This window comes from Arenibacter lacus, from assembly GCF_008711145.1.
Classification (GTDB): Bacteria; Bacteroidota; Bacteroidia; order Flavobacteriales; family Flavobacteriaceae; genus Arenibacter; species Arenibacter amylolyticus.
The window spans coordinates 1-57,671 of record NZ_VVIN01000012.1 but is presented as its reverse complement, the minus strand read 5'-3'; the positions used below and the strand labels follow the sequence as shown (position 1 = coordinate 57,671).

At 41.8% G+C, this 57,671-nt stretch carries 49 protein-coding genes, 1 tRNA gene and 1 riboswitch (1 of these 51 running past the window's edge); of the genes, 16 read left to right on the top strand and 34 right to left on the bottom strand.

Annotated features, from left to right (window positions below; translation table 11 throughout):
* The 4 genes from ccoG to F1E73_RS06005 form a co-directional block, all read left to right on the top strand.
* Nucleotides 1–1,326, top strand: partial view of a cytochrome c oxidase accessory protein CcoG gene (ccoG, locus tag F1E73_RS06020; RefSeq protein WP_150451406.1) — the 3' portion only. Its footprint begins 93 nt before the window's first position; the window shows 1,326 of its 1,419 coding nt (coding positions 94–1,419); its start codon lies off the left edge, out of view; its stop codon occupies nucleotides 1,324–1,326.
* 78 nt (nucleotides 1,327–1,404) lie between these two features.
* On the top strand, nucleotides 1,405–1,851 hold the full coding sequence (locus tag F1E73_RS06015) for a FixH family protein (protein ID WP_150451405.1): 447 nt from the start codon (nucleotides 1,405–1,407) through the stop codon (nucleotides 1,849–1,851).
* A 36-nt stretch (nucleotides 1,852–1,887) separates the two neighbouring features.
* On the top strand, nucleotides 1,888–2,592 hold the full coding sequence (locus tag F1E73_RS06010) for a sulfite exporter TauE/SafE family protein (RefSeq protein ID WP_150451404.1): 705 nt from the start codon (nucleotides 1,888–1,890) through the stop codon (nucleotides 2,590–2,592).
* 286 nt (nucleotides 2,593–2,878) lie between these two features.
* Nucleotides 2,879–3,706, top strand: coding sequence for a metallophosphoesterase (locus F1E73_RS06005; protein ID WP_086476568.1), 828 nt, complete (start codon nucleotides 2,879–2,881; stop codon nucleotides 3,704–3,706).
* Nucleotides 3,707–3,839: 133 nt separating this feature from the next.
* On the opposite strand, the gene F1E73_RS06000 is transcribed toward F1E73_RS06005, so the two are convergent.
* Nucleotides 3,840–5,396 carry a serine hydrolase gene (locus F1E73_RS06000; protein WP_086476567.1) on the bottom strand — a complete coding sequence of 519 codons (1,557 nt, stop codon included), beginning with the start codon at nucleotides 5,394–5,396 and terminating at the stop codon, nucleotides 3,840–3,842.
* 303 nt (nucleotides 5,397–5,699) lie between these two features.
* Here F1E73_RS06000 and F1E73_RS05995 point away from each other — a divergent pair, with 303 nt between their 5' ends.
* Nucleotides 5,700–7,877 carry an amino acid permease gene (locus tag F1E73_RS05995; protein WP_150451403.1) on the top strand — a complete coding sequence of 726 codons (2,178 nt, stop codon included), beginning with the start codon at nucleotides 5,700–5,702 and terminating at the stop codon, nucleotides 7,875–7,877.
* A 357-nt stretch (nucleotides 7,878–8,234) separates the two neighbouring features.
* On the opposite strand, the gene F1E73_RS05990 is transcribed toward F1E73_RS05995, so the two are convergent.
* The 11 genes from F1E73_RS05990 to F1E73_RS05945 form a co-directional block, all read right to left on the bottom strand.
* On the bottom strand, nucleotides 8,235–8,528 hold the full coding sequence (locus tag F1E73_RS05990; protein WP_150451402.1) for a Trm112 family protein: 294 nt from the start codon (nucleotides 8,526–8,528) through the stop codon (nucleotides 8,235–8,237).
* A gap of 5 nt (nucleotides 8,529–8,533) precedes the next feature.
* Nucleotides 8,534–9,160 carry a thiamine phosphate synthase gene (locus tag F1E73_RS05985; protein WP_223883374.1) on the bottom strand — a complete coding sequence of 209 codons (627 nt, stop codon included), beginning with the start codon at nucleotides 9,158–9,160 and terminating at the stop codon, nucleotides 8,534–8,536.
* Between the two features lie 2 nt (nucleotides 9,161–9,162).
* Nucleotides 9,163–10,209: an AIR synthase family protein gene (locus tag F1E73_RS05980; RefSeq protein ID WP_150451400.1), complete on the bottom strand. Its 1,047-nt coding sequence runs from the start codon at nucleotides 10,207–10,209 to the stop codon at nucleotides 9,163–9,165.
* Nucleotides 10,206–10,928, bottom strand: coding sequence for a class I SAM-dependent methyltransferase (locus F1E73_RS05975; protein WP_150451399.1), 723 nt, complete (start codon nucleotides 10,926–10,928; stop codon nucleotides 10,206–10,208). The genes F1E73_RS05980 and F1E73_RS05975 overlap by 4 nt, the downstream gene beginning before the upstream one ends.
* Nucleotides 10,929–10,994: 66 nt before the next feature.
* Nucleotides 10,995–11,092, bottom strand: a riboswitch (TPP riboswitch).
* Nucleotides 11,093–11,747: 655 nt separating this feature from the next.
* Complete coding sequence (locus tag F1E73_RS17840; protein ID WP_223883373.1) at nucleotides 11,748–11,996, bottom strand: hypothetical protein; 249 nt, start codon at nucleotides 11,994–11,996, stop codon at nucleotides 11,748–11,750.
* Between the two features lie 60 nt (nucleotides 11,997–12,056).
* Entirely contained in the window at nucleotides 12,057–12,179 is a 123-nt protein-coding gene (locus F1E73_RS17835) for an NAD(P)H-binding protein (RefSeq protein ID WP_223883372.1), read from the bottom strand.
* Nucleotides 12,180–12,205: 26 nt separating this feature from the next.
* Nucleotides 12,206–13,246 carry a serine hydrolase domain-containing protein gene (locus F1E73_RS05965; RefSeq protein ID WP_150451398.1) on the bottom strand — a complete coding sequence of 347 codons (1,041 nt, stop codon included), beginning with the start codon at nucleotides 13,244–13,246 and terminating at the stop codon, nucleotides 12,206–12,208.
* An 88-nt stretch (nucleotides 13,247–13,334) separates the two neighbouring features.
* Nucleotides 13,335–14,768: an amidohydrolase family protein gene (locus F1E73_RS05960; RefSeq protein ID WP_150451397.1), complete on the bottom strand. Its 1,434-nt coding sequence runs from the start codon at nucleotides 14,766–14,768 to the stop codon at nucleotides 13,335–13,337.
* An 18-nt stretch (nucleotides 14,769–14,786) separates the two neighbouring features.
* Complete coding sequence (locus tag F1E73_RS05955) at nucleotides 14,787–15,557, bottom strand: DUF6090 family protein (protein ID WP_086477713.1); 771 nt, start codon at nucleotides 15,555–15,557, stop codon at nucleotides 14,787–14,789.
* A 74-nt stretch (nucleotides 15,558–15,631) separates the two neighbouring features.
* The gene (locus F1E73_RS05950) at nucleotides 15,632–16,735 is read right to left on the bottom strand and encodes an acyltransferase family protein (RefSeq protein ID WP_150451396.1); all 1,104 of its coding nucleotides are present in this window, start codon (nucleotides 16,733–16,735) and stop codon (nucleotides 15,632–15,634) included.
* Between the two features lie 22 nt (nucleotides 16,736–16,757).
* Nucleotides 16,758–17,408, bottom strand: a complete 651-nt coding sequence (locus tag F1E73_RS05945; RefSeq protein WP_223883371.1) for an ankyrin repeat domain-containing protein — start codon at nucleotides 17,406–17,408, stop codon at nucleotides 16,758–16,760.
* A gap of 694 nt (nucleotides 17,409–18,102) precedes the next feature.
* Here F1E73_RS05945 and F1E73_RS05940 point away from each other — a divergent pair.
* Complete coding sequence (locus tag F1E73_RS05940) at nucleotides 18,103–20,154, top strand: helix-turn-helix domain-containing protein (protein WP_150451395.1); 2,052 nt, start codon at nucleotides 18,103–18,105, stop codon at nucleotides 20,152–20,154.
* 352 nt (nucleotides 20,155–20,506) lie between these two features.
* On the opposite strand, the gene F1E73_RS05935 is transcribed toward F1E73_RS05940, so the two are convergent.
* The 9 genes from F1E73_RS05935 to dnaE all read right to left on the bottom strand — a co-directional run bounded on the left by F1E73_RS05935 (nucleotide 20,507) and on the right by dnaE (nucleotide 30,353).
* Complete coding sequence (locus F1E73_RS05935) at nucleotides 20,507–21,052, bottom strand: peptidoglycan-binding protein LysM (RefSeq protein ID WP_150451394.1); 546 nt, start codon at nucleotides 21,050–21,052, stop codon at nucleotides 20,507–20,509.
* A gap of 374 nt (nucleotides 21,053–21,426) precedes the next feature.
* The gene (gene arsB / locus F1E73_RS05930) at nucleotides 21,427–22,473 is read right to left on the bottom strand and encodes an ACR3 family arsenite efflux transporter (protein WP_150451393.1); all 1,047 of its coding nucleotides are present in this window, start codon (nucleotides 22,471–22,473) and stop codon (nucleotides 21,427–21,429) included.
* A 1-nt stretch (nucleotide 22,474) separates the two neighbouring features.
* Complete coding sequence (locus F1E73_RS05925; protein WP_150451392.1) at nucleotides 22,475–23,107, bottom strand: low molecular weight phosphatase family protein; 633 nt, start codon at nucleotides 23,105–23,107, stop codon at nucleotides 22,475–22,477.
* A 17-nt stretch (nucleotides 23,108–23,124) separates the two neighbouring features.
* Nucleotides 23,125–23,592, bottom strand: a complete 468-nt coding sequence (locus F1E73_RS05920; protein ID WP_150451391.1) for a DUF6428 family protein — start codon at nucleotides 23,590–23,592, stop codon at nucleotides 23,125–23,127.
* A 47-nt stretch (nucleotides 23,593–23,639) separates the two neighbouring features.
* Entirely contained in the window at nucleotides 23,640–23,972 is a 333-nt protein-coding gene (locus tag F1E73_RS05915; protein ID WP_150451390.1) for an ArsR/SmtB family transcription factor, read from the bottom strand.
* 262 nt (nucleotides 23,973–24,234) lie between these two features.
* Nucleotides 24,235–24,308 (bottom strand) — tRNA-Asp (locus tag F1E73_RS05910).
* Nucleotides 24,309–24,380: 72 nt separating this feature from the next.
* Nucleotides 24,381–25,310, bottom strand: a complete 930-nt coding sequence (locus F1E73_RS05905) for a DUF58 domain-containing protein (RefSeq protein WP_086477716.1) — start codon at nucleotides 25,308–25,310, stop codon at nucleotides 24,381–24,383.
* A 186-nt stretch (nucleotides 25,311–25,496) separates the two neighbouring features.
* A complete protein-coding gene (gene trxA / locus F1E73_RS05900; RefSeq protein ID WP_150451389.1) occupies nucleotides 25,497–25,814 on the bottom strand; it encodes a thioredoxin in 318 nt (105 codons plus the stop codon).
* Between the two features lie 153 nt (nucleotides 25,815–25,967).
* A complete protein-coding gene (dnaE, locus tag F1E73_RS05895; RefSeq protein WP_150451388.1) occupies nucleotides 25,968–30,353 on the bottom strand; it encodes a DNA polymerase III subunit alpha in 4,386 nt (1,461 codons plus the stop codon).
* Between the two features lie 489 nt (nucleotides 30,354–30,842).
* On the opposite strand from dnaE, the gene F1E73_RS05890 reads away from it, so the two are divergent.
* The 5 genes from F1E73_RS05890 to F1E73_RS05870 all read left to right on the top strand — a co-directional run bounded on the left by F1E73_RS05890 (nucleotide 30,843) and on the right by F1E73_RS05870 (nucleotide 35,572).
* Nucleotides 30,843–31,370 carry a 30S ribosomal protein S16 gene (locus tag F1E73_RS05890; RefSeq protein WP_150451387.1) on the top strand — a complete coding sequence of 176 codons (528 nt, stop codon included), beginning with the start codon at nucleotides 30,843–30,845 and terminating at the stop codon, nucleotides 31,368–31,370.
* Nucleotides 31,371–31,383: 13 nt separating this feature from the next.
* Nucleotides 31,384–31,911, top strand: a complete 528-nt coding sequence (gene rimM / locus F1E73_RS05885; RefSeq protein WP_150451386.1) for a ribosome maturation factor RimM — start codon at nucleotides 31,384–31,386, stop codon at nucleotides 31,909–31,911.
* A gap of 202 nt (nucleotides 31,912–32,113) precedes the next feature.
* Nucleotides 32,114–33,538: a sulfatase family protein gene (locus tag F1E73_RS05880; protein ID WP_086477721.1), complete on the top strand. Its 1,425-nt coding sequence runs from the start codon at nucleotides 32,114–32,116 to the stop codon at nucleotides 33,536–33,538.
* Between the two features lie 71 nt (nucleotides 33,539–33,609).
* Nucleotides 33,610–34,323, top strand: coding sequence for a tRNA1(Val) (adenine(37)-N6)-methyltransferase (locus tag F1E73_RS05875; RefSeq protein ID WP_086477722.1), 714 nt, complete (start codon nucleotides 33,610–33,612; stop codon nucleotides 34,321–34,323).
* 70 nt (nucleotides 34,324–34,393) lie between these two features.
* Nucleotides 34,394–35,572, top strand: coding sequence for an acyl-CoA dehydrogenase family protein (locus F1E73_RS05870; protein WP_150451385.1), 1,179 nt, complete (start codon nucleotides 34,394–34,396; stop codon nucleotides 35,570–35,572).
* A 280-nt stretch (nucleotides 35,573–35,852) separates the two neighbouring features.
* On the opposite strand, the gene F1E73_RS05865 is transcribed toward F1E73_RS05870, so the two are convergent.
* Nucleotides 35,853–37,895 (bottom strand): response regulator, encoded by a 2,043-nt coding sequence (locus tag F1E73_RS05865; protein ID WP_150451384.1) that lies wholly within the window; start codon nucleotides 37,893–37,895, stop codon nucleotides 35,853–35,855.
* Between the two features lie 317 nt (nucleotides 37,896–38,212).
* Here F1E73_RS05865 and F1E73_RS05860 point away from each other — a divergent pair, with 317 nt between their 5' ends.
* Nucleotides 38,213–38,635 (top strand): tellurite resistance TerB family protein, encoded by a 423-nt coding sequence (locus tag F1E73_RS05860; RefSeq protein WP_086477725.1) that lies wholly within the window; start codon nucleotides 38,213–38,215, stop codon nucleotides 38,633–38,635.
* A 46-nt stretch (nucleotides 38,636–38,681) separates the two neighbouring features.
* Here F1E73_RS05860 and fbp read toward each other — a convergent pair whose 3' ends face one another.
* On the bottom strand, nucleotides 38,682–39,686 hold the full coding sequence (fbp, locus tag F1E73_RS05855; RefSeq protein ID WP_150451383.1) for a class 1 fructose-bisphosphatase: 1,005 nt from the start codon (nucleotides 39,684–39,686) through the stop codon (nucleotides 38,682–38,684).
* 111 nt (nucleotides 39,687–39,797) lie between these two features.
* Here fbp and F1E73_RS05850 point away from each other — a divergent pair, with 111 nt between their 5' ends.
* The 3 genes from F1E73_RS05850 (at nucleotide 39,798) to F1E73_RS05840 (ending at nucleotide 43,442) form a co-directional block, all read left to right on the top strand.
* Nucleotides 39,798–40,277: a GNAT family N-acetyltransferase gene (locus F1E73_RS05850; RefSeq protein WP_150451382.1), complete on the top strand. Its 480-nt coding sequence runs from the start codon at nucleotides 39,798–39,800 to the stop codon at nucleotides 40,275–40,277.
* Nucleotides 40,274–41,530: an aspartate kinase gene (locus tag F1E73_RS05845; protein ID WP_086477728.1), complete on the top strand. Its 1,257-nt coding sequence runs from the start codon at nucleotides 40,274–40,276 to the stop codon at nucleotides 41,528–41,530. Before F1E73_RS05850 ends, F1E73_RS05845 begins: the two co-directional genes overlap by 4 nt.
* 82 nt (nucleotides 41,531–41,612) lie before the next feature.
* The gene (locus F1E73_RS05840) at nucleotides 41,613–43,442 is read left to right on the top strand and encodes a GNAT family N-acyltransferase (RefSeq protein ID WP_150451381.1); all 1,830 of its coding nucleotides are present in this window, start codon (nucleotides 41,613–41,615) and stop codon (nucleotides 43,440–43,442) included.
* Between the two features lie 112 nt (nucleotides 43,443–43,554).
* Here F1E73_RS05840 and F1E73_RS05835 read toward each other — a convergent pair whose 3' ends face one another.
* The 11 genes from F1E73_RS05835 to F1E73_RS05785 form a co-directional block, all read right to left on the bottom strand.
* Nucleotides 43,555–43,989 (bottom strand): TM2 domain-containing protein, encoded by a 435-nt coding sequence (locus F1E73_RS05835; protein ID WP_086477730.1) that lies wholly within the window; start codon nucleotides 43,987–43,989, stop codon nucleotides 43,555–43,557.
* An 83-nt stretch (nucleotides 43,990–44,072) separates the two neighbouring features.
* Nucleotides 44,073–44,459 (bottom strand): VOC family protein, encoded by a 387-nt coding sequence (locus tag F1E73_RS05830; RefSeq protein ID WP_150451380.1) that lies wholly within the window; start codon nucleotides 44,457–44,459, stop codon nucleotides 44,073–44,075.
* 41 nt (nucleotides 44,460–44,500) lie between these two features.
* A complete protein-coding gene (locus F1E73_RS05825) occupies nucleotides 44,501–44,962 on the bottom strand; it encodes a DUF1801 domain-containing protein (RefSeq protein ID WP_150451379.1) in 462 nt (153 codons plus the stop codon).
* Nucleotides 44,963–44,977: 15 nt separating this feature from the next.
* Entirely contained in the window at nucleotides 44,978–45,928 is a 951-nt protein-coding gene (locus F1E73_RS05820) for a 2-hydroxyacid dehydrogenase (RefSeq protein WP_086477733.1), read from the bottom strand.
* A 205-nt stretch (nucleotides 45,929–46,133) separates the two neighbouring features.
* Nucleotides 46,134–47,492, bottom strand: a complete 1,359-nt coding sequence (mgtE, locus tag F1E73_RS05815; RefSeq protein WP_086477734.1) for a magnesium transporter — start codon at nucleotides 47,490–47,492, stop codon at nucleotides 46,134–46,136.
* Nucleotides 47,479–48,348, bottom strand: a complete 870-nt coding sequence (rsmA, locus tag F1E73_RS05810) for a 16S rRNA (adenine(1518)-N(6)/adenine(1519)-N(6))-dimethyltransferase RsmA (protein ID WP_150451378.1) — start codon at nucleotides 48,346–48,348, stop codon at nucleotides 47,479–47,481. Before rsmA ends, mgtE begins: the two co-directional genes overlap by 14 nt.
* Before the next feature lie 20 nt (nucleotides 48,349–48,368).
* Nucleotides 48,369–48,680, bottom strand: coding sequence for a DUF4286 family protein (locus F1E73_RS05805; RefSeq protein WP_150451377.1), 312 nt, complete (start codon nucleotides 48,678–48,680; stop codon nucleotides 48,369–48,371).
* A 106-nt stretch (nucleotides 48,681–48,786) separates the two neighbouring features.
* Nucleotides 48,787–50,571 (bottom strand): tetratricopeptide repeat protein, encoded by a 1,785-nt coding sequence (locus F1E73_RS05800; protein ID WP_223883370.1) that lies wholly within the window; start codon nucleotides 50,569–50,571, stop codon nucleotides 48,787–48,789.
* Between the two features lie 347 nt (nucleotides 50,572–50,918).
* Nucleotides 50,919–52,190, bottom strand: a complete 1,272-nt coding sequence (gene serS / locus F1E73_RS05795; protein WP_150451376.1) for a serine--tRNA ligase — start codon at nucleotides 52,188–52,190, stop codon at nucleotides 50,919–50,921.
* 141 nt (nucleotides 52,191–52,331) lie between these two features.
* Complete coding sequence (locus F1E73_RS05790; RefSeq protein ID WP_150451375.1) at nucleotides 52,332–53,645, bottom strand: HTTM domain-containing protein; 1,314 nt, start codon at nucleotides 53,643–53,645, stop codon at nucleotides 52,332–52,334.
* Nucleotides 53,645–54,571 carry a bifunctional riboflavin kinase/FAD synthetase gene (locus F1E73_RS05785; RefSeq protein ID WP_086477739.1) on the bottom strand — a complete coding sequence of 309 codons (927 nt, stop codon included), beginning with the start codon at nucleotides 54,569–54,571 and terminating at the stop codon, nucleotides 53,645–53,647. The genes F1E73_RS05790 and F1E73_RS05785 overlap by 1 nt, the downstream gene beginning before the upstream one ends.
* Nucleotides 54,572–54,623: 52 nt before the next feature.
* Here F1E73_RS05785 and F1E73_RS05780 point away from each other — a divergent pair.
* Nucleotides 54,624–57,671: reprolysin-like metallopeptidase (locus tag F1E73_RS05780; protein WP_150451374.1), on the top strand; the 3,048-nt coding region annotated here is incomplete at its 3' end.

Here is a 57,671-nt window from a genome sequence, read left to right as displayed (position 1 = left end):
CAATTCTATGAATACCGTAAATATGTAAGTTATGTACTCCTAGCATTCTTATTATTAGCGCCATTTGTAAAAATAAATGGGAACCAATTTTTGATGTTCAACATTCTGGAACGCAGGTTCAATATTTTTGGTTTCCCTTTCTGGCCGCAAGACTTCTACCTTTTTGTAATCTCCATGATCATAGGGGTGGTATTCATCGCCCTATTTACCGTTGCCTTTGGCCGTATTTTTTGCGGTTGGCTTTGTCCGCAGACCATTTTTATGGAAATGGTGTTTAGAAGGATAGAATACTGGATAGATGGGGACCGTGGCGCCCAGATTCGGCTAGACAAGCAAGCCTGGAATGCAGAGAAAATCAGAAAACGAGGGCTTAAATGGACGATATTTTTTGTGATTTCCTTTATAATTGCCAACGTTTTCCTCGCTTATTTAATAGGTAGCGATCGCCTTATCCAATATATAGCGGATGGCCCCATGCAACATATAAGCACCATGGTCTCCCTACTGATCTTTACAGCGGTATTTTATTTTGTTTTCGCCTGGTTTAGAGAACAAGTCTGCATTATTGCATGCCCCTATGGCCGTATGCAAGGGGTATTGCTGGATAACAAATCCATAGTAGTAGCATATGACCATAAGCGTGGTGAGGACGAAAAAGGAAGAAAAAAGTTTAGAAAAGGGGAAGACCGCCAAGCCATGGGGCACGGGGACTGCATAGACTGTTTCCAATGCGTTAATGTATGCCCTACCGGTATCGATATTAGAAACGGCACCCAACTAGAGTGTATTAATTGTACGGCCTGTATAGATGCCTGTGATGCTATTATGGAGAAGGTAGACCTCCCTAAAGGCCTTATACGATACGCCAGCGAGGATAATATTGAGAAAAAAGCCAAGTTTAAATTTACACCCCGACTCAAAGGATACAGTGCCGTCCTTGTTATTCTAACAGGGATTTTGATAGGCATGCTCTTTCTAAGAAATGATCTGGAAGCAAATATTTTACGACTTCCAGGGCAATTGTACGAACACAAGGAAGGTAATATTATTAGCAATGTATACACCTTTAAACTGGTAAATAAAACCACAAGAGACATTCCTGATGTTAGCTTTAAGCTACTATCGCACAAGGGATCTATATCCCTTGTGGGGAATACAGAATTTACAGTTCCAGCCCAAGAATTGACGGAAGGGACACTGTTTATAGAAATTGACAATGCTGCCTTGGAAGGCGACAAGAATACGGTGAAAATTGGTGTCTATAGCGGAGATAAAAAAATTGAAACGACCTCTGCAAGGTTTATGGCCCCACGTAGTTATAAATAAACCATTGGTAGCTCCCTGACTTTTAAAAATTGAAATAAAAACGACCCTAGTAAAATGGGTGCAAAAAATATAAACAACATGAAAATTAATTGGGGAACAGGCATTGTACTGGCATTTATAGGGTTCATTAGTTTTATCTTATTCTTTGTAGTAAGTATGCTGATGGATGACAGGACCAATCACGACCTAGTTCGTGAGGATTACTACCAGGCAGAGATGGGATTTCAGGAGGAATTGGATGCGGAGAGTAACGCGCAAGACAAAAATGCAGCCCTAAAACTAGTACACGGTCCGGAAGGATTAAAGTTAGAATTTCCACAGGAAATGGATCCCAACAGCATTACAGGAACCGTCTCCTTTTATAGGCCCTCTAACAAGCAATTGGACTTTGATTTGCCCATTCGGTTGAGGAACCATTATTTTATTATACCCGAGAAGCGATTAGTAGAAGGCAGATGGAATGTAAAAGTCTCCTGGCAAAACAAAGACGAATCCTATTTGTTCAGAGACCAGATAACTTATTAAAGAACAATACAGAATCCACAACAAAATTTACCAGACATGTTGGTCACTGCCATTTTATTGGGATTAATGGGGAGCTTTCACTGCATTGGCATGTGCGGACCCATCGCCTTTATGTTGCCCGTAGATCATCATAGACCGGGTAAAAAACTACTACAGGTAGCCCTTTACCATTTTGGCAGACTAACTGCATATGGCATCATAGGATTGGTATTTGGATTTTTGGGGAAGGGACTCTATGTATTTGGATTACAGCAAAGGCTCTCTATAATCATAGGGGTCGTAATGATTGTGATTGTCCTAATCCCCTATCAAACCTTTAGCAAATACAATTTTTCCAAACCCATTTACGGCCTTTTGTCCAAGGTAAAAAATCAAATGGGCAAGGAACTGAAAAAGAAAAGTCCGGACACCTTTCTCACCATAGGCTTCCTAAACGGTTTTCTTCCCTGTGGCTTGGTATATATGGCCGTATTTGCCAGTATTGCCACTGCCAACCCTTGGTGGGGTGCCCTTTTTATGGTGTTCTTCGGATTGGGAACCATCCCATTAATGACCACTGCAGTATATTTTGGAAGCATGCTAAAAGGCAAGGCAAAGCAAACGGTTCAGCGCTTAATCCCAGTTTTTGTGGTATTAATTGGCCTCCTTTTTATCCTAAGAGGCTTGGGACTGGGAATCCCCTATCTTTCTCCTGCACCTATTACGGAAACTGTGAGCAGTGCCATAGAGTGCCACAACTAATAGGTGGATTGGCATTGAACCAGAAGTAAGCAATTGGCAACAGAAATTGGATACTTTCAAATGTTTACCCCCACTACACCCTGGATACTAATGACCTCCCCAATCCCTTTATAAAAAAGAATGATTATATTTCTGCCACCCTCCTATTAAGGGGATCATGAAAATAGGTTTCAAGAACTTTTAAAGGAACTTGATTCCTATATATTTGCAAGCACCTTCTTAGGAGCATCCATTATATGCTTACCTAGAGGTCCATGTCCAATAAAAACAACTAGAACAAACTTACATGTCAGCAACCAAAAAGACCCCGTTTTCCATTGGGGTAATGGCAGATTGCCAATATGCGGACCTAGAAGATGCAGGAGCCAGAAAATATATTCAATCCAAGGAGAAATTACAGAAATGTGTGGAACATTTCAATAGCATGAATTTAGCTTTCACCATTCACCTAGGGGATCTTATAGATCGGGACTGGAAAAATTTTGATGTGGTACAGCCCATCTTCAATTCCTTAAAAATGCCGACGTACCAGGTATTGGGAAACCATGATTTCTGGGTAGAGGATGATGAGAAAGCTGCGGTATTCAGAAAGCTGGAAATGCCTTTTCCCTACTATGACTTTAAGGTTGCCAACTGGCGGTTTATAGTATTGGATGGAAACGACCTCAGCTTCCATGCGTTTCCCGAAATTAGTGAAGGTTACCAAATTACCGCGGATTACTATATTAGAAACCAAATTGATGCCCCCTACTGGAACGGTGCCATTGGCCCCACCCAGTTACAATGGTTAAGGACCGTGCTAGACCAAGCGGAAAAGGATCAAGAAAATGTGATGGTATTCTGCCATTTCCCCGTATACCCAGAGGATATCCATAATCTCTGGAATGCCGAAGAAGTGATAACGATACTAGAAAACTATCCAAATGTAAAAGCCTACCTAAACGGACATAATCACAAAGGCAACTATGGAGTTAAAAACGGGATTCACTATCTAAACATGCATGGCATGGTAGATACCGAAACAAATGCGTACGCCGTTTTGGAATTCTACCACGAGCACATAAAAGTTATTGGTTATGGTCGCGAGGAAAATCGCTTTTTAAACCTGCAGTAAAAGCGATAATAAAAAGTTTATCCCCCGCGACACGTATACCTCCAATCGTTGACCGGAGCGTCTTATAACCATTGGAAAAACAACCACTAACGGGTATAAATACGACTCCCCTGAGTACAAACACTAACTATTATCATTGTTTTACAAACCGCTCTGTATGGGTATAGTTGGAAGGATAAGCTCCAACCTGCAATAATTGAGGCCTAAGGGCAAATTCAAAATCCAAAGCCTCCACCTTCCCTGATTTGTTTAGGTGGAATTGCATAAACTCCTCCCGTTGGGCAGGATTCTTCCAAATTGCCCTAAAGGTATCATAATGCCAATGTTCTAGCCTTGCCTCTAAATCGTCTGTATCCCAAAAGCGTATTACCAGATCCTTCCCATCTTTTTTAACCTCCACCTTTCCGTATCCCTTGGATTTGTATACGCCCGTAAACGCATCTAGCCCTAGGCTAGGCTTCGTTTTCTTTATTCTGGCTTGGTCAATTTCTTTTCGCGCTTCCAAAGCCCGCTCAAAGGTTTTCTGATACCCTTGCAGATAATACTGGTTCCAGTCTAACGCATTGGTTCCCAAGTAGGCATCCATCACCTGATAGGCAACCGCATTCCCTAGGCGGTTAAAAGTATTTCCTACAACTATAATCCCCAGATTCAACTCGGGCATCAGGTACATGGCACTGTTAAACCCATCCGTTGCTCCACCATGGGTAATAACCCGTTTTCCTTTATAGTCTGTGATGGTCCATCCAAAGCCATAAGAACCTTGTGCCGCCAAGGCATTTGCCTGCGGACGGAGCATTTGCGGTTTGTGAATTTCATTCATTTGTTTTGGGCTAATTATCTCCTTCCCCTCATAGGTCCCGGCCACTCCCAATTGCATCAACATCCACTTATTTAAGTCGTTTACGGAAGCATTCACCCCACCGGCAGGACCTGCATTGTCCCAATTTCGTCTATTAATGGGGACTACCTTACCTTCTATTTCCTGATGCGGGTAGGCCTGATTATCGCTGGGTCTCAATTGAGTAATACTTGTAGTACTGGAAGTCATACCAAGGGGTTCAAAAAGGCGGTCCTTTAAAAACTCGTCCCAGGTTCGCCCATCCACATATTCAATAATCTGTCCAGCCAAGGAATAGAGGACGTTATTGTATACAAACTGGGATCGGAACGGTTTTTCCATGTCCATATACCGCATTCTATACAACACGCTATCCCGGGGGCTGTTCGTCATAAATTGAAGCCTATTCCCCAACTTTCTTCCCAATCCTACCCTATGGGTGAGCGCATCGCGAATGGTGAGCTCTTGGGTCACCCATGGGTCTTGGAGCTGAAACCACGGAATGTGTTTGGTGATTTTATCATCCCAATCAATTTTTCCTTCATCTACCAAAATTCCCAATGCCGCAGCGGTCATATTTTTACTTACCGAGGCAATGCTAAAAATAGTATTGGCATCTACCGCTTCCCCGCTGCCTAGTTGTTTTTCACCAAAGCCCTTTGCAAAGACCACTTCGCCATCCTTTACAATCCCCACGGCCATTCCTGGAATGTTCCATTCTTTTTGTGCAGCGGCTACCCACGCCTCAAAATTGGGAGGCAGGGATTCTTGTGCGGAAAGGGAATAATGATAAACACTAACAAATAAAAAAAGTACTAAAAAGTACCAATTAAAAATAATTCTTGTCATGGATATAGGGTTTTGGCCAAATATACCCACAACTTTAGACTATTCCATTGATATACCTGAAACTTGCCCATGGCAAGGAAACCATACAATATTTACCCAGATGATTAGCGACTCGCTATTTTTAGACGTATATTAATGGTATAAACACAGGAAACAAACCAATACATTGATTGTGACAGCACTCATCTAACCCCATTTATTGCAGGAATAGCATATATCCCTTTTTAAATAAACAAATAGGACCGGTATGCATTTGTTTAAACAGCCAACGAAAATTCCATAATTGTAAAAAATGTTAGAAACATGAGTAAGAAAACATTTGGAACGCTAGCCGGAGTTTTTACACCCACAACCTTAACCATACTTGGGGTAATAATGTACATCCGCCAACCATGGGTGGTGGGTAATGCTGGTATTGTTGGTGCGTTAGCAATTCTTTTAATTTCTGTGGCCATAACATTAACTACAGCATTAAGTTTATCTTCAATTACTACCAATGTACGTATTGGTGCTGGTGGTGCTTTTAGCATCATCTCAAAATCATTGGGATTAGAAATTGGGGGCGCTATAGGCATTCCATTTTACATAGCCCAAGCTTTGGCTGTGGCCATGTATATTTTTGGGTTTAGAGAAGGGTTGGTTTCCATTTTGCCTAATTTAAATCCATTGGTACTAGATGTGGTTATTTTTTCACTGGTAATGACAATAGCATTTATAAGTACCAGTTTTGCTTTTAAAATTCAGTATGTAATCCTTGGGATTATTGTCCTGTCTTTAATTTCCATCTATGGGGCCCTTTTTGTGAGCGATTTAAACTACGATTTTGAGTTGTTTGGCAACTATCCAGGATCTATAGAGAATAATTTTGAAGGAACCTCCTTTTGGGTTGTTTTTGCGGTGTTTTTCCCTGCTGTGACAGGGGTAATGGCTGGCGCTAATATGTCTGGGGATCTCACCAGTCCACGGAAAAGCATTCCTAAGGGCACTATTTCGGCGGTAATCTTAACCACATTTGTTTATATAAGTTTAATATTCGTGGCAGCACTCCTAGCAACTCCCGAAGAATTAACCTCCAACTATAATTTGTTTATAGACAAAGCCCTTTTTAGCCCCATAGTACTAGCAGGTTTATTGGGCGCTACACTTTCATCAGCTTTAGGGTCATTTATAGGTGCTCCGCGAATTTTACTTGCATTGGCAGAAAAGGGTATATTACCTAAAAGCAGGGAACTGGCAAAAACGTCCAAAAAAGGGGAGCCAATCAATTCTATGCTAATAACTGCCGTTATCGTATTTATAGGAATTTCATTGCGCGATTTAAATACGATTGCTCCTATTCTCACTATGTTTTTTATGATTACCTATGCCATGGTAAATATTGTTGTACTTGTAGAACAATCCTTGAATTTACCCAGTTATAGGCCCACCTTAAAAGTACCGCTATTTGTACCTGCAATAGGTGCCTTTGGATCTATCGCGATTATGTTTGTAATTAATGTTATTGTCGCCTTAACATCCCTCATATTAATTTTCATCTTTTATTTCTATCTGGTAAATTTAAAATTGAAATCCGAAGCAGGTGATTCCAGAAGTGGTCTTTTTACAGCGCTTGCAGAGTGGGCCACAAAAAAGTCGAGTAACCTGAGCCCTCAAAAGGAAGTTAGATCTTGGCGTCCCGATCTTTTAATTCCAATGACCATGCCGAAGGAAATAAGAAGCTCGTACAAGCTAATTCACTCCATTGTTCATCCCAATGGTTCCATAAAAATACTGGCGTTGTTTAATGAGAATCCAGAAGAACAGCGAAATATTGAGTTGTTTTTGAAAAATGCTTCACAGAAATACAAAGAAAATGGGATTTCTGTTTCTTATGCATTTGTTGAAAATAGAGAACTTAACACCACTATTAATATCAGCATGCAATCTTTGAATGCCGCTTTTTTTAAACCCAATATTATTTTTGTTAGTGTTGATACCGGACATGCTGACCTAGATTTTTACGACAAGCTAATATCGGATGTTAAAAAGAATAATTTTGGAATGATTATATACATTCCGTATTCCACAGCTAGCTTAGCCATTGAGAAAAACATCAACCTCTGGTTAACCAAGGTTCCCTCTAATTGGAAAGAGACTTTCAACATCGGAAACAATGATTTATCAACTCTTCTTGCGCTTCTAATTTGCAAGAATTGGAAGGGTGAAATTGATGCCTTTGTGGTGGATAATAATCCAAATTTAAAATTCTCGGAAACAGATATAGAAGACCTTAAATCCATGATTAGGTTCCCTAAGAAGACCACTATTAATTTTGCGGAGGGGGATCTTCTGGAGAACGTTAAAAAATACCGCAATGCCGATGTAAACCTATTTAGCGTTGATGTCGGCATGTCCACTGCCGATATGATTACCATAGTGTACGAGTCTAGAGTATCCGGTATTTTCTGCGTAGATTCTACTTTGGAAAATGTTTTGGTGTAGCAAATTCACTTCTATTTAATTCCGCTTTTTATTGTCAAAATGGGAAGTCAATATTAATAATTAGGGAAGAACAAGCTAGATGAAACATAGTTGGCAAGCGTTAAAAAACAAAGGCTCCTTTATTTCTGGAGCCTCTGATTAGTTTAACTCAATTATTAGGACAAATTTGCAAACACCCTAGAAACTAGCCTAGGGCCTAAATTTTCGTCTCAGCCCTTATTTGCAGCAGCGCCATAAAGGAGCAACAAGGTATTTTATTTCTTGCTCCTTGCACACGTTTTTGTCAATTACACCCATAACGATGGTACTTCATTGGTAGGGGAAAATATCTCTGGGTTTTAATAATAATAATAATAGCTACGCCTTTTCAATTGTTTTTAGATTCCCATGGCCAGATTCCAATGCCTCTCCTTGATTCTCATCCAATAGTTTCTCCCATTTTTCCAGCATGGGTTGTTCGCGTTCAAAATCCCTATACTCATCCGGGCTCATAATCGGTATGCCTGTAATTATGGGGTACACCCGATTACAGCTGGCACAAGACAGTATTCCTTCCAAAATATTATCTTCTTCATCTTTCGTAACCACCCTAAGGTTTAGATCCGATTTATCAAAAGGGCAGCATAATTTCTCTATAGTCTCTAATCTCATTTTATTTACTTTAAGTATTTATGGTATCCCGCGATGGCCTTTTCAGGGTTTTCTGCATTCATAATCCCCGAAATCACTGCAATACCGTCGTATTTTAATTTTTCCAGTTTATCAATAGTTTCCAGATCGATACCTCCAGCCAAGAAGAGCAGTTTATTAAAAATTTCTCTTGCTTTTTCTACGGTCTCGTGCGATACTATTTCACAATCCCCAGCACTAGAAGAAGGGAACATGGAGCAAAAGGAAATATAATCTACCCGGTTATTGGCGGCCCATCGGACCTCGTCCAAATTATTTCCGCAGGTAAGCCCCACAAGAAAGCTCCTAGGGATTTCACTTACTATGCTATCCAAGTTGTGTGGTCTCTGATCAAAATGAACCCCATCCAAGTTCAGCGATTTAAGGTATTCCCATCGATTATTGATAAGCACAGGGGTTTTATGTACTGTACATAAGGCACTTATTTTTTGAATTAGCCCCTCCACATTGGAAACATTTTTAAAATTATCCCATATCTGAACAGCAGCCAATCCCTTGGTGAGCCCTAACTGAAGTTTATTTAATAAGGCCTGCTCTTCCATAGTAGGATCTATCACTAAATAGAGTCCCGATTTAATAGTGCGTGTATTCATAGTTATTTCCATTCCAATTGCAATGCCTTATAAAAAGCCTCCCAGTAGGGATCTTTTTGATTATAAAGAACCTCCGTTGTCCTTCCTTCTTCCTGTAGCCGTATTCCCTTTTCTTTTTCGGTTAGCTCTCCCACTTGGGCACAGGGAATATTATGGCTCTCCAGCTGTCCTATCACCTTTGGCACCGCTTCTTTCTTACAGCTTATTATCATGGCGCCTGCCCCGATACTATACCGGGGATCAATATTGAAAACCTCACATACTTTGGACTGGGTCTCCCTGACTGGCAATTTCTCATTGTCAATGAGTGCTCCGTTACCCGAGGCTACGGCCATTTCATAGATAGCCCCCAACACGCCGCCTTCGGTTACATCGTGCATGGCAGAAATAACCCCATCCCCTTTCGCCGCCATTAACCCATCTTTCATCACGGAAATATCATAAAAGGACTCACAGGCCTTATGGTAATTCTCTTTACCAACCCTGTTTTTCACGGTTTCCGGAAAGCTTTTTGCCAAAATAGCGGCAGAAGAAATAGCACAACTCTTGGTTACTAGAATGGCATCGCCAACATTGGCAGATTGAGAGGTAAGCAACAGATCTTCCTTAGCCACGGTAATAAAGGTGGCACTCCCGGCAATGGTAGAATTTTGTCCTTCAATAAAACCAGTATGTCCACCTGTAATGGCTATCCCCAGCGCTGAGCAATATTGGTGGATATAATCCCAATAGACCTGGAAATCCTTATTTGAAAAGTTGGCGGACAGGTTTAATACAAATTGTCCGTACATAGGCGAGCATCCCGTAGTGGCTATATCATTCGCTGCCAGTTGAACGGACAGCCAAGCAGACTCTTGTAACCCAAGGGATGGAATTAGGGACAGGGGATCACTGGCCATCGCCATGGCAAGTCCATTTGGCATGCCCACTACGGATACATCTACCCCAAATTGAGGTCCTACGGTCACCTCCTGTCTTTCCTTCCCGCATCTATTGGCAATAAATTTCTTGAAATCCGAGTGAACTATTTTTCCCAATTGCGTGCTCATACGGTATCGTTAAATTTTACATACAGTGCAAAGAAATCACCAATGGGCACATTCCATTTTTGCACGGGAAACCATTTAGGGAGTCCGGTCGCCGTCCATTCAATGGAATAGTCCCTACCTTCCAATGCTTCCGCTATAGTAGCTATTAGTCGTTGAGGGGTGTAGAAGGTGGCGGTTACGTAGAATTCGTTCTTCCCAAAAAGCTGTTGTGTTCTACGCCTGATCAATTTGGGGGTATTGCGGTTCATCATTCCCATAATAATACCGTGCCTACCCACCCTGGCTGCTTCACGCAGAACTTTTACAGGATCTTTATAATATTCAAAAGTGGTAATAAAGGCTAGGGCATCAAAGGTGTTATCCTTAAACGGCAAATAATGGGAATCTGCCATTACCAGGTCACCCTCGAAGCGGTGTAAGGCCTGTGCAAGCATAAATGGCGAAATATCCCCTCCGGTAGCATGGATTCCTATATCTTTCCACCACCTTGTAAAACGGGTGGTACCGCAGCCAAATTCCAGAAGGGTCTTTACACGTTTGTCCTTGGAGATAAGTTGTTCCAGGATATTCTTCTGCCAAACTTCGGCCCGCTTATAGGGCCCCTCGTAGTATTCTTCGTAAGTATCTGTGTATTTCCGATTAAAAAACCATTCGGTCCTACCTTGCCAAGTTTTAGTTTTTTCGGGAACGAGTTCTTGATTTACTTTCTTTATTTCCATTGTAATAATTTTTTAAAAAATTAAAACCATCCAAATGGAGCCAATAGCATGGAGCAATGGAAATAAAGCATCCTAAGTCTGCATCCCTACGTTGGCATTATCCAAATCAGGTTCTTGGGTATGATCTCAGTCCTGAATGCTTCAGAACACCCCACGCATTTAAGTGCCCAAGTTACTCAAATATTTTGAACTAAGAATTGAACTGCTAATTATAGGAGTTCCGATAGATACCGTTATGGAAAAGGATATAGGGAAAGTCAGGGAAATTGGAAATAGACCAAAATTGAGTAGGAAGGTAGCCATTATTTGGCTACCTGTCCTCTTTCACCAAAGTACATACGGGGGCTCATATAACTCAATTCCTTAACGATTATCCAGCTTAAAATTTCCCATAACCTATCGGTAACCCTCCTACTTCATCTCATTTTCGGATAATAAGTACTACTTCCTATTAAAACACTTCCTAAATAGTAAACAAAGTCTTACATTGGTAGATTCTATAAGATTTATATAAACTTAATGGAGAAGACTTCACTTGGGAACCTGGCAAAGAAAATAAAGGGAATTTATTAGGTACCACTAGAATTCTAGATGGTTATATTGACGATAAATCTTGGGATGGTTCGCCAATTTCATTAGAAGATGGTATTTTATCAAAAGATGGTTGGTATCTTTTAGATGATACTGATTGGAACTGGGTTTTAGAAACCTAAAATAAAACGAAACTAGACTGATATTTTTTGCTTATGGTAACGATAATGAAAAGGCTCCAAAAGATTACACTTCAATTGCAGGAAAGTGTCAAAAAACAATCTTTATTCAATCTTTAATTTTGGGTGTCCCAGAGCGGAAGTCAAGAGGTTTGTTCAAATCGCGATTCCGATTTCCGGTAGTATTCATTAGAACATACTTTATTTTTTGCTCTGGCCTGTTCGCTGTGATGGCATCGCACAATCTATGGGTGGCATCCGCCACCAGTTTTCTAGGCTGGCCATAGATACCCTTCCAGGTCATGTTATGTCCGAGGCAGCTTACAATTGAATGGCATTCATCAACAAGTTCGGTCATTTCAGTATCGCTTAACTCTAATAGGCTTGCTAAAATGATATGTAAGCGCTGATTGCCCTTTCAAGATTCGGGCAGTTTTTCAGGAGACCTGACCACCACCTTCACATTATTTCCTTTTGCGAGCAATTGTGCTACCAACTGTCTTCCTGTGGCACCACTTGCACCTACTACTAAAATTCTCATGGAATAGATTTAAAAATAATCCTATGTTATGAAGCATTATTTTGCTTACGCAAAATTTTTACAATACGATTGATTACGATTTCCGATAAATTCCATTCATATCCCGCAAAATCCGTGGTGTTTATGAATTGAACGACCACGGTATCCATGTCTTCATAATATTCTGCGAGACTTTGATACCCAGGGACCAGGCCTCCATGCTCGTACTCATAAATAGTGGAATAGATTTCCTGTTCGCCTTCTTCAAATACAGAACCATCGTTCAATGCCCTGAGAAATATGCCCACGTCTTCGGCTGTGGCCAACATTCCGTTTTCGTTTGTCTTAAAATCTTTGTCAATGCCCACGTAATAACCGCTCATCACATCGTCTATATTTACTTCCTCAAGGGAAAAGTAGGTGTTATTTAGCCCAAGGGGTATCAGAATTTCTTCCTTGATATACTGTTCATGACCATACCCTAAAATTTTATCGATTATCTGGCGGAGCAATAAATAGTTGGTGTTTGAGTACTCATAGCCTTGATCAGGCTCAAAACTTGCGGGCAGATCTAAAGCAAATTCCAGTGCCCTTTTTCCATTTTCCTGTTCGTTCTCCCAATAGGCGGGATTATCGGTAAAATTGGGAATACCACTTCGGTGTTGAACCATGGATCGGAGGGTGATCTTATTGGCATTTTCAATCCTACCAACCAATTCAGGAAAATAATCCGCGAGTGTCCCATCTAAAGACAAGCGTTTGCTCATGACCAGTTTGGAAATGGCAACGGCAGTATAGAGTTTGCTAATGCTTGCTATTTTGAACAATGCATTGGGGTCTGCCGGTATTTTGTTATCACGGTCTTTCCAACCGCCTACATAGAACGCTGGTGGTTTACCCCCTTCATCCACATAAACGATCATCCCATCAAAGCCATGACCAATCGCTTCATCTACTTGTTCTTGAACCGTATCCGGAAGGGGCAAGATCCATGCCTTTACCAAAATCCATGGCACAAAGAATAAGGAAATTGCCGTGCCTAATAATAATACAATCCTAAATAGTTGTTTGGTTGGTTTATTTCTCATTTTTGTTAGTGTTGATTGCTTTTGCCTTAATTGCCCGTCATTTATTTTTTTTGTGGAAACGTTCAACTACCACATTGTTAGAGGTGTTTTATTTTACAGATGCCAAGTTTTCCAAATACCTTAATGCAGAAGCCATAAGATTCTTTCTGTTCCTTGCCTTTTCATTAAAAGAAACCAAAGTCTCCCTTTCCAACTTTCGTCCCTTAATAAAAACGCTGGTTGGATTTTCAAGAGTTGACAATGTCAGTAGTGGGTTATTCTCCAATAGTAATAAATTAGCGATTTTACCTTCTTCAATGGTTCCTAATGAATTCAAGATGTCGTGGGTTGTAGAAGCATTAACCGTGGCTGTTTTCAATACTTCGTAATTGGAAAGACCTGCTTCTTTGTAAAATTTCAGTTCCTTATGAATTGAGAATCCCGGAAGGGTAACCCCAATACCTGCGTCGGTGCCGCAAATAATTTTTACGCCTGCCTCGTGTAGCTTTTTTACAATGGTCAAATGAAAATCATGCTGACTTTTGATTCGATCAATGGTTTTGGCATTCTCCTGTTTGGCAATAAACCAGCGCTCAAATTGGTTCTTGCTATCTACCATTCTAATCAAGGGATTCATATATGTTAAGTTTTTAGTTTCCAGAATGGAATCGTTCATCATCATCTGATAAATGTTATTAAATACGGTAATGGTTGGGCAATATATAGCGTCTTTGTAATCCGCAATAGTGTCAATGATTGGTCTTAATTTTAGCGTATCCAAATCAAAATTTAAAGGTTGCTGTACGATGTCCTCAGCATGTTCTATAGATTTGATCTGCGGATTTAAATGGTAAGAAAACGGAACCTTTTGAGAAGGATGTGCAACAATGTCCATATCTGAAATCCTAGCCTGAATTAAAACGGCATCAAATAAATGTTTTGGAAGACCGTTATAGGTTTTGATAAAGTCGTAACCACTTTCCTTATAAGCTTTAATTTTTTCTTGGGCTTCATCGGGTAAATACAGGTTAAGGTTATCATCTCCAATAAATTCCGGTCCAGTTAGTTTAGGACCTGTAGTGAAAAAAGATGGTGATACTATTTCATTGGACTCGATCTCTTTCTTTAACCTTAGATGCATGGGCATACCCCATAAGTTTCTTACAGCGGTAACCCCATTGGACAAGTATATCCCCAATTCGTACTTATCCCAAACATGAACATGCATATCGATAAGACCTGGCGTTAGATAGCGGTTTTTTGCATCCAGAATTTGAATGTCATCGACCTGAATTGTATCCGCAATTTTATTAATGATGCCATCTTTTATGTATACCATTTTGTTGATCAAAACCGTATCTATATTCATAGGTAGGACATTGACGTTGGTAATTAGATAAGTGTCATTGAATGTTGGTTCGTCCTTATCGATTTTAAGATAGCTGGTTTTTCGTGAATCAATCCAAAGTATCATCAGTGCAGTTATTGCCATTGCACCAATGAGTGCTATGAAAATTTTCAATAAACGCTTAAATATTTTCATTTGTATAAGATGTAAATTTTAAAGATTTCTCTCTGTGAAGAGATCTATTTCTTCGATGATGCTTTCCCCTAACTCCCTTAATTTATTATACAAAATAATCATAGTATCAAACTGCCAAGCTGCTAGGCTAATGACGTTCCTATAGGGGGCTGAGGCCGTGTAGGCCGCGAAATCCTCCAAGTATTCAGCTTGCGTTGTTGCCCTATTATTTAGGGAATCTGGGGGTACAAAAGCGAAAGCGAGCATCAAAGACCTATCGAACTGGGTGGAAAGATACGCCTGCTGACTTTTTGCATAATCATTATAACTTTTTTCGCTTGCTGCAATTTCGTCTATTAAACTATGGTATCTGATTAAAAGGGAATCCAGGGGCGTATTGTTGATCTTGCCAAAATAGTTTGAATTTATTAACGCTTCATACCCTCCTGCATTCGGTTTGAAATATAAATCTGCAAAGGCGAACCCACTAGACATAAGAAGGATAAGATTCTGGTCTTCTGTCTTATCCAAGATACTTGCACGGGCCTTTTTACAAAGCTCGGCTATTTGTGTTCTACCTCTTGTTATGGAGTCTAGTTTATAAAGGTCTTCTATGGTGTGGGACTTAATTTTAACTAAATACTCTTTTAGCGCCTTGTTATCCTTTTTGGCCTGATTCCAATTGTTGATCTGTAATGCAATCAGAATCCCAATTACAACAAGTGCAATTTCGCCAAAAGCGTATTTTAAATACTTCCCTGTCTTATTATTCCCGATTAAGTTGTAGCGTATTTTTCGAAAGACTTTCATTTTTGTTTGCGGATTTCAAGGGTTGCCTTCACACAATCAAAGCATTGGTTTTGAAGCATATAATGAACTTAAAGTTACGATATTCTTTTTTCAGGTATAGCCTTGAAGTTCGGATCTTTAGATTTTTTTTGAGACCAATTTAGCCCAAACAATGGCCTTAAGAAAGCAATTCTCCGAAGGATGAACTCATAAAAAAGATAGCATAAGAGCATCGTAAACACTGTAATTGCAATGAATTTTAGGAGAACGGGCATATCCATTGGTAAAAAAACCATGGCCCCAGCGTACAATACCACCATGTGAATAATGTATATAGGATAGGCCGCCTTGCTTAAGTAGCTCAGTATTTTGCTTGGCCTATTCAAATACCTATAACCCATCCCAAATACCCCATAAATCCAAGAATTAGATTCAATGGCCATAAGATATCCGGGAGCTTCTGTTGCAAACACAAAGTATCTGAATCCATACAGAACAGTAGCTAACCCAATATATAGCCATCGCCATTTTAAAACGGTTTGCCAGAATGATTGGCCGCAATACACAAATATAAAACCAAAGAAGAAGGCCAGCAGGCCTAGGGAAAATCCATGCCAGGTCTCTGCATACAAGGCGAAGAGTGGAGGTTTAACTACCAGCGCTTCTACAACAAAAAACAGGGTAATACCTAAGGGCCCACTAGGGGTACTCATTATGGTAGACAGCCATCTTCTAAACCTTCCGTTCTCTTTCCTTTTCAGATACAAAAACAACGGTAGTAATAAGAGTACATAGGCGAAAATATTCCCTAAGAACCATAAATGGCCTGCATGCGGAAAGTAGCCCAAGGGTATATCGTAATACTTCTGAAAGATAAACATATGTAAAGTGGTTATGGCCACAAAGCCGAAAGCGAAGGGTAAAAGAATTCGCTTGGTCCGTTCCATAAGCAATTGCTTCCAGGTTCTCTTTCGCATGGCAAAATAAAGTCCCATTCCCGAGACGAAGAACAATAGGGGGATTCTCCACACATTGAGCATGGTCATCGGTTTCCATAACCCCTCTAAGAATTCATCACTTCTAACAAATCCTATAAGCATGGCCCAAGGTTGAAAAATGATGGCTATGTGATAGATGAGTAGTAGACCAATAGCAATGACCCTGAGCCAATCTATATCGTGTCTTCTTTCTGTTTTCATTCTTGTATTGGTTTAGGGTTTATTACTGCAACATCATGGCAATGACCGGACGGGTTTTTTCAATTTCGGTCAAATCTATTTGCATGCCAAGCGGGGCCAGTTGTTGCCGTAGCATTTCATAGATGGGTTTTACCTCGGCATAGGGACCCATTATCGATTCTCTTGGGGTCATTCCAAAGTTGTTTTTTGCAGTCTTGTCTGCCTTGGCATCCATTAGCATTTGAACAACCTCTATCCTACAAAAGAACGCGGCAGTATGCAGAGCCGTGGCACCATCCTTATTTTTAACAGTTAAATCGGCCCCGGCATCGATAAGTTCTTGGGCAATCTTAATTTTACCAAAGCTCGAGGCAGTAATTAGGGGTGTAGAACCACTCATAGCATCTTTTATATTTAAATCCGTTCCTGCTTTGATATGTTGTTTAACCGCCTCCAAATTATCAGAAAGTACTGCAGTGTGAAGATCGATTTTCGGTTTAGCGACCACAGATTTAGTTTCACCATTAATGGTAGTCTCCGCTTTTGTTTTGTTGTTGGATTGACCGCATGCTGAGGTAAGCACAAGAAGAACTATTGACATGTATTTCAAGGTTCTTATTGAAGCAATTCTAACTGTTTTTCTCATGGCTATTTTATTTAATTCTAATAGGTATTCGTAAATCTTGGATTTCATGCTGTTAAATTTTTAAATTGTTTGTTATAATTTTATTGTTATAAAAGCGCCATAGAAATTGAAACAACTCCTATGAGCTATTGGTAGAACTAATCAAATTGCTTCACAAATAGAAGGATAGACTTTGATGAGGGCCTATCCTTTATCCAACCCTTTGAGGTAGGATTCTTAAGGAAGGTAATGTCTCCATGCTGCGCAACGGATTCTCTTGCTGCTCTTTAAGTGGTAAAAGAAATTGAACCTTCTAGATTCCGTTGGCGATTGACCTGCCTTTCCAGCAGACAGGTTGATAATAGTTTTCATGACTGTGATCTTATTTGACTAATTGTTATTATGAACCGTGATTATCGGTTAAAATTCCTGTATTGTGCCCAATGCGCTCTTTTGGTAGAACGGAATAATGAAAAATACTGTCCTGTTTTGACTTCTGTCGTTGTTCTTGTGAATGATGCTTTCATGATTTTAATTTTAAATTGTTCGTTATAATTTTTGTTGATACAAAGGTTCTAAAGATCTTGAAGCAACAGGTATAAGCTATGCGGAGAACTATGTAAAGTTTCAATGGAGTGTAAAAACTATGGCGCAGTGATATAAATTATGACGCAATTGATGACTTTAAAATACATATGCTGTACTGAAAAACCGCTTATTTGTTTGGATTTTCCCTAAATTTAGAACTGCAAATAAAACCAACATGTCAAACGAATCGGCCAATACATCCACCTTTATTAAACAAGCGGAAGCCCTGATTCTACAACATTTGGCCAATGAGCATTTTGGGGTGTCCGAATTGGCAGATGCTATGAATATGAGCAGGTCCAACCTGTTGCGAAAAATCAAGAAACAAACCCAACTTTCCGCAAGCCAGTTCATTCGTCAAGTCCGTCTTAAAGAAGCAATGGAGCTGCTAAAGGAAGATTCCTTAACCGTTTCCCAAATTTCGCATCAAGTAGGCTTTGGAAGCACCTCCTACTTCATAAAATGTTTTCGGGAATTTTATGGATATTCGCCTGGGGAGATTGGAAAAGGCACTGTAGCGATAGAAACAGAAAAGGTCCGGATCAATTTATTGAAGCGATTCAAATGGATCTTTATTGCTGCAATGACCGTAGTCCTGCTCGTTGTTTCCTTCTTGCTCTTTAATAGAAAGGATGCGCTAGAGAAGATAGAAATTGAAAAATCCATAGCCGTTCTGCCCTTTAAAAATGAAAGTAGCGATTCCACGAACCTTTATTTTGTCAACGGACTTATGGAATCTGCTTTGAATAACCTACAAAAAATAGAAGACCTGCGGGTCATCAGCAGAACCTCGGTAGAGAAATACAGAAATACGGATATGGGCATCCCCGAAATTGCCGAAGAACTGCAGGTAAACTATTTGGTAGAAGGTAGTGGACAACGCGTTGGAAATCAAGTTTTGCTGAATATCCAGTTGATCAAAGCTTCCACGGACACCCCAATCTGGGCAGGACAGTACAATCAGGAAGTTAAAGACATTTTTGAGTTACAGAATGATGTTGCCAGGAAAATTGCGGATGCCATTGCGGCAGTGGTTACACCGGCCGAATTAGAGCAAATGGAGAAAAAACCAACTGAAAATCTTGTGGCTTATGATTACTACCTACAAGCATTGGATCCTTACTATTCGCGTACTAAGGAGGGGTTGGAAAAGGCCATTCCCTTATTTGAAAAGGCCATTGCACAAGATTCAGAATTCGCCCTAGCATATGCCAACATCGCTATTTCATACTATCTTCTAGAAATGTCTCAAAGTGAGAAACAGCACACTGATAAGATAAATAGCTTTGCGGATAAGGCCTTACTTTATGATTCAAAATTAGCTGAAAGCTTGGTCGCCAAGGCTTTTTACTACATTCAAACCAAGGAGTACCAATTAGCTTTACCACATCTTGAAAAGGCGTTGGAGTATAATCCTAATTCTTCTCTGGCGGTACAAATACTTGCGGATTTCTATTATCGTTTGTCTCCTAACACCAACAAATACCTAGAGTACGCCTTAAAAGGGGTTCGTCTTGCTATTGACCGTGATTCCGTCACTCAGAGCTATACGTATCTACAGCTAAGTAATGCCCTGGTGTCATCAGGATTTAAAGAGGAAGCTTTAGAATACATCAATAGGTCGTTGGATTACCATGCCGAAAATTATTTTGCACCACATTTAAAGGCATTTATTCTGTTCGCTAAGGATGGTACTATTGAGAGAACCAGGAATTTGCTTATAAGAGAATGGAATAAGGATACTACTAGGCTGGACATTTTACAGGACATTGGGAAGCTGTACTATATCGAAGAAGATTATAGCAGCGCCTATTTCTATTTTAAAAAATTTGTCAATGTCAGGGAGGCTAATGGTCTCGACATTTATGTGCAGGAAAACGCTAAAATTGCGTTAGTCTATAAAAGCATGGGATTATTTAAAGAAGCTGAGCAACTTTTCAGGGATTATTCAAGGTATTGCGAAGAAGACAAATCTAAATACAAAAGCATTAATCTGGTTTGGAAATACGCCTATGAGGGGAAGATTGATGAAGCTATAGACCAACTCAGAATTTTTTCCGAAGAAGAAAACTACCTGTACTGGTTTTTGTTGATTGAAGATGAACCACTGATTAAATCACTTAAAATACATCCTGATTTTGGGCCCATTATGCAGAAAATAAAAGACAACTTCTGGGAAAATCAAGCTAAGCTGAGAACTTCTTTAGAGAAAAAAGGGCTTATTTAATGGACTTTATTTATAGGAATACCAACGCACCCGCAAAATCGCAAACTGGAAGCTTTTGAGGCAAATTACATCTCTGACAAAAAGAACAGATAAGATTCTGAAACATGGAATTAGCACAGCTCAGAGGGATGAAAAAGATAGGATTTTTCCTGTCGGACTCTCAAATATTTTTGCCTAATTCCAGCATCCCACAACTTTTTGACTTGATCCGAGATTACACTCTACTGACTATTACAGCTTTATGATAGAAATATTATGTTTGCCACAAGAGAAACCAGAAAAAAAGGGATTCCCAAGGTTGCAATGACTGCGTCCAAGGGAATCCCTAAATTCACCTTTAATACTGTAAGTCTTATAGAGCAGTTGCTGTATAAGTAACGGTTTGTTTGTACGCACCCGCTGGCTTTCCTAAGATAGCTGAGGAAGAAGATTTAGCCGCTGGAATCTCATAATTCAAATCAAGTGTCAACGAACTTCCTAAAGGGGCATTTGTAACGATCGTTTGATCACTTGATGACAAGGTTACAGGGGCTGCGGTACCACCCATAGTTCCTCCAGCTGAAACACTAATTGTTAAGACATCTACTGGAATCGTCGCAATAGTACCGTATAGAAAGTCATCTCCTCCTGCCTTTACCTTTACATCAAAATTCTTGGTAGAAGTAACAATCAAAGCGTTTTCTTGGGTTATGGCATCTAGGCCTTCGTTATAGTCCTTCGCAGTAACATAATTAAAATTAATTTCACCTCCACTTGCAACACTTCCAGCATCAATGGAAATTACGTCGGCCAAAGTGATGTTTACTGTAGTAGTTGCCTCTTCTTGCGCCTGAGCCTGGTTAGTTCCGAATACAAAGGCTCCAAGAGCGAAGGCTGCGATTATAATTGAATTTTTCATTTTGTTTGATTTAGGGATTACTATTTACTTTGTTGTCCATTACTTTAGCAGGACACTGCAAAGATAGCGGGGACCTAGAGTAATCTCTGTAGTAGATAATGGAAAGGCGTGTCATAAATAAATGACAAAGGCAATGAAGGGACACCCAATAGTTTGCCCAAATTATTAGTTACTTAAACCATACTAGGTTCCTATTGGGGAGCCAAGGCAGCTCACCATACAATGGCTTTTTTAGGAATAAAGCTGCCTCGCAACCTAAAATTCACAGGTAGAAATTAGGTTGCGAGGCAGTAAGTTTAATTTCTTTGCCGATACGGGCCGGTACTTCCGTTAGGCGGATCTTTGTCCTATCCTCACGGCTGTTGCTCATAGTCCTATGCGAGGGCTTTCCTGTAGTATTTTCTCTTTAGCCAAAAAGAAACCCGTACTAAAAAGATGAGGACCGGCACTTCAACCAAGGGGCCAATTACCCCGGCAAAGGCCTGACCGGAATTTAGCCCAAAAACAGCGATCGCTACCGCTATAGCCAATTCAAAATTGTTACCTGCCGCTGTAAATGAAACCGCTGCATTTTCTTCATAAGAAGCCCCCAAGGCTTTGGTTGCGAAAAAACTTATGATGAACATTAGACTAAAATAGATAATAAGGGGAACGGCAACGATGAATACATCCATTGGAATCTCAACAATTAACTCTCCTTTTAGGGAGAACATAATCACGATCGTAAATAAAAGCGCAATTAAGGTCATTGGCGAAATAGCGGGAATAAATTTTTGGGTGTACCATTCCTCTCCTTTTAACCTTACCAAGATTAACCTGCTTAAGATCCCCATTAAAAAGGGCAACCCTAGATAGATCGCTACGCTTTCTGCGACCGTTCCAATAGAGATGTCCACAATAGCCCCCTCAAATCCAAAATAAGGCGGTAGCACGGTAATAAAGATCCAAGCATAGAAACTATAGGCGAAAACTTGAAAAACACTGTTTAAGGCTACCAGACCTGCACCATATTCGCTATTCCCTTCCGCTAGGTCGTTCCAGACCAGGACCATTGCGATACATCGGGCCAAACCGATTAAAATAACCCCGACCATATATTCTGGATAATCACGTAAAAATGTAATTGCCAACGCAAACATTAAAACGGGACCAATAATCCAATTTAGGATAAGTGAGATGGAAAGGATCCTTGTGTTCCTAAAAACCTTAGGTAACAGGGAATAATCCACTTTGGCCAAGGGTGGATACATCATTAATATCAATCCTATCGCTATGGGAATGTTGGTAGTTCCACTACTGAACGAGTCGATAACACTGGGAAAAGATGGGGAGAAATAGCCAATACCTACGCCCAAGAGCATGGCAATAAATATCCAGAGTGTTAAATAACTATTGAGAAAACTTAATTTTTTTGTCGCCATTTTATGAGTTTAATTGGGAGAAAACATAGAATAATTCGGTTGCAATTTGGAGGCTTCGCTCCTTATATTTTTCTGCTTGTTGCGGTGTGTTGTCAAATGCTTTTGGGTCTTCAAAAGTTATAGGAATGCGTTTTTCTGCACCTGGAACAAATGGACATGCTTCATTTGCTGAATCGCACGTCATAATGGCTACAAATCCAGATCTAGGATTGAATTCGTCATCCAATACCTTTGAAAACCCTATGACTGGATGTTCATTGTCTGCATACTTAATGCTGTAGATTGGATTCTCATTTTTTGAAATTGTCTTTACCTGAAAACCTGAATTTTGCAAAGTTTCCGCAACCATTGGAAAAAGCGCGGTACTTTCTGTACCACCTGAATAACAGAATACATTTTTGATATTGAAATGATACGCTAAAGTTTGTGCCCAAACCTGTGATAAATGACTTCTTCGTGAATTGTGCGTACAGATAAAGTTCATTCTAATTTCTTGTCGGTTTGAAACTTTTGACCGGATAAAATCGATCAGGGGTTGTAAAACCGCTTTGCGTTCCTCTGAAATGGTCTGAGGATGTAGTTTCATAATAACTTGTTCTATTTCGAAAAATAGAGTTGGTTCTGTTGTTTTCATTTTCTTGATTTATAATATTAGCAGCAGCCACCTCCTGGTGTGCAAGTAGAACCATTCTTAATTTCAGATAGTTTTATTTTTGGTTTCTCTACGGGAATGCCGCAATTGTCTTTTGCTAAACAATCGGTCTGTTTATTGGTCAACAAGAATTGATTACCGTCAAAATCAAGTCCGAATTTCCCAATAGTATCACCTTGATATTCCACTTCGATTTCCAGATCATCAATTCCTAAAACGCGTTCGGAAAGCTCTATGATGTCCAATAATTTTTCTGGATGTAACCGGTGATCGTAGTCGTTTGCGTTCCAAAGTTGGAAATTTACCACTTCCTCCTTGCGTACAGTTCCCCCGCAATCTATAAAGTGTTTTGTGATTTTTCCAACCTCGGTAACATGAAAGTTGGCAGGTACCAATGTTCCGTTGGGCAATTGAAAACCTATGGTGCTCATTTCCCTTAATACTGTTTTTACTTCTGAAATTATCATCTATATCGGTTTATTACGATTATACGATTGAAGGCTTGAAAAAAAACCTAACAGCAATCTTGTGCTATAGCTAGGTCTTGGTCTAAAAATTCGGACATAATACGTTTCATTTCCGTCCAATTTTCTTTATCGATGCAGTAGCACACGCTGGTACCCTCTACATTCCCCTTAATTAATCCCAAGTGTCTCAATTCCTTTAAATGCTGTGAAATGGTCGATTGCGCCAGCCCTATTTCGTCGACCAAGTCTCCGCAGACACAGGTATCTATTTTAAATAAGTGCTGTAGAATAGCTACTCTTGCAGGATGGCCAAAGGCTTTGGCAAATAACGCAATTTGCTTTTGGCTGTCCGAATAATTATTCTTTTTATTGATTAACATGTGGGTGTTTTTTTAATCGCAAAAATACGATTAAGCGATCGACCCTCCAAATAAAATTATAAAAATTCATTTATTCCCCGCTAGAACATAGACCGAAAAATGTAGAATTCTTCCTTTACAGATTAACCACAATTTTTGCATAAACACAATAATTGGTCATGATCCACAACCATTGATCATGATCCAAAAAAATGTTTATAAATAGTTTATAAATGGAAATGAAAAAAGGCCTTCAATTTCTTGAAGGCCTTTGTTTACTTAGCGGTCCGGACGGGACTCGAACCCGCGACCCCCTGCGTGACAGGCAGGTATTCTAACCAACTGAACTACCGAACCGTGGCGTTTAGCGAGTGCAAATATACACCCCTTATTCGATTGCACAAACATTTTTCGAAAAAATTTTAATTTTTATGCGAAATTTTTTCTTTCCACCATAAAAGTGTTCATCACCATGGCAAAATCTGCCCGTACATCGACCTCCACATACTTAATTTTGTATTGGGCGCATTTCAGCTTTATCGCGTTAAAATAATGCTGCACCTCCTTTTGATACCCCTCTCTAATAGTATCTGCATACAAATCTACATGGGCACCTGTTTCCATATCCAAAAATCGCTTGGGTGTATTGTCAAAATTAAAGGAAAGCTCCGTTTCCCGATCCATCACATGGAATAATACCACTTGGTGTTTGTTGTACTTTAGATGTTGCAAGGCATCAAAAAGCTTTTCATCATCCACAGTGGTCTGAAACATGTCCGTAAAAAGGATTACGAGGCTGCGTCGCTTTAGTTTTTCCGCAATTAGGTGCAAATAATCATAGGTCTCCGTTTTCTTTGCAGGTGCGTTTTCCTTACTAATCTCACTTAATTTGGCCAACAGCATCCGATGGTGTCTTTCACTACTCTTTTCGGCCGCGTAATAGCTATAACGATCAGAATATACACTTAACCCAACGGCATCGCGCTGTTTTTTTAGTATTTGCATTAAGACGGCCGTGGCAAGCACGCTAAAACCTATTTTATTTAAATTATCCAGTCCCAGTTTTTTTACCTCCGGATAATACATGGAAGCAGAATTGTCCAAAATAATATGGCAACGTAAATTAGTCTCTTCCTCATAGCGCTTGGTGTACAGTTTATCTGTCCTAGCAAAGAGCTTCCAATCTATATGCTTGGTACTTTCCCCCTTGTTATAAATCTTATGCTCTGCAAATTCGGCCGAGAACCCGTGAAAGGGACTTTTGTGAATTCCACTGATAAAGCCTTCCATAATCTGGTTGGCCAATAACTCCAAATTTGGAAATAGCTGGGCTTTCTGTATCTCGGACGATGGGTTCATACTGCTAATATAATGAAGAAACCCGCTTATCGGAAATGTGTACCGTAAAAACCGACACTGTATAAATTAGCCTCCCAGTCCATTCTTGAATCCATCCCACTTGGAAGAATTAATACCAAAAAAAATCCCGCCAAAGGGCAGGATTTTTTTTCAAAGTTTTATGCTTTTGGTTCAACCTCAGCAAGACTACAACAATGCGTCAATAGCATCGGTATATACCTTCTTAGGAGAAACGCCAACTTGTCTGTTTACAATTTCACCATCTTTAAATACCAATACGGTAGGAATATTTCTTACTCCGTATTTAGCGGCAAATTCTTGGTTGGCATCCACGTCCACTTTACCTACAACGGCTTTGCCTTCGTATTCAGCACTTACCTCTTCAATGATAGGTCCTACCATTCTACAAGGTCCGCACCATGCTGCCCAAAAATCTACTACTACTGGTTTGTCACTTTTTAATACTACCTCTTCAAAGGATGCATCTGTTATTTCTAATGCCATGTTTCGTTATTTTAAATATTATACAAACTTAGACAATTATTTTGCCTTTTCCTTACATACTCTTTATTGGTTTTGGTTATGCTGATATCAACAAATCCTATTCCTATATTGCAACCAGCCTACTGCCAACCAAGCGCTTGCAAATCTTGCGAATTAATTCAATTTGTAATTTACATCTTTTTCCCTTAATTGCGTAAGCAGCTCCGTTGAAATATTAATCTTCTGCTTTCTACTGGTCATATCTACCCTTATCTTTTCTTTCATTTCATATACCACAAAGTGCAGCGGATGGTTACCCATATGAGCATCCAGCGTATCCTTTAAGTCACGTATATTATCTTCCTTGAGTTGATCTACATCTATTCTTATGGTCAGTTTTCTGGCAAATGTCTCCATTACATCCTGCAACATCATAATCATATTATACTGCATCCTAGGATCTCCTTTCTTACCAGTATCTCGGTTAACCCATCCTTCCCTGATAAACACTTTAAAATAGGCAAAGGAGTTGATCATTAGGAAATGCCTATACTTCAAATACTCTTCCCCAAAAATTCTAAATTCCAATGAATCGGCATAATCCTCTACAATAAAAGTGGCCCATCCCTTTCCATTTTTGGAAACCCTATGCTGCACATCGGAGATTACCCCTGCAAAGGTTAGCTCTTTGTTTACATGATCGGCCATATTGGCTACTGCGGTGATATTGGCATTGGTAAAAGCCTTGATTTCTACTGCAAAATCATCCAAAGGATGCCCAGATATATATATTCCGACCACTTCTTTTTCCCTTCGGAGTTTCTCCATGGTGCCCCATTCTTCACAAGGTGGCACAACCGGTTCTGGGATCTGCACCTCACTGGCATCCCCAAATAAACTTACTTGGGCCGAGTTTTCGTTCTCTTGAAATTTGTTCCCATAGCGGATCACCTTCTCCAAAAAGGTAATTCCGTCCCCTTCGTCATGGAAATATTGCGCCCTATGGGTATCCCCAAACGAATCGAACCCTCCGGCCAGGGCTAGGTTTTCAAAAGCTCTTTTATTGGCTGCCCGTAGATCGATACGTTTTGCCAGATCAAAAACAGACTTATAAGGTCCATCTTTCCTTCTATGTTCCACTATAGTTTCTACTGCACCGCGGCCCACCCCTTTAATGGCCCCCATTCCAAAACGAACTGCCCCTTCGGCGTTTACGGCAAACTTATAGAACGATTCATTAACGTCTGGTCCTAGTACTTCTAATCCCATACGCTTACACTCCTCCATAAAGAAGGTAACCTGCTTAATATCGTTCATGTTATTGGAAAGCACCGCCGCCATATATTCTGCCGGATAATGCGCTTTTAAATAAGCGGTCTGATAGGCGATATAGGCATAGCAGGTAGAGTGACTCTTGTTAAAGGCATAGGAAGCAAAGGCCTCCCAGTCTTTCCAAATTTTTTCGAGCACCTCCCTAGGGTGACCTCTTTCCTCACCCCCATCCAGAAACTGAGGCTTTAATTTTTCTAGGAGGGCAAAGATCTTTTTCCCCATAGCTTTCCTCAAAACGTCGGCATCACCCTTAGAAAAGCCCGCCAATTTCTGGGACAGCAACATCACCTGCTCCTGATACACGGTAATACCATAGGTCTCCTGTAGGTATTCCTCCATATCGGGCAGGTCATAGGAAATCTCCTCATCCCCATGCTTACGGGCAATAAAGCTAGGAATGTATTCCATTGGCCCTGGTCTGTAAAGGGCGTTCATAGCAATAAGGTCATCAAACACCGTAGGCTTTAGGTCCTTCATGTGTTTCTGCATCCCTGGCGATTCGTACTGGAATACCCCTACGGTCTCCCCCCTCTGGAACAGCTCATAGGTCTTCTGGTCGTCCAAAGGAAAATCGTCTGGCACCAAATCTATCCCGTGTTTGGCCTTTACAATTTTCACCGTATCCTTAATCAGGGTCAAGGTTTTTAATCCCAAGAAATCCATCTTCAGGAGTCCGGCATTCTCAACCACCGAGTTATCGAACTGCGTAACATATAGGTCCGAATCCTTTGCCGTTGCCACGGGAACAAAGTTGGTGATATCGCTAGGGGTAATGATTACCCCACAAGCATGGATTCCGGTATTTCTCACGGACCCCTCTAATATCCTCGCCATTTTTACGGTCTGCCCTTCCAGGTCTTCCCCTTCTGAAATATTGAGCAGCTCATTGATTTTTTCCAGGTCTTCGGACCGGAACTTCTTTTTTAAATCGGCCTCACTAACCCCAAATATCTTACTCAATTTGGACATATTGGGAATCAACTTGGAAATCCTATCGGCATCTCCCAACGGCAGGTCTAATACCCTTGCCGTATCCCGTATAGAAGATTTTGCTGCCATGGTACCGTAGGTAATAATCTGCGCTACCTGGTTGGCACCATATTTTTTAATCACATAATCCATTACACGTCCCCTTCCCTCGTCATCAAAATCGATATCGATATCGGGCATGGACACCCTGTCTGGATTCAAGAACCGCTCAAAAAGCAGGTCGTATTTTAGCGGGTCTATATTGGTAATAGTAAGACAATAGGCTACAACCGAACCCGCTGCAGAACCCCTTCCGGGCCCTACGGAAACATCCATTTTCCTAGCCTCCCGAATAAAGTCTTCCACAATGAGAAAGTACCCTGGATACCCCGAGTTCTCAATAATGGAGAGCTCAAAATCCAGTCGCTCCCTAATCTCATCGGTAATTTCCCCATAGCGCACCTTGGCGCCCTCATAGGTAATATGCCTTAAGTAGGCGTTCTCCCCTCTTTTACCACCATCCTCTTCATCTTGGGCCACCTTAAATTCCTCTGGAATATCGAACTTAGGCAGTAGTACGTCGCGTGCAAGCTCAAAAGGCTCCACCTTATCCACTACCTCTTGGATATTGATGATAGAGTCTGGCAGGTCTTTGAAAGCCTCCTTCATCTGGTCTGCCGACTTAAAATAGTATTCTTGGTTGGGGAGCCCAAATCTATAACCACGTCCCCGCCCGATAGGGGTGGCCTGTTTTTCTCCGTCCTTTACACACAAAAGCACATCATGGGCATCTGCATCTTCTTTAGATCCATAGTAGGTATTATTGGTCGCCACCAATTTCACCTGATGCTTTTTGGCAAAGGCTATTAACACCTGGTTTACCCGGTCTTCGTCTTCCTGCCCATGGCGCATGATTTCGATATATAGGTCATCGCCAAACTGTTCTTTCCACCACAGCAGGGCTTCTTCCGCCTGATTCTCCCCAACGTTCAATATTTTCCCGGGTACTTCCCCATAAAGGTTCCCCGTAAGGACAATCAAGTCTTCCTTGTATTGCTCTATGATCTTACGATCTATTCTAGGCACATAATAAAATCCGTCTGTATAGGCGATAGACGACATTTTGGCCATATTGTGGTATCCTCTTTTATTTTTGGCCAAAATAACGATCTGATACCCGTTGTCCTTCACACTTTTATTGGTATGGTCCTCACAGACATTGAATTCGCAACCCAAAATTGCCTTGATCTCCTGCTCGGTAGGTTCCTCTCCATTCTCCACCGCTTCGGCATTCTTAGCCTTTACTTTGGCATTGTGGGAGTTTACCGCACTCACAAAATGGAAAGCCCCCATCATGTTTCCATGATCGGTAAGCGCTACGGCAGGCATCTTTTCCTGGGCCGCTTTTTGCACCAACTCTGCAACGGACATGGTAGACTGTAATACGGAGAACTGAGAGTGGTTGTGGAGATGTACAAATTGTGCCTCTTCTAGCGCCTTTAAATTCTCCTGAATTTCCTCCTTTGAAACAACCTCAGTATCCTTTGCCCATAGTTTATCGGCAATTTTCTTGGAAGCTTTTTTAAGGTTGATATGCTTTAAACCTATCAGTTGGATCTCCTGCGGATTGGCTTCCGAGAAATTCTTAAAGTAATCTGGCCCCACATCCAATTGCTCCGTGGTGTATTCCTTACGCCTTACCAGCTCTAGAAAACAACGGGTAGTAGCTTCCACATCGGCGGTAGCGTTGTGGGCCTCAGCAAAGGGTTCTCCAAATAGGTATTCATGAAGTTCGGTAAGCGTAGGCAACTTAAAGCGCCCTCCCCTTCCTCCAGGAATCTGACATAACTGGGCGGTATGTTCGGTACAAGTATCAAGCACTGGCAGCTCTTGCAAGCTATTTTCCACTTCGTATCGGTGGAACTCGGCCCCCATAATATTTAGGTCGAACCCCACATTTTGTCCTACCACAAACTTGGCCTTCCCCAGGGCGATATTAAACTTTTCTAAGACCTCGTGTATGGGCACCCCTTGCTCCTGGGCCAATTCGGTAGAAATCCCATGAATCTGCTCTGCGTCATAGGGAATATTAAATCCGTCTGGCTGCACCAAAAAATCCTGACTTTCCACAAGCCTCCCCATTTCATCGTGCAACTGCCAGGCTATCTGGATACATCTCGGCCAGTTATCCACGTCTGTATGCGGCGCATTCCAACGCTTGGGTAATCCTGTGGTCTCGGTATCAAAAATTAGGTACATAGGTTACAGTGAGATTTAAGGTTTATTGTTTAAAGTTAATACTAAAGGATCATCGTCCAATCTTCTGAAAGAAATTCCTTGTATGCTACCAGCTCTGTGCTACTGCATAGGAAGGTCCTCCTTGGCAATTCCTCCTTTGGATACGCCCCGCTGGGCAATATCCTAGACCTTTAGCGTATATCCTAAAAAAACAGCGGGTAAAATTAAGCAAATCCCATGCGCAATAAAAACCGAATTATTCGGAGATGTCTACACGTGCAAAAAGGAGAGCTGTTATCCTCCCTCGTTTTGCCCTTAAAAATGGGGAAATAAAGCAAAATTCAGCATCTAAACAGCATTAAAAGTCTTTGCAGCCCTATTAAGCAGTAGTTTAATGAAAAAATACATTGCAACATCAAATAGAAATATTATATTTGCACCCGCTTTGGAAGAACCAAGCGAAAAAAGAATTAATAATCAGGGGTCGGGCACCCTACAAATTAATGTGATATGCCAGTTAGAATTAGATTACAAAGACACGGAAAAAAAGGAGCTCCATTTTATTGGATCGTAGCTGCGGATTCTCGCGCTAAAAGAGACGGTAAATACTTGGAGAAATTGGGAACCTACAACCCAAACACCAATCCTGCAACCATCGATTTAGATGTAGACGGGGCGGTAAAATGGCTTCACAACGGGGCTCAGCCTTCAGATACAGCCAAAAGAATCCTATCCTACAAGGGAGCACTTCTAAAGCATCATTTAGCAGGTGGAGTACGTAAAGGTGCTTTAACTGAAGAGCAAGCTGAAGAAAAATTCAACGCTTGGGTAGAAGAAAAAGGGAAAAAAGTAGGCTCTAAGGTAGAAGATTTGGCTAAGGCCGAAGCAGAAGCTAAGGAAAAAGCCCTTGCTGCCGAAAAAGAAATTAACGAGAAGAGAGCAGCTGAATTAGCAGCAGCTGAAGCTCCTGCTGAAGAAGAAGCTAGCGAAGAGGCAGCAGCTGAGGATACTGCAGAAGCAACTACAGAAAAGGAATAGTTATCTAGAAGCGATGACAAAGGAAGAGTGTTTTTACCTCGGAAAAATCGTTTCTAAATATAGCTACAAGGGAGAGGTACTCATTAAATTGGATACCGACGAACCCGAATTATACGAAGAATTGGAATCAGTATTTGTTTCTCTTGGAAACAATCTGGTTCCTTTTTTTGTTGAAAAAAGCAGACTCCACCGATCTAGCTTGCTCCGCGTAAGATTTGAAGAAGTGGCCGATGAATCGGATGCCGATAAGGTAATGGGCTCCGAAATTTACTTACCGCTATCCTTCCTTCCCAAACTAAAAGGGAATAAATTCTATTATCACGAAGTAATCGGGTTTGCCATGGAAGACAAAGTCCACGGCAATATTGGAATCATAGAAAGTGTAAATGATAGTACCCCCCAAGCACTATTTGAGGTAAAAAAAGGGGAAAAACAATTACTTATCCCCGTCCGCGATGAGATTATCGTTCAAGTAAATCGCGATGAGAAAACCATATTTGTGGATACCCCAGAAGGTCTTGTAGACCTTTATCTTTCCTAGTAAATTTTATTAGTAGCAGTTTAATAGCCGGTATTTTCCCCAACACCTATCCATAGCCTATAGCTAATTGCGACTGGGACCTCACTCGCCTGCCTATTAGCCACCTCACATTCTCACCCCACCCCTTGATGTCCCATTTAATGGCAATTCCGTATTTTAGCCTAGCACCAAACCAAATAACCCATCATTAAAAACCAACCCTATGTCCCGAACCCTAATTTTAATTCCGCTATTTTTTCTATTACTGTCCTGCGGGGATAAAAAGGAAACTAAAACCAATCCGCCCAACGTAATATTAATTTTCACGGATGACCAGGGGTATCAAGATGTGGGAACCTTTGGATCCCCCGATATAAAAACTCCTCACTTGGACCAGATGGCAAAGGACGGAGTTAAGCTAAGCAGCTTTTATGCAGCACAGGCCGTTTGCTCGGCCTCCAGGGCCGGAATACTCACCGGCTGCTATCCTAACCGGGTTGGCATCCACAACGCCTATATGCCCAATGCCAAAACAGGATTGAACACCAAGGAAACCACCATCGCCAAGATGTTGAAATCCATAGGTTACAGCACCGCCATCTATGGCAAATGGCATTTAGGTGACCATCAGAAATTTATGCCCAATAATCACGGCTTTGATGATTATTTTGGCATTCCCTATTCCAATGATATGTGGCCCCAACACCCCCAACAGGGCCCCGTTTTTAATTTTGGCCCGCTACCCCTTTACGAGAATGAAAAAATACTGGACACCCTAACAGACCAATCGGATCTCACCACCCAAATAACGGAGAGAAGCGTCGCTTTTATCGAGAAAAACAAGGACAAACCCTTTTTCTTATACGTAGCACATCCGCAGCCCCACGTTCCTCTATTTGTATCGGATAAGTTTAAGGGGAAATCTGAAGGCGGACTCTATGGAGATGTCATTATGGAGATCGATTGGTCTGTGGGAGAGATTATCAAGTCCTTAAAAAGAAATGGCCTAGAAGAAAACACGGTAGTCATTTTCACTTCGGACAATGGACCCTGGTTAGCATACGGAAATCACGCAGGAAGCGCACTGCCCTTTAGCCAGGGCAAGGGAACTGCTTGGGAAGGTGGCCAGCGCGAACCTTTTATAATAAAATATCCGGAAAAATTATCCCCCGGCAGAACTATAGATATCCCGGTAATGGCCATTGATATTTTACCCACCATTGCTGAAATTACTGGCGCCCCATTGCCAGAACTACCCATTGACGGAAAAAGCATTTGGCCTGTACTTACAGGGGATAGCACGGAGAGTCCCCAGGAAGCTTACTTCTTTTACTATCGAGTAAACGAGCTTCATGGAGTACGCTATGGTAAGTGGAAAATGTATTTTCCACACACCTACAGAACTATGGATGGGCAAGTACCTGGAGCAGATGGACTCCCAGGAGAATACAAAATGGTTGCCTTGGAAGACATTGCCCTTTACGATGTGGTAGCAGACAAGGCTGAGACCAAGAATGTAACTGCAGACCACCCAGAAGTGGTGAAAAAAATTAGATTACTAGCCAATGATATGCGACAAAAACTAGGCGATTCACTACTAGACTTGGAGGGCTCGGAAAATAGAGAAGTAGGGAGGCTCAATAATTGAAAGCAACCTAAAGCAAATTCATATATATTTGACTTATAGAAAAACACTACTAGCGAAAAAGCTACCTCCACATGAGCAAACCTTTTGTATTTAAACAATTTGAAATAAAACAAGATCGCTGCGCGATGAAAATTGGCACGGATGGCGTACTCTTGGGCGCTTGGACCTCCGTAGACAACTACCCCTCCTCCATTCTAGACATAGGAGCCGGAACAGGGATTATAGCCCTTATGCTGGCGCAGAGAAGCGATGCCGAGATAATTGATGCCCTAGAAATTGATGAAGCGGCCTACGAACAATGCGTGGAGAATTTTGAAGCATCCTCTTGGGGAGATCGTTTATTCTGTTACCACGCAGGCCTAGATGAGTTTGCCAATGAGATAGACGACCAATACGAGCTAATTGTTTCTAACCCACCCTTCTATTCCGAAACGGTTTCCAGTGGCAACCAGTCTAGGGACATGGCACGGCAGAGCGTCTCACTTCCTATTTCCGAACTAATGGAGGGCGTATCTAAACTACTATCTGAAACAGGCCGATTTTCTACCATCATCCCCCATAAAGAAGAACAAGAACTTTTAGCTATAGCCGAGAAATTCCACCTATTCCCAAGCAAAATCACCCATGTACGCGGTACCCCAGCAGCACAGGTGAAACGCAGCCTTTTGGAAATGCAATTTCAAAAAAACAAAATAAGTAGGAAGGAGCTCATTATTGAGAAGGAACGACATTGTTATACGGAAGATTATATTGCATTGACCCAAGACTTTTACCTTAAAATGTAACTGTTAAATGCATTATTGTTATATTTTTACCAGAGTGATTATTTCCTTATGTTTGATTTAAACTTTTGATATGCGACCAGATTTATTTGAATCCCCCGATTACTACCAAATGGACGATCTTTTGTCCGAAGAACATATTTTGGTTCGTGATGCCGCAAGGGCATGGGTAAAACGCGATATCTCCCCTATTATAGAGGAGTATGCCCAAAAGGCAGAATTCCCCAAGCAGATACTTGGTGGACTGGCAGAAATTGGCGCTTTTGGCCCTTACATTCCAGAGGAATATGGTGGCGCGGGACTAGATCAAATAAGTTACGGATTAATTATGCAAGAAATTGAACGTGGAGACAGCGGGGTACGCTCTACTGCCTCCGTACAATCTTCACTGGTAATGTATCCAATTTTCGCTTATGGATCTGAGGAACAACGAAAAAAATACCTCCCAAAATTAGCAAGCGGGGAATTAATGGGCTGTTTTGGACTAACCGAACCCAACCACGGTTCCAATCCCAGTGGTATGGAAACCAAGTTTAAGGACATGGGAGACCATTACCTTTTAAACGGTGCCAAACTCTGGATATCTAACTCTCCTTTCGCGGATATCGCCATTGTATGGGCAAAAAATGAAGAAGGCAGAATCCATGGTCTCATCGTAGAGCGAGGCATGGAAGGCTTTACCACTCCTGAAACCCACAATAAGTGGTCTTTACGTGCCTCGGCAACTGGGGAACTCATCTTTGACAATGTAAAAGTCCCCAAGGAGAACCTCCTACCAAAGAAAAATGGACTTGGCGCCCCCTTGGGTTGCCTAGATTCTGCACGTTACGGAATTGCTTGGGGAGCCATTGGTGCTGCAATGGATTGTTACGATACCGCCTTGCGTTATTCCAAGGAGCGCATCCAATTTGGAAAACCCATAGGGGCCACCCAATTACAACAGAAAAAATTGGCCGAAATGATTACCGAAATCACCAAGGCCCAATTATTAGCATTTAGGTTGGGGCAGTTGAAAAATGAGGGAAAGGCAACCACCGCCCAAATTTCAATGGCCAAACGAAATAATGTAGACATGGCACTTACCATAGCCCGCGAAGCCAGACAAGTACTAGGCGGAATGGGGATTACGGGAGAATACAGCATTATGCGCCATATGATGAATTTGGAGAGTGTAATTACCTATGAGGGCACACATGACATTCACCTACTGATTACGGGAGCAGATATAACCGGGATGCCAGCATTTAAATAGGCCTTATACATTCCTAGATTAAAAACATTGAAGAATTAATGATCTCTTTGTAGGTTTTAAATTCATTCTAATAGCCATAGTTGCCGTCTTTCATGTATTATTTGATACCGGAAGACGGCACTAATTCTTGGAGCCATAGCTAGTATTGGGCTTCAATGGGTACTCTTGGGAGTTCCAAACAAAAGAACCAAATAAAGCAAGCTCCTAAGCCGTAGAACATCTGAGAACTTAGAAAATACCGTATACGGCAGGGGAACGTCAGGGGTAGTAGAAAAGTGCGCTAAACTTTAATGAGGTAATTGGCCAGGTTCTGCTTTAGTTTATCAAAAGACATGGGTTTGGTAAAATAATCGTTCATTCCAACATCCTTGGCCCCTTGTATGGTTTCCTTGGTTACATCGGCAGAGAAGCCAATAATTACAATATCCTTGTTGGTCTTTCTTATTTCCTTAGTAGCCTCAAAACCGTCCATTTCGGGCATATGGACATCCATAAAAACTAGATCGTACTCCCCATTTACCACTGCCTTCACCGCCTCCTTTCCATTGGAAACACAGCTAGAGTGAACCCCAAAATTATCCATGGTTTTTTTCAACACCATCATATTGATCTTATTATCATCTACGATCAAGATCTTAAAACCACTTAAATCTATAGATTCTGGGGAGCGTTCCGCACGTATTTGAGTCACTTCGGAAAGCGGAAAATTAAATTTCAAAATAAATTCCGTCCCTTCATTTTCAACACTGTCCACCTCAATATGTCCTTCCAAAAGCTCTATTAAGATATAGGTGATATACAAGCCCAGCCCACTCCCCTCGTGCTTTTTGGAAATTCCGGAGTCTACCTGTATAAAGCGATCAAAAATGGTTTTCAATTTCTCTTTAGGAATCCCAATACCCGTATCCTTAATACTGATCCTAACTTGCAATTTACGGGCTACCACCTTTTCCGAATAGGACACCTCTATGCTTCCTGCTTCGGTAAACTTTAACGCATTCCTTAATAGGTTGGTGAGTATTTGCCCATACTTCCCCATATCCCCAATTACCTTGCAGTTGTCTTGAGAGCGCACATTTAGCAGCACCTGTAATCCCTTTACCTCCATACTGGGCCTATAGATACTTAGAATACTCCGCAATTCTGCGGAGGGAGAGAACTCTTCCTTGTTAAATTCTATCTTCCCCGATTCTATTTTATCAATTTCCAAGATGTTGTTCACCAGCATCAATAATTTATTGGACGATATATCCATTAGCGAAACACATTCCAAGGACGACTTGTCCAATTCGGATGCTTTAAGGATTTCAATAAAGCCTAAAATGGCATTCAATGGCGTACGTATTTCGTGGCTCATATTGGAAACGAACTCCGTTTTAGCTTTGGAAGCCTTTTCGGCCTTCAATTGTTCTTTCCTAATAGTTGCGTTTAGATCATTGAGCTTTGCATTTAATTCCCTAAACCTACCATTCTCCCTACGGGAAACCAGGTAGAAATAGATCATGGAACTAGTAAGCACGGACAGTAATATCCCAAATATTAAATCGCTATAGGCTTCTCTTCTTTGCGCCTGAAGTATATTGATATCGCTTGGCATCAAGGAAAAGGTCCAATGCTGTCCGTCTAGTTCGTCTACTAAGTACGACTTCTCATATACCAGCTCGTCCTCAAAATATTCCGGATTTGGGTTGTTATAACGGTAGAATTCGGTCCCCTCATCGTCTTTCATTACGATGGAAAAATCGTTCATTCCCGTAGTAAGCTGATTAAATGGAACGGTAAAATCCATACCAGCGGTGATGGTTCCCTGAAAAGCGCCATTGAAGAATACGGGTACATCCACCAAAAAGACTCTTCCCCCTTGGGTCAAGGGAATCCAGGAGGTGATATTGGTAGAGGAATCTTTTACGTGGCGAGACCACCCGTCTTTTCTAGGATGCCTTGAAATATCCAAACCGATAGCCGCCTCGTTGCCCGCTAGCGGGGTAATTTTTCTTATGATCATGGTGCTATCAATCCATTGCACAAACTTAAAGGAGGGGTTTTGTGCTAAGATAAGGGCCGCATCCTCCTCCCAATAGTCGAAGTACCCTCCATTGGTCATCTCAATGCGCTCCTTTAAGTTTTCTAAGGCCGCGATGTCATCTTCACAAGAAGACAGGAACTCCTTAAATCTAAAATATCCATTGGTGTCTACCCTATGCTGCAATAATTCCTTATGCCCATCCAAGGAACTATTCCACAACAGGATAACCACAGTAAGCAGCCCCAGAAAAACAATGGTAGGTAAGAGTAATGGCTTTGAAGTGAATCTAATGGTCATATTTTTATTTGGGGTCGACACAATGTTATCGCTAAAATGCAATAATACAGGCACAAAGATACTACTGATCCAAGAAATGTTCCTTATCGTCAATAAGAAAATTTCCCTTGGATTGATTGTAGGCCCAGTTTAATAAAGGAAAAACACGCCATTTTATTAACCGCGGTTTTAGAGGATTAGTCCGGGAAAACTTACACAAACCACCTATTTGGATGCTGGTCTAATTCTTAATATCCACTAAAATAATTCTCGGGTTTGTGGATAAACTTTTTTGAAAACACATATCTTTGTTAAAAACCATAAATTTTATATACAATATGTCTTTCGTAGATCTTTACAGTAGTGGTGCCCACAGAAGAAATTTAGCCCATTTTGCGGCTATTGCGACCTTGGCTGCTGTTGACGGAGAAGTTAATGAGGAGGAAAAACAATTACTAGACCGTTTTGCCCAAAAATTGGATATTACCGAGGAGGAATACAAGGAGGTTATGAAGGCCGAAAACAAATATCCCATTAATCCTCCTACAAGTGCAGAAGAACGCTTGGAAAGACTTTTCGATCTTTTTAGAATTATTTTTGCAGACCATGTTATAGAGGAGGAAGAACGCAATTTAATCACCAAATATGCGATAGGCCTGGGTTATAAATCTGAAGCTGCCGAAATTATTATACAAAAATCCATTGATATTTTTAGCGGAAAGATAAGTCTGGAGGACTATATCTACCTCTTAAAGCATTAGAACAAGCACAAGGAATTAAAAAAAAGGAGCCCCAGGGCTCCTTTTTTTATGCCTGCTGCATAAATTCCTCTGCTTTCTCTACCATTTTCCGACTGCCACAAAAGAAGGGCACGCGTTGATGTAATTCGGTGGGTTTTATATCCATAATAGCCCTATAGCCATCACTGGCTTTTCCCTTGGCCTGTTCAGCAAGAAATGCCATGGGGTTACATTCGTACAACAGTCGCAGCTTCCCCTCTGCCGCAACACTGCTTTTGGGATAGATGTAGATCCCTCCCTTAATCATATTCCTGTGAAAATCGGAAACCAAGGATCCGATATATCGGGAAGTGTAGGGCCTATCCCCCTCTTCCTTTTGGCAGTATTTAATATAATCCTTCACACCTTGTGGAAAATGCACATAATTGCCCTCATTTATAGAATATATCCTTCCTGTCTCCGGAAATTCCATTTTGGGGTGCGAAAGGTAAAAAGTCCCCAAAGCCGGATTTAGGGTAAATCCATTTACCCCGTCCCCAGTAGTATAGACTAACATGGTAGAAGTTCCGTAAACAATATAACCCGCAGCAATCTGATTTCTACCAGGCTGTAAGAAGTCTTCCAAGGTAACCGGGGTACCCAAAGGGGTAATACGCCTATAGATAGAAAAGATGGTCCCCACGGACACATTAACATCAATATTGGAAGAACCATCCAAGGGATCGATAAGCACAATATATTTGTTTTGATTTTTATTATCGTTGCTGTTGATACAGATAAAACTATCCTCCTCCTCGGAAGCGATTCCACATACTATCTCCCTATTCGTAAGGGTCTGAATGAATTTATCATTAGCCAGAACATCTAGCTTTTGCTGTTCCTCCCCCTGAATATTAGTATCCCCTACATTCCCGATTATATCTATTAAACCGGCTTTATTTACCTCGTGGTTTACTACTTTTGCAGCTAGTCTTAGGGCATTTATCAATTTGGACAGCTCTCCCGAAGAGTAGGGAAAAGAAGACTGGTTTTCAATGATGAACTCTCCAAGCGTGGTGTTTTTCTGAACCATGGTTTGTGTTGTTTATTTAAGCACAAATATCGGTTAATTTGTGAAACTACAACGTTTTCGTGAATTATTGTTTTTTAATTTTTATAACTTTGTGTTTTATTTGTAACAATTATGAAGTATAGTATTCGTGACGCACAGGCCGATGATATGGCCCAGGTACATCAGCTGATCAAGGAATTGGCGGTATTTGAGAAGGAGGAGGATGCCGTAGAGGTTACCGTAGAAGACCTTAAGCGCGATGGATTTGGCTCAGAAAAGCTATTTCATTGTTACGTGGCCGAATCTGAAGGGGATATTGTAGGTATGGCGCTATTATTTAAGCGGTATTCTACATGGAAAGGCCCCATCATTCATTTGGAAGATCTGATAGTGACGGAAAAGATGAGAGGCAGTGGTTTAGGAACCGCCTTACTGACCAAGGTAGTGGAGCACGGCAAGAAATTGGGCGTTAAACGTATTAATTGGGAGGTATTGGATTGGAACGAAAATGCCATAGCGCTGTATGAAAGTAAAGGTGCCCAAGTGAAACGCGATTGGAATGTGGTGCATTTGGACGAAAAAGGAATTGAAACATTTTTAGAAAGGATATGAGGGTTTTTAAGTTTGGGGGAGCATCGGTAAAAGATGCAGCAGGAGTAAGGAACGTTGTTAATGTTTTACAACAGGTTGGACACGAAAATACATTGGTAGTGGTATCGGCCATGGGCAAAACCACCAATGCCATGGAGGTAATCGTAAATGCTTATTTTAAGGATAAGGCGGCTATACAGTCTAGTATCCAGGAGGTCTATAATTACCACACCTCTATCCTTAAAGACCTATTTCCCAATGACCAGCATCCCGTATACGGGAGTGTGAAAACACTTTTTGACGAGGTACAAGGATTTTTAGCATGGAACAAATCCCCAAAACACAGCTTTGTCTATGATCAAGTGGTGGGTTATGGCGAATTGCTGTCCTCTACCATCCTAAGCGCCTACTTTAATGAGATAGGAATCACCAATACTTGGTTAGATGTAAGGAACCTTATTAAGACCAACGACGACTATAGAGATGCGCAAATAGACTGGGAGCAGACGCAGGAAAATGTGACGAAATTGGTAGATAAGCGTAAACTGAATATTACCCAAGGATTTTTAGGTAGTGACGAGAATAATTTCACCACTACCTTAGGAAGGGAGGGCTCGGATTATACGGCCGCCATCCTAGCCTACTGCCTCAATGCCAATGAAGTAACCATCTGGAAAGATGTCCCTGGGGTGCTCAATGCAGATCCCAGGTATTTTGAAAATGCCGAACTACTCAACAGCATTTCTTACCGCGAAGCGATAGAACTAGCCTTTTATGGAGCTTCGGTAATTCACCCAAAAACCCTACAACCCTTACAGAGAAAGGAGATACCGCTTCACGTAAAATCCTTTATCAACCCGTTAGACAAAGGGACTACCGTTGGAAAGGGCGTAGGAATAGAACCAAAAGTACCTTGTTTTATCCTAAAGAAGGACCAGGTATTAATGAAATTGTCGTCCTTGGATTTCTCCTTTATCGTAGAAGACAGCATTAGCGAATTGTTTAAAATGCTGCACGATCATCAGATGAAGGTAGACCTTATACAGAGCTCTGCCATTAGCTTCTCCGTCTGTGTAGATAACAAGTTTGGCAAACTGGAAAGTTTATTGAGCCATTTAAAGGGACGCTTCAAGGTAACCTGCCACGAAGGAGTATCACTTTATACCATTAGGCATTTCAATAAAGAAGCCGTAGACTCGCTACAGAACGGAAGGGAAGTACTATTAGAGCAGCGAGGTAGAGAAACCTTGCAGTTGGTAGTTAAACAAAATTAGCAAGATATGGACCTTCCTGTTATTTAAAGGGCGGACTTATGGGTTTTTCCCTATCTTAGTGGTGACCAAATTTCAATAATACATGGGTTTAGTAACCGCAAAAGAAGTAGCTAAGGCGATACATCTTCAAAACTATGGTTTTCTTGGAACATTTGTAGGGTGGTTGCTCATGCGAGTAACCAAAATAGCCAGTATCAATCGTTTCTACGATCGCCACCAGCACTTAGATGGTGTTGCCTTTTTGGATGCCATATTAGATGAGTACAAAATAAAATTTGAAATCCCTGAAGAAGATTTTAAACGCCTTCCAAAAGACGGAAGCTATATCACTATCTCCAACCACCCTTTAGGCGGGATAGATGGGGTATTGCTATTAAAACTGCTGTTACACCAGCGGTCCGACTTTAAGATTATTGCCAACTTTCTATTAAATCGTATAGAACCCTTGGCGCCCTTTATCCTCCCGGTAAATCCTTTTGAAAACCACAAGGATGCCAAAAGCAGCTTAGTAGGATTTAAAAATGCCTTAAAACATTTACAGGAAGGACATCCATTAGGAATATTCCCTGCGGGGGAAGTATCCACCTATAGGGATGGAAAACTAATTGTAGACCGCCCATGGGAAGAGGCTGCCTTAAAGTTAATCCGTAGGGCCGAAGTACCGGTGGTACCTATCTATTTTCATGCAAAGAACAGTAGGATGTTTTACACCCTGTCCAAAATCAGTGATGTCTTTCGCACTGCAAAACTCCCCTCTGAGCTTACTACTCAAAAGAAGCGGGTGATAAAAGTACGAATAGGGAAACCAATTTCCGTAAAGACCCAAAAAGAACAGGCGACCTTAGCAGATTTTACGGAGTTACTACGTCGTAAAACCTATATGCTTTCCAATGCTTATGAGAAGGAGAGTTTATTACATCAACTTCCCACCAGTTTAAAAATTCCAAAAGCCCCCAGAAAGATTGCAGAGGCCGTTGGGACCGAGGTAATTTTAGAGGACATCAATAGGCTACGGGAGATGGACTGCAGACTTTTGCAGAGTAAAAACTACGAGGTTTTCCTAGCCAAGGCCTCAGATATGCCTTTTGTGCTACAAGAAATTGGAAGGCAGCGAGAGGTTACTTTTAGAGCTATTGGCGAAGGCACCAATAATTCCATAGACCTGGATGAGTTTGACAATTACTACCGCCATCTCTTTCTTTGGGATGACCAAGCACAAGTAATTGTAGGAGCCTATAGAATGGGAATGGGGTCCGAAATTTTTGCTGAACACGGCATCAACGGATTTTATCTACAAGACCTGTTTCGCTTTGAGCCAGAACTCTATAGCATGATGCAGCAATCCATAGAAATGGGAAGAGCTTATATCATCAGTGAATATCAGCAAAAACCCATGCCTTTGTTTCTGCTATGGAAAGGAATTGTACATACTACCCTACGTTTCCCCGATCATAAATACTTGATTGGCGGGGTGAGTATTAGCAACCAATTTTCCAATTTCTCCAAGTCCTTGATGATAGAGTTTATGAAAAGCAACTACTGGGATCCTTATGTGGCGCAATACATTCGCCCCAAAAAAGCGTTTAAGGTTAAACTGAAAGACGCAGACAAGGAGTTTATTTTTGATGAGACTGCTGCGGATTTAAATAAGTTTGACAAGCTAATTGAGGAAGTGGAACCCGGAAGCCTACGCTTACCGGTATTAATAAAAAAATACATTAAGCAGAATGCCAAGGTTGTGGCCTTTAATGTAGACCCCCTCTTTAACAATTCCGTGGACGGACTTATGTATATTAAGATCGCCGATCTTCCGGAAGGAACTGTAAAGCCCGTAATGGAGGAATTTCAGGCCGAGTTGGAGCGCAAATTGGCGGAGGGACAACAGATGGAAGAAAGTAACTTAAAACCTTAACACCGAGGCCCTATAGGACTATCACCACTCTTAAACTAGTCTACCACAAAAAAATGCATAAAAAAAGCCAGTGATGTAGTATCACTGGCTTTTTTAAAATAGTTTTTTGAGTTTAGAACCAAGGCTTTTTACCAACTTGATAGGTATTATAAAATTCTTCGTCTGTCTTGGTGAGATAGATAATTCCTTCTATAATTCCGATAACTGCGGTAGCCATTACAATAAAGCTCCCAACAATTAGACACATGGTAGCATAGCCAATTATAGTGCTCACCAATAGTATGATCCCTTCCTTTTGATAGCCCAACAAGAATTTATGGACTCCCAATTGACCAAAAATAATGGCGAGGACTCCCACTAACACCTTTTTATTTTCTCCACCGGCACTAGCCAAGCCTTCTTTAAACTCATTGGCTGTTTTTTTGGCTTCATCACCTATATTTTTTGCGGATTCCTTACTCTCCTGGGAGAATTCCTTTGCCGATTCCTTAGCGTTGTCAAAAGCATCTTTGGCTTTATCATCTTTATCTTTGTTGTCTTCTGTCATGGTTGTGTTGGTAATTTAGATTATTAATAATTTAAAGGGTCGAACAATAAATATAACGATTAAATTTAACAATTATTTTCAACTTACAAAAACGCCTTATCCACTGGCTCCCAAAGCTCTAATTTATTGCCATCCGGATCTAAGATCCATCCAAATTTACCATAGTCGTAGGTTTCCATCTCTCCCACTACCGTTACCCCCTCCTCTTTTAAAACTTCTAGGAGTTCTTCTAGGTTTTCTACCCTAAAATTCATCATAAAAGTAGACTCACTAGGTTTAAAATAGGTAGTATCGTCTTTCATGGGACTCCACTGGGTACTACAATCGTTCCCCTCCTTGTCTTTCCACCAGAAGGTACAGCCGTATTGATCGGTATTTAAGCCTAGGTGTTTGTTATACCAGGATTTTACCTTGTCCGGGTCCTTTGTTTTAAAGAAAAATCCGCCCAATCCTGTTACTCTTTTTTTCATCTCGGTTGGTTATAATTTATAGTAGATAGCTTGACTTTCAATTATCTTTTACCCTCAATTTTCTCCTGGTACAGGGCAACCCACTCCTCCATCGTCATCTTGGAACAAAGTTCCCCAATAAGAGCGTAGGGGATAGTTTTCATATTCTTAAACCGGATACAGCTTTTCCCCATATCTGGCTTGGTGCTTAGGTGTTTGGGATACTCGCCCAGAAACCAATGTAACAGCTCCTCACTGGCATAAACCCCCATATGGTATACCGCCACAAAATTCTTTTGGGAAGCCAGACTCATAAAAGGAAGGGGAAGTTTGGGATCGCAATGATACCCCTTTGGATATTGGGAATGCGGTACCACGTAGCCCAACATACCATAACTTATCTGCTCTTCAAAGCCGGGAGGCAGGTTATCCAAGACAACCTGCCTTAGCTTACTTAACACCAGTTTGCGGTCTTCGGGAAGCTGTTCTAAATATTCCGTTGGGGAATTTGCCTGATATTGCACACCTTGGTTTTAGGGTTATTCCTTAAAGTTAGGAAAATTTTCCACAACTTTATCTACCACTGTCTGTGCTAATTTCACCTTACTCTCCACGGTCCACCCTGCCACATGGGGCGAAAGCAGTACATTTTCTGCTTCTATTAGGTAATTGAAAGCTGGAGGCAGCGCCGCATCATCGAACATATCCTCAAAGGACTTCTTTTCGTATTCCAACACATCCAATCCGGCTCCCAACACCTTACCGTCTTTTAGGGCGGCTACTAGATCTTCCGTTACTACGCATTTACCCCTAGCGGTATTAAAAAGCCAAATAGGGTTTTTAAACCCCTCTAGAAATTCTGTATTCACCATGTTTATGGTAGTTGGGGTCTGTGGCACATGAAGACTTACAATTTGGGATCGTTGTTTAAATTCCATGATACCTACCTGCCTGGCATTGGCATCCCCTACTCCCCCCACAATATCATAGCAGATAACCTCCACATCAAAACCTCTGAGTTTTTTGGCAAATGCCTTTCCCATATTACCATACCCAATAATTCCAACGGTTTTTCCATCGAGCTCCAGTCCCCTATTCCCTTCTCGGTCCCACGTACCGCTTCGCACCTCTTTATCTGCCTTGTTCAACTTATTAAAAAGGGATAAAATCATTCCTAGGGTATGTTCTCCCACTGCATTTCGGTTTCCTTCTGGGGCTGCAGCTAAGAATATCCCCCTGTCTTTTGCGTATTTGGTATCTATATTTTCTAGTCCAGCTCCCAACCGACCAATAAATTTTAAGTTGGTAGCCTTATCCAAAAACTGTTGGTCCAAGGTAAACCTACTGCGAATGATAATGCCGTCATAGGCGGCAATTTTATTTTCCACCTCCTCTTTGGTGGAGGTGTAATCTTCATGGTTTTCAAAGCCGTGGGCGGCAAACTGCTCCATGATTAATGGATGGTTAACATCTAGATGAAGTACTTTCATAGGTAGTTTATTTTTTATGGTTGTTTGTCTTCGGTTGTTTCTCTAATATAGTTTAGCGCTCGCCAATTCTTGGTAGCTGCCCCCTTTACGGATGTAAAACCATCAATTTAGGCTAGTAATAAACACCCTTGTGGCTGCACTAGGGATTGCAGCAAGCTACCGTGTAGCGCGGAAAGCCCGACACCGCCCTAAGCGGTGGAGTGCCCTAAAAATTTAAAATATGCTTGGCGATGGTAAAATAGATCAATATTCCCAAAACGTCATTGCTGGTGGTTATAAACGGCCCGGTGGCAATGGCAGGGTCTATCCCCCGCTTGTTAAGAAATATGGGGATAAAGGTGCCGATAACCGCCGCGTTTACAATTACGCTCACCAGGGCCACCCCGATGGTGATAGACACCATATAACTGGTGTTAAAGCCAAAATGACTGATCAGGATAAAGATTAAAGCCAGTGCCAATCCGTTTACCAGCCCCAGCAAGAGTTCTTTTCCTAGACGGCCCAGCAAATCCCCTTTCTTAATGGTATCATTGGCCAGACCCTGCACCACAATCGCCGAGGATTGCACCCCCACGTTCCCCGCAGTTGCCTGCATAAGCGGTATAAAGGCCAACAAAATGGGGAATTTGACAAAAGCGCCCTCGTAAACGTTGATTATACTTGCGGCCCCAATACCGCCCATCATCCCGATAAACAGCCATGGCAAACGGGCTCGGGTAAGGTCTAGGATGCTGTCATCTGCCTCTACATCCTGCGAAATACCTGCTGCTAACTGGTAATCCTTTTCGGCTTCCTCCCTAATGACGTCTACAATATCATCAATGGTAATCCTACCTACCAATCTGCCTATCTCATCGATCACCGGAATAGCTTCCAAGTCGTATTTAGACATAATCCTAGCAACCTCATCGGGCCGTTCGTTCACATTTACGTAATCTACCTTTGGGATATACACGTCCTTAATATTGGCTTTGGTAGAAGTTGTAAGCAGATCCTTTAGGGAGAGTCTGCCCTTTAATTTCCCTTCATCATCTACTACGTAAATGGAATGCACCCGGGTCACATTTTCTGCCTGCGCCCTCATTTCCTTCACACAGGTAAGCACGTTCCAATTCTCATTTACCTTCACCAACTCCTTCGCCATGAGTCCACCTGCAGAATGCTCATCGTATCGCAGCAGGTCTACAATATCCTTGGCGTGTTCCTTATCCTCCAGTTCAGAAATTACTTCCTGGATCATATTTTTGGGAAGCTCGCCAATGATATCTACCGCGTCATCGGTATCCAATTCATTTAACTCCTCCGCAATTTCCTTGGAAGAAAGGTTACCCAAAATGGCTTCCCTTACATCCTCATCGAGCTCAGTTAGGGTTTCCGAAGTTTTTTCGGTATCCAGTAATTTTATTAGATAGGTGGCATGATCCTCATCTAGCTCATTCATCAACTCTGCCACATCAGCATAGTGCACATCTACCAAAAGGGCAGTAATGGCCGCATCCTGCTGATTTTCTATGAGCTTTTCTATCTCATCTACAAATTCTTCGGTGAGTTTAAACGGTGTCATCCTGTATTTTCTTTGTCAACGCAATAAAATCGGTAACAGTCATTTGCTCGGGTCTGTACCCCAACATACCATCTTCCTTAAGAACATCGGAAAGGTTAAACACCTTTAAACTGTTCCGCAATGTTTTTCTGCGTTGGTTAAAAGCGGTTTTTACCACTCTTTTAAATAGTTTTTCATCCACCCCCAATTCAAGGTCGGCTTTCCTAGTTAACCGCAATACGCCCGAATCTACCTTAGGCGGGGGGTCAAAGACCTGTGGGGGAACGGTAAACAAGTATTCCGCATCGTAAAATGCCTGCACCAGTACAGAGAGAATTCCGTAGGCTTTGCTCCCATTGTTTTCACAGATACGCTCTGCCACCTCTTTTTGGAACATCCCTGAAAACTCGGGGATATACTCCTTGTAGTCCAGCATTTTAAAAACAATCTGGGAAGAGATGTTATAAGGGAAATTACCAGTTATGGCAAATTGCTCCTCTCCAAAGAGGCTTTTTAGATCGTATTTTAGGAAGTCGGCCTCCAGGACCTTAAAACTCCCATTGGGGTGTTTAGATTTTTGGTATTCCAATGAAAAGCTTTGGTTGAGATATTCAATGGACTCCCGGTCCAAATCCATCGCTACCAAATCTATATTCTTTTCTAACAGATATTTAGTGAGCACCCCGGTTCCCGGACCAATTTCAATCACATTCCGCACTCCCTGCAAGCGAAGCGTATCTCCAATATCTTTTGCTATAGCCTCATCCTTAAGAAAGTGCTGTCCCAGATGTTTCTTTGCCTTTACGGGGCCTTGTTCCTTCCTAGGCCTTGTAGGTGTACCTTGGGGTCTATATGTTTTTTTCGCCTTTTTGCTCATGTAGAAAAGTTGGAGTTTTATTAATGTTCACCTACCACGGCCAATTCTGTCCTAAAGGTGACAAACTTACCTCCAAAAAGTGACATTCCTTTACTACGTAGTCGCTCCGCATCTTCGGCATAGTATCTTTCCAAGGTTTCTTTAGAGTCTGTGGTGTATTGCACGGAAAATGTATGTCCGCCCATCTCTTCCTCTACCATCACCCTGGTCATTAATGCCTTGGAGAATTTCCCCGTTGCCAGCATTTCCGGAATATGGGTTTCCTGCATCCATTTTAGCCAGTCCTCCTTAATGGATTCTTCTATGTTTATGGTAACGTTATATATGTACATCTTATTATTTTATGCTTCCGGGGAAGCGAATTCCTATTTAATTTACGGGAGTCTATAGTAGGGATGGGTTATAACTCCCATTGACCTCCAATCCCTGTGTGCTCCACTAATTAATGCGGTCTCCCCGCAATTCCCTATAGTATTTCCTTGCTCGGGGAAAGAAATAACTATCCTGATGGTTAAAAATAATTTGCTCATAATGGGATTTAGCCTTGATAGGATTATCCAATACGGTACGGTACAGTTCTGCCAAGGCAAAATGGGCATCGTCTGCCAAGATATCCTGGCCATAAAATTCCACAATTTTCAGATAATTATATTCTGCTTTCCCATATTCTTTTAACTCAGTTAATATATCCCCTTGTTTCAGCAAGGCTTCATCCTCTATTTTCTCGCCCTTATGATTTTTCAATATTTCGTCTAGCAACAGCACGGCCTCCGTCTTTTTATTCTGGTAATTTAGAAAACTGGCCCTGGCGTATTTTTTTAAGGCCGTCTGGGTAGCGTCTTCCAAAGAGTTGTCTGCAATAAGCAAACTCAATTGCATGGCATCGTTGGCAATCAACTGGGAAGTAGCTGCCCGCAATACTTTTAATTGTGTTAGGGCCCAATCAAAATCCCCTTTATAAAAACTGGTCTGGGCCACTTTAAAGCGGGCTTCCTGTCCCAACACATCATTCTTTAAGTCGCGCTGAATTTGGGAATAGTAGATTAAAGCGCGATTAAATTCTTGGTTGTACACCAAAATATCTCCCAGCGTATTTTTTACATAGGCTTGCCCATAGTTGTTTAAAGGTAGCTCCATACATTGTTCCAAGATCGCTATAGCCGGGCCTGGCTGGTCTCGCTTAAAAGTCAGGAATTCTGCATACGCAATCTGCAGGGACAAGGTTTCTATCTTAAGTCCGTACTCTGCTACTAATTGGGCATATTTCTTTTCTACAGCCTGTAGCTTCTTATCATCTGCATCCTTTAATTCCAGTTCAATCAGATTCAACTGGGCGTCTAACACCACTCCTAGGTTACTGCTAGTAGCTTCAATAAAAGAATATACTTCTGTTGCCACATCAAATTCCTGTTCTTCCATGGCCATTTTCCCCAATCCCTGTAATCGCTGCAACGATTTTTCCTCGCTACGCCTATAGATGGCCCGTTCTTGACCAAAGGCACTACGGTATTCCTTTTGTTGCACAAAGAGCCAACTCAATAGTTCGTTCCAAAGCACGTTGGGATGTTGCTGTGCATTTTGTAAAAGGATGCGTTTAAATTTTAGATTATTGGGATGCTCGGCATCGGAGGTGATAAAATCGCTTATACTGCGAAGCACATTGGTCGTAGACACCCTGGTGTTGCCAATTAACTCTAGGTACGATTTAAACATCATCTCTATATTGCCCTGTTCCCCATAGATTCTTGCTATTTGAAAATTGAAATTCTGAGCCGGGTTTAATTCCATGGCGCGGGAAAAAGCCTTTAGGGCATAGTCCAACAATACGTATTGTTGAAATTTATAACCGATGCCATAGCCAAAGTTTGGGTGCTTTTCTAATTCTGCAAGGGCGCGATCGTAATTCTCGGTAGCCTTTTCCTGCATACCCTGCAGCGCATAATTTCGGCCCAGCTCTATAAAAACCGTTGGGTACTGATTTCCGGCACCAATAAGCTGTTGCAGCAATTCTTCCGCCTTATGATACTGCTCCAATTCCTGATAGCAGGCGATTAGCTGTTCCCTATAATCCGTACGATGCGGATTTTTGTCCACCAGCTTCTCATAAAATACCATGGCCTTGTCAAAATCCCCCTCCTCAAAATACTGTCTTGCCAGAAAGTCTTCTTGTGAAAAGGCCGACAGGGAACAAAAAAAGATAAAAATGAGGAAAATGGTTCGCACTGTTACTTTTTTATCAAAGATACGTAGAATGAACAAAGTGAATGGCAGCTATTGTTGGCATTTTTAACACAAAGCACAATTAGCAGGCATTTAGGACCGTAAAGAGCCCTGGAAATTGCTTACACGTCTCCTATTAGATTAGAATTGCCCCCGGCATGCATCCGAGGGCAGTTTATAATAAGGAGGGCTACTCATAGATGCCCTTACGTTTTCAACTTAGCGCTACAACCCCTTGTATGGGCTTGGCGCTTCTCCGCTCCTTTTTAGGAATTAGGAAAGTGAATAGCGCCACACCGCTGTAGTTATTGGAAGCTTAACAACCAAGGTACCTACCGACTAATAACTATTTAGTCTATTCTATCAAAGCCCGTATAGGGTCTTAGCACCTCTGGAATTTCGATTCCATTTTCGGTCTGGTAATTCTCCAATATTCCTGCCAACACTCTAGGCAAGGCTAGGGAGCTTCCGTTAAGCGTATGTGCCAACTGCATTTTTCCATTCTCGTCCCTAAAACGGAGTTTTAAGCGGTTAGATTGGAAGGTTTCAAAATTGGAGACCGAGCTAATTTCCAACCAACGGTCCTGTGCTGTGGAGAACACTTCAAAATCGAAGGTCAAAGCCGAGGTAAAACCAAGGTCTCCTCCACAAAGTCGGAGTATCCTGTAAGGAAGTTTCAATTCCCTTAGAATTCCTTTTACGTGTTCTACCATCCCGTCCAAGGCCTCATAGGATTTTTGAGGATGTTCTACGCGTACCAATTCTACCTTATCAAATTGATGCAATCTATTCAACCCTCTTACATGGGCTCCATAGCTACCCGCTTCTCTCCTAAAACAGGGAGTGTACGCGGTATAGGTGAACGGCAGGGCAGCTTCCGAAACAATCTCATCCCTAAAAAGGTTGGTAATTGGGACTTCTGAAGTCGGAATTAGGTAAAGGTCATCTGCACCTATATGATACATTTGCCCTTCCTTGTCTGGCAATTGTCCCGTTCCATAGCCCGAAGCTTCGTTTACCAAATGCGGAACCTGTATCTCCTGATACCCCGCCTCGGTATTTTTATCCAAAAAATAGGCAATCAAAGCTCTTTGGAGTTTAGCTCCCTTCCCTTTATACACGGGGAAACCTGCTCCAGTAACCTTAGCGCCCAGCTCAAAATCTATGATGTCGTATTTTTTTGCCAGCTCCCAATGAGGAAGTGCATTTGCTACCAATACAGGAATATCCCCTTCCTTAAAAATCTCTTCATTGTCTTCCTCAGAATTCCCTGCGGGTACGGAAGGATGTGGAATATTCGGAATTTGGTAAAGCAAATCTTGCAATTCCTTGGCCGTGTTCGCAAGTGAGTCCTGCAATTCTTTAGCCTCTTCCTTTAGTTTTCCGGTACGTTCCTTAAGCGCATTGGCCTCTTCTGCCTTACCACTTTTGTATAGCCCCCCAATTTCTTTGGACAGCTTATTGGACGTAGCCAAGGTATTGTCCAGACGAGTCTGAGCTGCCCTTCGCTCTTCATCTAACTGAAGCACCTTATCCAAAAGTGGAAGCGCCGCTATATTGCGTTTTGCCAACGCCGCTATCATCCGTTCCTTATCTTCGCGTATCGCCTGTAACTGTAGCATGAATTCTATTTTTTGGAGGTCAAATTTAAGCTTAATTGGAGAAGGAATCAATTTATTGCTAGAACAATTTGTTCTGCTCTACTATGGAAGGTAGATTCCCCCTAAAAACCATACTTTCTTATTGGCCCTAGAAGAAGGTCTTTACTGCTTTGGAGGCAGTATCCAGGGATTATGGCAAAAATAGTTCCACCGCACCTCGGCTAAGTCTGTCTCAGGATCTATAAAGGGCTGCTTGGGCTTCCCATTTACCCCTACGTTGGCATCCACAAATACCGAGACCTCTATCCCCTCTGCCTTATACTCCCGTTTTAAATACTGGGCAAACTGCCACATAAAATCTGGATAACTGGCTACCTTCCGCTGTTGGGCTTTGGTTAAATAGGTGTTTAAATCTACCAAATAAACATCGTTCGTAGCCTTATTCACCACCCTATAGGTGGCCATTCCCTCCCTGCTTCGCAACATCATCCTCCAACTCATCCTATGCCCCTCCTCGGTCCACAACACATCTCCCTTAATAAAATGATGCCTTACCGGAAGTATTAATTGCACCAAAAGATAAAGACCCCAAAGGGCAACAATCCAATTTCTATCAGGCGGCGCCACAGACACCACCTCCAAATAAGGGGCTTTCTTCTTTAAAAAGAGCTTTCGTATTACCTCTGGCGGAAAGAAGAATACGGTAAAAGCCAATGCCAAATAGGGAAATATCCCAATTTGAAAAATTATGGAATTGAATAGGTGGAAAAAGAAGGAGGCAATAAAGGCCCACTTCCTTGTGGGTTTCCAAAGCAGGGCGGGAACAATCAACAGATCGAAAAGGAATCCGGAAACACCTATAAACTGATGCAAGCTAGTATTTTGCAACCAATGACCCACCACGGGGTAATGCGCCTTTCCTTTAAAGAGAATTTCAATCACACTAAAGTCTAACCAATCCCCATACAGCTTAGCGATAGCCGCATAGGTATATACGATGAGCAACTGAAGTACAATTACCCATTTCACATAAGCATACATGCTATGCGCTCGGATCCTAGGATGACGTTTTGCATCTAGTGAATAGTCCTTATGCGCCGGTAAAAAGAACATCATACCGGAAATGAGCAACAACAGGTAGTAATGGTTGTTATAAGCCGTTTTCTGCATAAAATACACGCCGGCCCATAGGATGGTAAAGCTAAGGACGCTTATGCGGTATTTATATCCCAACGCAATACAGATCCCTAGGGTGCCCATGGCAAAGAAATAGAAATACATGCCAAATCCCGGCAAGGGCTGCAGCCATTCTATACCTATAAAAGAAAAGGTAAAGCTAGGGTCTATCAAATTGCGTTTCACCCATCCGGTAAGTATAGCCCCATAGCATTCAAAGCTCACCAATACGCCAAACAACATCCGAAAAACAACTAGCGGACTGTTATCTATCTTGGTGAACAGGAATCGTTCTAGCATTATTTGGGAATTAAGGAGAGGGAGGTTTCCCTATCTTTTCCCAACTGTATCTTTAAAGCTTCCAAGGAGTCAAACTTATATTCGTCCCGTATACGATCTACGATATCTATCTGAATAAGCCTTCCGTAGAGATCCTGGTCAAAATCGAAAAAATTAATTTCAATGCTGCGTTTGGTCCCTGCAACGGTGGGGTTTACCCCGATATTCATCATCCCGTAGACCTTTTTTCCATCTAGGACACTACTAACCACGTATACCCCATTTTTGGGGATCAACTTATACTCTTCGGCAATGGATAGGTTTGCGGTTGGGAAATCTAACTTTCTTCCCAGTCCTTTCCCCTTTACCACGGTACCCGTAAGCATATATTGATACCCTAAATAATTATTGGCCGTACGTACATCCCCCGCTTCCAAGGCCTTTCGTATTTTGGTAGAACTCACGGAAACATCGTCTATTTCTTGGGCCGATATTTCTTCCACCTTAAAGTCTAACGCCTCCCCGAATGAAATGAGATCATTGATATTGGCATTCCTATTCCGTCCGAAGCGATGGTCATAACCGATGATTATTTTCTTCACTTTTAGCTCGTTCACCAGTATATCCCGAACGAATTCCGTTGCAGATAAGCGAGAAAAATCCCTGGTGAAGGGATGGATAATCAGGTAATCTAGCCCCAAGGATCTAAGTATTTTAATCTTTTCATCTATGGTATTCAGGAGTTGTATAGACACATCTTGCTGCAAAACCATTCTTGGATGTGGAAAGAAAGTGAGGACGGTAGATTTTAGTCCCAGATCTTTGGCGTTTTTTATAAGTCGCTCCAATATCTTTCGATGACCTACATGAACACCGTCAAAAGTGCCAATCGTAATGGCGGTGGAATGCGCTTTATCGTACCTAGAGATGCCTTGAACTGTTATCACAAATTGAAATAATAAAAAATCCTATCTTTGAGTATGTACTAATATCTTGTTGATGGTTGTAAAATTACGCCTTGTTTTATCAATATCCATATTTTTTCTCAGCTTTTACGGGGCGGCACAATCTCCCTATTGGATAAAATCAGGTTCCTACAGCCAAAACACCCAACAGCAAGTAGTACCCTTAGAGGTTAAAAACGCCCAAATTTTCACACTAGATTCCCGTGTTTTTGGGGACCAATTACAGGCTACCATGGCTAGCAAGGGCAAAAAGACCTTGGCCTTCCCAAATGCAGCGGGGGAACTTACCTCCTTCCAAATTGAAGAGGCTTCCGTATTCTCACCAGTCCTGGCACAAAAATATCCAGCAATTAAATCGTACATAGGCCATAGCCTAGATGCTTCCGGAGACCGCATACGTTTTAGCGTATCCCATAAGGGACTTCAGAGCATGATTATCCATGGCAATGGGCAGCCTGCCACCTTTATGCAAAAAACCTCTCGCGCCAACAATGAGTATATGGTTTACAGGAGGGAGGATACCTATAGAATGAATACGGATTTTATCTGCGACACCCAATCTGTCACGGGACCAGAAAAAAGAATTTCCTCTCAGAAATTAGTAGATGGCCAGGAACTGCGAAAATACAGGGTGGCCATTTCCGCTACTGGGGAATACACGGCCTACCACGGGGGAACGGTTGCGGACGCCCTTGCAGGAATAAATGCGACCCTAACCCGTGTCAATGAAGTTTTTGAGCGCGACCTAGGGGTGCGGTTAGAACTGGTAGCAGCAACAGAACAGGTAATCTACCTCAACAAGGATACAGACCCCTATGGGGTGAATTTAAATTCTGAGGTGCAACACACCTTAACCACGGTAGTAGGGCCAGAAAATTACGATGTAGGACACCTTTTCCATAAAGACTTCAATGGAGGAAATGCCGGATTTATAGCCTCTGCATGCATCGATTCCAGGAAAGGAAGTGCCTACTCCTCTGGGAGTATGCCTGAAGGGGATATGTTTGACCTGGATTTTGTGGCCCATGAATTTGGACACCAGTTTGGGGCCAACCACACCTGGTCCTATGAATCTGAAGGCACCTTAGTGCAGGCGGAGCCGGGAAGCGGCACTACCATTATGGGATACGCAGGCATATCGGGAAAAAACAATGTGGCCTTGAAGGGGGACGATTATTTTCATTATTACAGCATTCTACAAATACTAGATTACATAGAAACGGCCAATTGCGGGGAAGTTATCCCTATTACCAACAACCCGCCTCAGATAACGCCTTCTGGAGATTACACCATCCCAAAATCTACCGCCTTTGCACTTACTGCCCATGCCGTAGATATAGATTCAACGGATATACTCACTTATAATTGGGAGCAGATTAATGACGGGATTGTCACCTATTCCAGCTTTGGTCCCACCAACCTTAGCGGAGCCAATTTTAGATCCATAAAGCCCAGTGTACAACCTACTAGGTATTTCCCTAGGCTAAGTAGTATTGTCAATGGCAACCTCACCCAGACCAATCCAACGAACAATAGCACTTGGGAAACCGTTTCGGACGTAGAAAGAGATCTCAGCTTCGCCTTAACGGTTAGGGACAATGCCCCAGGAGGGGGACAAGTAGATGCCGACCTGGTAACCGTAAAGGTGACAGACCAGGCCGGGCCTTTTAAAATAACCTCCCAAGCCGCGAATGAAACCTACCTAGCTGGCACTAGGCAGGAGGTCACCTGGGATGTAGCCAATACCAACCAATTTCCCGTGAACACACAAATGGTGGATATTTATTTTTCTGCCAACGGAGGGATCTCCTTTCCTAAATTACTTGCGGAAGGGGTGCCAAATGATGGGCAACACGATATTATCATCCCCAGTACCGCTACCAATTTAGCACGAATAATGGTACAGGCCCACGATAATATATTTTTGGCGGTAAACGCATCCAATTTCAGTATTGCCACTTCCGAGATAGTTTTGGACTTCCCTAAATTACAATATGAAGTATGCCAAGGAGACAACCTAACCACCTCCTTCACCTATAAAACCTTTGGAGGATTTTCTGAGGAAGCCACTTTTTCGGCCACTGGGATTCCTGCCGGACTTACTGTTGATTTTTCCCCTACCTCCACTGCAGTAAATGACACCTTGGTGAACCTCAGCTTTTCTAACACTAATGCAGTAACCCCAGGCAATTATCCCATCAATATATTAGCCACCACCCCCAGTATCACCAAGACCATCGCCATAGACCTAAGGGTATTGGACACTAATTATACCGACGTGGTGCTTCAATCCCCTGCCAATGGCGCCACCAATACCAATGTGGCCACGGTATTGGAATGGGCTCCCAACCCTTCACATACCTCCTACGAGTTGGAAATTGCCGAAGACCCCAGTTTCACTAATATTATTAGAGCAGATAGCACGTTATTTACCACCTACCTAACAGACAATCTAAGCGAAGGGAATACCTATTTTTGGCGGGTAAAGCCTAAAAACAGCTGTGGGGAGGGGACTTTTGGACCTGCCTTTAGCTTCTCTACCATTGATCTGGACTGCAATACCAAAACCGCTAACGGACTCCCCATGGCCATATCCACTACCGGGACCTCTACCATCACTGCCTCTATAGATATTATTAACGATCTGCCAATTGCAGATATGAATGTTACTATAGACCTTAAACACACTTTTCTGGCCGATTTGGAAATAGATCTAATTTCCCCCTCGGGCACCAGGGTAACCCTAGTATCCAATTCCTGTGGTGCAAGCGAGAATATCAATGCGACTTTTGATGATGATGCCAATAGTTTTATCTGTGGCACTAATCCTGCTATCCAAGGCACCGTAAAACCCCTAGGCTCGTTAAGCGCTTTTAACGGGGAGTCTAGCTTCGGCCAATGGACACTGGAAGTTAGGGATGTAGCACCCTCAGACGGGGGATTCCTAAATACCTTCTCTATAGATTTTTGCGTAGAGGGCACCCTAAGAATAGACGATGACAATGACGGTGTCTTTGATGATGGGGACGACCTCTGCCTAGGAACCCCACCAGGAACGCTGGTAGATTTAAATGGATGTCCG

Excerpts from the sequence above, each read along its gene's own strand:
- F1E73_RS05945 (WP_223883371.1), bottom strand. The coding sequence starts at position 17,408 with ATGAAATCCAAGATTTACGAATACCTATTAGAATTAAATAAAATAGCC.
- F1E73_RS05925 (WP_150451392.1), bottom strand. The coding sequence starts at position 23,107 with ATGAAAACAACAGAACCAACTCTATTTTTCGAAATAGAACAAGTTATT.
- F1E73_RS05880 (WP_086477721.1), top strand. The coding sequence starts at position 32,114 with ATGTCCCGAACCCTAATTTTAATTCCGCTATTTTTTCTATTACTGTCC.
- F1E73_RS05850 (WP_150451382.1), top strand. The coding sequence starts at position 39,798 with ATGAAGTATAGTATTCGTGACGCACAGGCCGATGATATGGCCCAGGTA.
- rimM (WP_150451386.1), top strand. The coding sequence starts at position 31,384 with ATGACAAAGGAAGAGTGTTTTTACCTCGGAAAAATCGTTTCTAAATAT.
- F1E73_RS06015 (WP_150451405.1), top strand. The coding sequence starts at position 1,405 with ATGAAAATTAATTGGGGAACAGGCATTGTACTGGCATTTATAGGGTTC.
- F1E73_RS05940 (WP_150451395.1), top strand. The coding sequence starts at position 18,103 with ATGTCAAACGAATCGGCCAATACATCCACCTTTATTAAACAAGCGGAA.
- F1E73_RS05890 (WP_150451387.1), top strand. The coding sequence starts at position 30,843 with ATGCCAGTTAGAATTAGATTACAAAGACACGGAAAAAAAGGAGCTCCA.
- F1E73_RS06005 (WP_086476568.1), top strand. The coding sequence starts at position 2,879 with ATGTCAGCAACCAAAAAGACCCCGTTTTCCATTGGGGTAATGGCAGAT.
- F1E73_RS05790 (WP_150451375.1), bottom strand. The coding sequence starts at position 53,645 with ATGCTAGAACGATTCCTGTTCACCAAGATAGATAACAGTCCGCTAGTT.
- F1E73_RS05990 (WP_150451402.1), bottom strand. The coding sequence starts at position 8,528 with ATGAGATTAGAGACTATAGAGAAATTATGCTGCCCTTTTGATAAATCG.
- mgtE (WP_086477734.1), bottom strand. The coding sequence starts at position 47,492 with ATGACACCGTTTAAACTCACCGAAGAATTTGTAGATGAGATAGAAAAG.
- serS (WP_150451376.1), bottom strand. The coding sequence starts at position 52,190 with ATGCTACAGTTACAGGCGATACGCGAAGATAAGGAACGGATGATAGCG.
- F1E73_RS05965 (WP_150451398.1), bottom strand. The coding sequence starts at position 13,246 with ATGAGAAATAAACCAACCAAACAACTATTTAGGATTGTATTATTATTA.
- F1E73_RS05915 (WP_150451390.1), bottom strand. The coding sequence starts at position 23,972 with ATGTTAATCAATAAAAAGAATAATTATTCGGACAGCCAAAAGCAAATT.
- F1E73_RS05865 (WP_150451384.1), bottom strand. The coding sequence starts at position 37,895 with ATGACCATTAGATTCACTTCAAAGCCATTACTCTTACCTACCATTGTT.
- fbp (WP_150451383.1), bottom strand. The coding sequence starts at position 39,686 with ATGGTTCAGAAAAACACCACGCTTGGAGAGTTCATCATTGAAAACCAG.
- F1E73_RS05950 (WP_150451396.1), bottom strand. The coding sequence starts at position 16,735 with ATGAAAACAGAAAGAAGACACGATATAGATTGGCTCAGGGTCATTGCT.
- F1E73_RS05875 (WP_086477722.1), top strand. The coding sequence starts at position 33,610 with ATGAGCAAACCTTTTGTATTTAAACAATTTGAAATAAAACAAGATCGC.
- F1E73_RS05935 (WP_150451394.1), bottom strand. The coding sequence starts at position 21,052 with ATGAAAAATTCAATTATAATCGCAGCCTTCGCTCTTGGAGCCTTTGTA.
- F1E73_RS05830 (WP_150451380.1), bottom strand. The coding sequence starts at position 44,459 with ATGAAAAAAAGAGTAACAGGATTGGGCGGATTTTTCTTTAAAACAAAG.
- arsB (WP_150451393.1), bottom strand. The coding sequence starts at position 22,473 with ATGGCGACAAAAAAATTAAGTTTTCTCAATAGTTATTTAACACTCTGG.
- F1E73_RS05960 (WP_150451397.1), bottom strand. The coding sequence starts at position 14,768 with ATGAAAATATTTAAGCGTTTATTGAAAATTTTCATAGCACTCATTGGT.
- F1E73_RS05820 (WP_086477733.1), bottom strand. The coding sequence starts at position 45,928 with ATGAAAGTACTTCATCTAGATGTTAACCATCCATTAATCATGGAGCAG.
- F1E73_RS05995 (WP_150451403.1), top strand. The coding sequence starts at position 5,700 with ATGAGTAAGAAAACATTTGGAACGCTAGCCGGAGTTTTTACACCCACA.
- F1E73_RS05860 (WP_086477725.1), top strand. The coding sequence starts at position 38,213 with ATGTCTTTCGTAGATCTTTACAGTAGTGGTGCCCACAGAAGAAATTTA.
- dnaE (WP_150451388.1), bottom strand. The coding sequence starts at position 30,353 with ATGTACCTAATTTTTGATACCGAGACCACAGGATTACCCAAGCGTTGG.
- F1E73_RS05985 (WP_223883374.1), bottom strand. The coding sequence starts at position 9,160 with ATGAATACACGCACTATTAAATCGGGACTCTATTTAGTGATAGATCCT.
- F1E73_RS05920 (WP_150451391.1), bottom strand. The coding sequence starts at position 23,592 with ATGATAATTTCAGAAGTAAAAACAGTATTAAGGGAAATGAGCACCATA.
- F1E73_RS05980 (WP_150451400.1), bottom strand. The coding sequence starts at position 10,209 with ATGAGCACGCAATTGGGAAAAATAGTTCACTCGGATTTCAAGAAATTT.
- rsmA (WP_150451378.1), bottom strand. The coding sequence starts at position 48,348 with ATGAGCAAAAAGGCGAAAAAAACATATAGACCCCAAGGTACACCTACA.
- F1E73_RS05845 (WP_086477728.1), top strand. The coding sequence starts at position 40,274 with ATGAGGGTTTTTAAGTTTGGGGGAGCATCGGTAAAAGATGCAGCAGGA.
- F1E73_RS05955 (WP_086477713.1), bottom strand. The coding sequence starts at position 15,557 with ATGAAAGTCTTTCGAAAAATACGCTACAACTTAATCGGGAATAATAAG.
- F1E73_RS06000 (WP_086476567.1), bottom strand. The coding sequence starts at position 5,396 with ATGACAAGAATTATTTTTAATTGGTACTTTTTAGTACTTTTTTTATTT.
- F1E73_RS06010 (WP_150451404.1), top strand. The coding sequence starts at position 1,888 with ATGTTGGTCACTGCCATTTTATTGGGATTAATGGGGAGCTTTCACTGC.
- F1E73_RS17840 (WP_223883373.1), bottom strand. The coding sequence starts at position 11,996 with ATGACCGAACTTGTTGATGAATGCCATTCAATTGTAAGCTGCCTCGGA.
- trxA (WP_150451389.1), bottom strand. The coding sequence starts at position 25,814 with ATGGCATTAGAAATAACAGATGCATCCTTTGAAGAGGTAGTATTAAAA.
- F1E73_RS05835 (WP_086477730.1), bottom strand. The coding sequence starts at position 43,989 with ATGACAGAAGACAACAAAGATAAAGATGATAAAGCCAAAGATGCTTTT.
- F1E73_RS05870 (WP_150451385.1), top strand. The coding sequence starts at position 34,394 with ATGCGACCAGATTTATTTGAATCCCCCGATTACTACCAAATGGACGAT.
- F1E73_RS05840 (WP_150451381.1), top strand. The coding sequence starts at position 41,613 with ATGGGTTTAGTAACCGCAAAAGAAGTAGCTAAGGCGATACATCTTCAA.
- F1E73_RS05905 (WP_086477716.1), bottom strand. The coding sequence starts at position 25,310 with ATGAACCCATCGTCCGAGATACAGAAAGCCCAGCTATTTCCAAATTTG.
- F1E73_RS17835 (WP_223883372.1), bottom strand. The coding sequence starts at position 12,179 with ATGAGAATTTTAGTAGTAGGTGCAAGTGGTGCCACAGGAAGACAGTTG.
- F1E73_RS05975 (WP_150451399.1), bottom strand. The coding sequence starts at position 10,928 with ATGGAAATAAAGAAAGTAAATCAAGAACTCGTTCCCGAAAAAACTAAA.
- F1E73_RS05805 (WP_150451377.1), bottom strand. The coding sequence starts at position 48,680 with ATGTACATATATAACGTTACCATAAACATAGAAGAATCCATTAAGGAG.